Annotated in this window: 68 protein-coding genes and 4 pseudogenes; 16 read left to right on the top strand and 56 right to left on the bottom strand. The window is 55.8% G+C overall.

Annotated features, from left to right (window positions below; all coding sequences use genetic code 11):
- The first annotated feature begins 76 nt into the window (after positions 1-76).
- From B8987_RS01435 to B8987_RS01415, 5 genes are all read left to right on the top strand, one after another.
- The gene (locus tag B8987_RS01435) at positions 77-778 is read left to right on the top strand and encodes a hypothetical protein (RefSeq protein ID WP_084660797.1); all 702 of its coding nucleotides are present in this window, start codon (positions 77-79) and stop codon (positions 776-778) included.
- Between the two features lie 104 nt (positions 779-882).
- Positions 883-1,662 (top strand): hypothetical protein, encoded by a 780-nt coding sequence (locus tag B8987_RS01430; protein ID WP_084660796.1) that lies wholly within the window; start codon positions 883-885, stop codon positions 1,660-1,662.
- Between the two features lie 70 nt (positions 1,663-1,732).
- Positions 1,733-2,086, top strand: coding sequence for a hypothetical protein (locus B8987_RS01425; RefSeq protein ID WP_084660795.1), 354 nt, complete (start codon positions 1,733-1,735; stop codon positions 2,084-2,086).
- Between the two features lies 1 nt (position 2,087).
- Complete coding sequence (locus B8987_RS01420; protein WP_084660794.1) at positions 2,088-5,354, top strand: DEAD/DEAH box helicase family protein; 3,267 nt, start codon at positions 2,088-2,090, stop codon at positions 5,352-5,354.
- A gap of 74 nt (positions 5,355-5,428) precedes the next feature.
- The gene (locus B8987_RS01415) at positions 5,429-6,523 is read left to right on the top strand and encodes a hypothetical protein (RefSeq protein WP_084660793.1); all 1,095 of its coding nucleotides are present in this window, start codon (positions 5,429-5,431) and stop codon (positions 6,521-6,523) included.
- Positions 6,524-6,529: 6 nt separating this feature from the next.
- On the opposite strand, the gene B8987_RS01410 is transcribed toward B8987_RS01415, so the two are convergent.
- From B8987_RS01410 to B8987_RS01370, 9 genes are all read right to left on the bottom strand, one after another.
- Positions 6,530-6,991 carry a prepilin peptidase gene (locus tag B8987_RS01410; RefSeq protein WP_084660792.1) on the bottom strand — a complete coding sequence of 154 codons (462 nt, stop codon included), beginning with the start codon at positions 6,989-6,991 and terminating at the stop codon, positions 6,530-6,532.
- Positions 6,992-7,050: 59 nt separating this feature from the next.
- Positions 7,051-7,395 carry a hypothetical protein gene (locus B8987_RS01405; protein WP_084660791.1) on the bottom strand — a complete coding sequence of 115 codons (345 nt, stop codon included), beginning with the start codon at positions 7,393-7,395 and terminating at the stop codon, positions 7,051-7,053.
- 69 nt (positions 7,396-7,464) lie between these two features.
- Entirely contained in the window at positions 7,465-7,815 is a 351-nt protein-coding gene (locus B8987_RS01400) for a helix-turn-helix domain-containing protein (RefSeq protein ID WP_084660790.1), read from the bottom strand.
- Between the two features lie 40 nt (positions 7,816-7,855).
- Entirely contained in the window at positions 7,856-8,071 is a 216-nt protein-coding gene (locus B8987_RS01395) for a hypothetical protein (protein ID WP_139793448.1), read from the bottom strand.
- A 77-nt stretch (positions 8,072-8,148) separates the two neighbouring features.
- Entirely contained in the window at positions 8,149-8,808 is a 660-nt protein-coding gene (locus B8987_RS01390) for an EAL domain-containing protein (protein WP_084660788.1), read from the bottom strand.
- Positions 8,809-8,915: 107 nt separating this feature from the next.
- Entirely contained in the window at positions 8,916-10,160 is a 1,245-nt protein-coding gene (locus B8987_RS01385) for a hypothetical protein (RefSeq protein WP_084660787.1), read from the bottom strand.
- Between the two features lie 109 nt (positions 10,161-10,269).
- Positions 10,270-11,181 carry a hypothetical protein gene (locus tag B8987_RS01380; protein ID WP_084660786.1) on the bottom strand — a complete coding sequence of 304 codons (912 nt, stop codon included), beginning with the start codon at positions 11,179-11,181 and terminating at the stop codon, positions 10,270-10,272.
- A gap of 101 nt (positions 11,182-11,282) precedes the next feature.
- A complete protein-coding gene (locus tag B8987_RS01375; protein ID WP_084660785.1) occupies positions 11,283-13,226 on the bottom strand; it encodes a hypothetical protein in 1,944 nt (647 codons plus the stop codon).
- Positions 13,227-13,362: 136 nt separating this feature from the next.
- Entirely contained in the window at positions 13,363-14,820 is a 1,458-nt protein-coding gene (locus tag B8987_RS01370; RefSeq protein ID WP_084660784.1) for an RNA-guided endonuclease InsQ/TnpB family protein, read from the bottom strand.
- Between the two features lie 49 nt (positions 14,821-14,869).
- Between B8987_RS01370 and tnpA (B8987_RS01365) the strand changes: the two genes are divergently transcribed.
- Positions 14,870-15,319: an IS200/IS605 family transposase gene (gene tnpA / locus B8987_RS01365; RefSeq protein WP_084660783.1), complete on the top strand. Its 450-nt coding sequence runs from the start codon at positions 14,870-14,872 to the stop codon at positions 15,317-15,319.
- A 60-nt stretch (positions 15,320-15,379) separates the two neighbouring features.
- Here the strand turns inward: tnpA (B8987_RS01365) and B8987_RS01360 are convergent, their stop codons facing one another.
- The 21 genes from B8987_RS01360 to B8987_RS01255 form a co-directional block, all read right to left on the bottom strand.
- Complete coding sequence (locus tag B8987_RS01360; protein ID WP_084660782.1) at positions 15,380-16,759, bottom strand: outer membrane protein assembly factor BamB family protein; 1,380 nt, start codon at positions 16,757-16,759, stop codon at positions 15,380-15,382.
- On the bottom strand, positions 16,756-16,983 hold the full coding sequence (locus B8987_RS01355; RefSeq protein WP_084660781.1) for a hypothetical protein: 228 nt from the start codon (positions 16,981-16,983) through the stop codon (positions 16,756-16,758). The genes B8987_RS01360 and B8987_RS01355 overlap by 4 nt, the downstream gene beginning before the upstream one ends.
- Positions 16,984-17,021: 38 nt before the next feature.
- Positions 17,022-17,228 (bottom strand): hypothetical protein, encoded by a 207-nt coding sequence (locus B8987_RS01350; protein ID WP_084660780.1) that lies wholly within the window; start codon positions 17,226-17,228, stop codon positions 17,022-17,024.
- Between the two features lie 220 nt (positions 17,229-17,448).
- A complete protein-coding gene (locus B8987_RS01345) occupies positions 17,449-18,129 on the bottom strand; it encodes a hypothetical protein (RefSeq protein WP_084660779.1) in 681 nt (226 codons plus the stop codon).
- Positions 18,126-19,514 carry an AAA family ATPase gene (locus B8987_RS01340; RefSeq protein WP_084660778.1) on the bottom strand — a complete coding sequence of 463 codons (1,389 nt, stop codon included), beginning with the start codon at positions 19,512-19,514 and terminating at the stop codon, positions 18,126-18,128. Before B8987_RS01340 ends, B8987_RS01345 begins: the two co-directional genes overlap by 4 nt.
- A 143-nt stretch (positions 19,515-19,657) precedes the next feature.
- On the bottom strand, positions 19,658-20,362 hold the full coding sequence (locus B8987_RS01335) for a hypothetical protein (protein WP_084660777.1): 705 nt from the start codon (positions 20,360-20,362) through the stop codon (positions 19,658-19,660).
- Positions 20,363-20,409: 47 nt separating this feature from the next.
- Positions 20,410-21,117 carry a hypothetical protein gene (locus tag B8987_RS01330; RefSeq protein WP_084660776.1) on the bottom strand — a complete coding sequence of 236 codons (708 nt, stop codon included), beginning with the start codon at positions 21,115-21,117 and terminating at the stop codon, positions 20,410-20,412.
- A 517-nt stretch (positions 21,118-21,634) separates the two neighbouring features.
- Positions 21,635-22,642 carry a hypothetical protein gene (locus B8987_RS01325; RefSeq protein WP_139793447.1) on the bottom strand — a complete coding sequence of 336 codons (1,008 nt, stop codon included), beginning with the start codon at positions 22,640-22,642 and terminating at the stop codon, positions 21,635-21,637.
- 24 nt (positions 22,643-22,666) lie between these two features.
- Positions 22,667-23,698, bottom strand: coding sequence for a hypothetical protein (locus B8987_RS01320; RefSeq protein WP_084660774.1), 1,032 nt, complete (start codon positions 23,696-23,698; stop codon positions 22,667-22,669).
- A 55-nt stretch (positions 23,699-23,753) separates the two neighbouring features.
- Positions 23,754-24,032 carry a hypothetical protein gene (locus B8987_RS01315; protein ID WP_084660773.1) on the bottom strand — a complete coding sequence of 93 codons (279 nt, stop codon included), beginning with the start codon at positions 24,030-24,032 and terminating at the stop codon, positions 23,754-23,756.
- 81 nt (positions 24,033-24,113) lie between these two features.
- Complete coding sequence (locus B8987_RS01310; protein WP_084660772.1) at positions 24,114-24,791, bottom strand: hypothetical protein; 678 nt, start codon at positions 24,789-24,791, stop codon at positions 24,114-24,116.
- Positions 24,792-25,243: 452 nt separating this feature from the next.
- Positions 25,244-26,128, bottom strand: coding sequence for an IS3 family transposase (locus B8987_RS01300; protein ID WP_242940607.1), 885 nt, complete (start codon positions 26,126-26,128; stop codon positions 25,244-25,246).
- Between the two features lie 56 nt (positions 26,129-26,184).
- Positions 26,185-26,493, bottom strand: coding sequence for a transposase (locus B8987_RS01295; protein ID WP_076005813.1), 309 nt, complete (start codon positions 26,491-26,493; stop codon positions 26,185-26,187).
- Between the two features lie 15 nt (positions 26,494-26,508).
- Complete coding sequence (locus B8987_RS19825) at positions 26,509-26,739, bottom strand: hypothetical protein (protein ID WP_084660769.1); 231 nt, start codon at positions 26,737-26,739, stop codon at positions 26,509-26,511.
- Positions 26,740-27,013: 274 nt separating this feature from the next.
- Positions 27,014-27,343 carry a hypothetical protein gene (locus tag B8987_RS01280; protein WP_084660767.1) on the bottom strand — a complete coding sequence of 110 codons (330 nt, stop codon included), beginning with the start codon at positions 27,341-27,343 and terminating at the stop codon, positions 27,014-27,016.
- Between the two features lie 263 nt (positions 27,344-27,606).
- On the bottom strand, positions 27,607-27,771 hold the full coding sequence (locus B8987_RS19550; protein ID WP_176213128.1) for a hypothetical protein: 165 nt from the start codon (positions 27,769-27,771) through the stop codon (positions 27,607-27,609).
- 552 nt (positions 27,772-28,323) lie between these two features.
- Entirely contained in the window at positions 28,324-28,674 is a 351-nt protein-coding gene (locus B8987_RS01275; protein ID WP_084660766.1) for a hypothetical protein, read from the bottom strand.
- Complete coding sequence (locus B8987_RS01270) at positions 28,671-28,988, bottom strand: hypothetical protein (RefSeq protein ID WP_084660765.1); 318 nt, start codon at positions 28,986-28,988, stop codon at positions 28,671-28,673. The genes B8987_RS01275 and B8987_RS01270 overlap by 4 nt, the downstream gene beginning before the upstream one ends.
- The gene (locus tag B8987_RS01265; RefSeq protein ID WP_084660764.1) at positions 28,988-29,350 is read right to left on the bottom strand and encodes a hypothetical protein; all 363 of its coding nucleotides are present in this window, start codon (positions 29,348-29,350) and stop codon (positions 28,988-28,990) included. The genes B8987_RS01270 and B8987_RS01265 overlap by 1 nt, the downstream gene beginning before the upstream one ends.
- A gap of 36 nt (positions 29,351-29,386) precedes the next feature.
- Positions 29,387-29,920, bottom strand: coding sequence for a hypothetical protein (locus tag B8987_RS01260; RefSeq protein ID WP_084660763.1), 534 nt, complete (start codon positions 29,918-29,920; stop codon positions 29,387-29,389).
- Complete coding sequence (locus B8987_RS01255) at positions 29,917-30,177, bottom strand: hypothetical protein (protein WP_084660762.1); 261 nt, start codon at positions 30,175-30,177, stop codon at positions 29,917-29,919. Before B8987_RS01255 ends, B8987_RS01260 begins: the two co-directional genes overlap by 4 nt.
- Before the next feature lie 221 nt (positions 30,178-30,398).
- On the opposite strand from B8987_RS01255, the gene B8987_RS01250 reads away from it, so the two are divergent.
- Positions 30,399-30,764, top strand: coding sequence for a winged helix-turn-helix domain-containing protein (locus B8987_RS01250; RefSeq protein ID WP_084660761.1), 366 nt, complete (start codon positions 30,399-30,401; stop codon positions 30,762-30,764).
- 83 nt (positions 30,765-30,847) lie between these two features.
- Positions 30,848-31,447 carry a hypothetical protein gene (locus B8987_RS01245; RefSeq protein WP_084660760.1) on the top strand — a complete coding sequence of 200 codons (600 nt, stop codon included), beginning with the start codon at positions 30,848-30,850 and terminating at the stop codon, positions 31,445-31,447.
- A gap of 41 nt (positions 31,448-31,488) precedes the next feature.
- Here the strand turns inward: B8987_RS01245 and B8987_RS01240 are convergent, their stop codons facing one another.
- Positions 31,489-31,686, bottom strand: coding sequence for a hypothetical protein (locus B8987_RS01240; RefSeq protein ID WP_084660759.1), 198 nt, complete (start codon positions 31,684-31,686; stop codon positions 31,489-31,491).
- 107 nt (positions 31,687-31,793) lie between these two features.
- Between B8987_RS01240 and B8987_RS01235 the strand changes: the two genes are divergently transcribed.
- Positions 31,794-32,087, top strand: a complete 294-nt coding sequence (locus tag B8987_RS01235; protein ID WP_084660758.1) for a hypothetical protein — start codon at positions 31,794-31,796, stop codon at positions 32,085-32,087.
- Between the two features lie 233 nt (positions 32,088-32,320).
- Here the strand turns inward: B8987_RS01235 and B8987_RS01230 are convergent, their stop codons facing one another.
- The 18 genes and pseudogenes from B8987_RS01230 to B8987_RS01150 all read right to left on the bottom strand — a co-directional run bounded on the left by B8987_RS01230 (position 32,321) and on the right by B8987_RS01150 (position 40,528).
- Positions 32,321-32,608, bottom strand: a complete 288-nt coding sequence (locus tag B8987_RS01230) for a hypothetical protein (RefSeq protein ID WP_084660757.1) — start codon at positions 32,606-32,608, stop codon at positions 32,321-32,323.
- Positions 32,609-32,625: 17 nt separating this feature from the next.
- Positions 32,626-32,949, bottom strand: coding sequence for a hypothetical protein (locus B8987_RS01225; RefSeq protein WP_139793445.1), 324 nt, complete (start codon positions 32,947-32,949; stop codon positions 32,626-32,628).
- Positions 32,909-33,037, bottom strand: a pseudogene (locus tag B8987_RS19260) (transposase); the annotation flags it as partial. The pseudogene B8987_RS19260 and the gene B8987_RS01225, both read right to left, overlap by 41 nt.
- Positions 33,038-33,106: 69 nt before the next feature.
- On the bottom strand, positions 33,107-33,862 hold the full coding sequence (locus B8987_RS01220; protein ID WP_084660755.1) for a nucleotidyltransferase family protein: 756 nt from the start codon (positions 33,860-33,862) through the stop codon (positions 33,107-33,109).
- A 59-nt stretch (positions 33,863-33,921) separates the two neighbouring features.
- Positions 33,922-34,269, bottom strand: a complete 348-nt coding sequence (locus B8987_RS01215; protein WP_084660754.1) for a hypothetical protein — start codon at positions 34,267-34,269, stop codon at positions 33,922-33,924.
- A gap of 437 nt (positions 34,270-34,706) precedes the next feature.
- Positions 34,707-34,970, bottom strand: a complete 264-nt coding sequence (locus B8987_RS01210) for a hypothetical protein (protein ID WP_084660753.1) — start codon at positions 34,968-34,970, stop codon at positions 34,707-34,709.
- On the bottom strand, positions 34,967-35,242 hold the full coding sequence (locus B8987_RS01205) for a hypothetical protein (protein ID WP_084660752.1): 276 nt from the start codon (positions 35,240-35,242) through the stop codon (positions 34,967-34,969). Before B8987_RS01205 ends, B8987_RS01210 begins: the two co-directional genes overlap by 4 nt.
- 20 nt (positions 35,243-35,262) lie before the next feature.
- A complete protein-coding gene (locus B8987_RS01200; RefSeq protein WP_084660751.1) occupies positions 35,263-35,544 on the bottom strand; it encodes a hypothetical protein in 282 nt (93 codons plus the stop codon).
- A 263-nt stretch (positions 35,545-35,807) separates the two neighbouring features.
- The gene (locus B8987_RS01195; protein WP_084660750.1) at positions 35,808-36,029 is read right to left on the bottom strand and encodes a hypothetical protein; all 222 of its coding nucleotides are present in this window, start codon (positions 36,027-36,029) and stop codon (positions 35,808-35,810) included.
- Complete coding sequence (locus B8987_RS01190) at positions 36,026-36,217, bottom strand: hypothetical protein (RefSeq protein WP_084660749.1); 192 nt, start codon at positions 36,215-36,217, stop codon at positions 36,026-36,028. Before B8987_RS01190 ends, B8987_RS01195 begins: the two co-directional genes overlap by 4 nt.
- Before the next feature lie 196 nt (positions 36,218-36,413).
- The gene (locus B8987_RS01185; RefSeq protein ID WP_084660748.1) at positions 36,414-36,614 is read right to left on the bottom strand and encodes a hypothetical protein; all 201 of its coding nucleotides are present in this window, start codon (positions 36,612-36,614) and stop codon (positions 36,414-36,416) included.
- A 13-nt stretch (positions 36,615-36,627) separates the two neighbouring features.
- Positions 36,628-37,725 carry an RNA-guided endonuclease InsQ/TnpB family protein gene (locus B8987_RS01180; protein ID WP_084660747.1) on the bottom strand — a complete coding sequence of 366 codons (1,098 nt, stop codon included), beginning with the start codon at positions 37,723-37,725 and terminating at the stop codon, positions 36,628-36,630.
- A 66-nt stretch (positions 37,726-37,791) separates the two neighbouring features.
- Positions 37,792-38,121 carry a hypothetical protein gene (locus B8987_RS01175; protein WP_084660746.1) on the bottom strand — a complete coding sequence of 110 codons (330 nt, stop codon included), beginning with the start codon at positions 38,119-38,121 and terminating at the stop codon, positions 37,792-37,794.
- The gene (locus B8987_RS01170) at positions 38,100-38,540 is read right to left on the bottom strand and encodes a hypothetical protein (protein WP_139793443.1); all 441 of its coding nucleotides are present in this window, start codon (positions 38,538-38,540) and stop codon (positions 38,100-38,102) included. Before B8987_RS01170 ends, B8987_RS01175 begins: the two co-directional genes overlap by 22 nt.
- A gap of 72 nt (positions 38,541-38,612) precedes the next feature.
- Positions 38,613-38,951, bottom strand: coding sequence for a DUF4406 domain-containing protein (locus B8987_RS01165; RefSeq protein ID WP_084660744.1), 339 nt, complete (start codon positions 38,949-38,951; stop codon positions 38,613-38,615).
- Positions 38,948-39,850 (bottom strand): DNA adenine methylase, encoded by a 903-nt coding sequence (locus B8987_RS01160; protein ID WP_084660743.1) that lies wholly within the window; start codon positions 39,848-39,850, stop codon positions 38,948-38,950. Before B8987_RS01160 ends, B8987_RS01165 begins: the two co-directional genes overlap by 4 nt.
- The gene (locus tag B8987_RS01155; protein ID WP_084660742.1) at positions 39,847-40,188 is read right to left on the bottom strand and encodes a hypothetical protein; all 342 of its coding nucleotides are present in this window, start codon (positions 40,186-40,188) and stop codon (positions 39,847-39,849) included. Before B8987_RS01155 ends, B8987_RS01160 begins: the two co-directional genes overlap by 4 nt.
- Positions 40,169-40,528, bottom strand: a complete 360-nt coding sequence (locus B8987_RS01150; protein ID WP_084660741.1) for a hypothetical protein — start codon at positions 40,526-40,528, stop codon at positions 40,169-40,171. Before B8987_RS01150 ends, B8987_RS01155 begins: the two co-directional genes overlap by 20 nt.
- 427 nt (positions 40,529-40,955) lie before the next feature.
- Between B8987_RS01150 and B8987_RS01145 the strand changes: the two genes are divergently transcribed.
- The 3 genes and pseudogenes from B8987_RS01145 to B8987_RS01130 all read left to right on the top strand — a co-directional run bounded on the left by B8987_RS01145 (position 40,956) and on the right by B8987_RS01130 (position 43,677).
- Positions 40,956-41,450, top strand: coding sequence for a hypothetical protein (locus tag B8987_RS01145; RefSeq protein WP_084660740.1), 495 nt, complete (start codon positions 40,956-40,958; stop codon positions 41,448-41,450).
- Positions 41,451-41,865: 415 nt separating this feature from the next.
- Positions 41,866-42,223: pseudogene (locus tag B8987_RS19250) on the top strand (IS256 family transposase); the annotation flags it as partial.
- 950 nt (positions 42,224-43,173) lie between these two features.
- Positions 43,174-43,677: a hypothetical protein gene (locus tag B8987_RS01130; protein WP_084660737.1), complete on the top strand. Its 504-nt coding sequence runs from the start codon at positions 43,174-43,176 to the stop codon at positions 43,675-43,677.
- A gap of 20 nt (positions 43,678-43,697) precedes the next feature.
- Here B8987_RS01130 and B8987_RS01125 read toward each other — a convergent pair whose 3' ends face one another.
- Together B8987_RS01125 and B8987_RS01115 are read right to left on the bottom strand one after the other, a co-directional pair.
- The gene (locus B8987_RS01125) at positions 43,698-44,570 is read right to left on the bottom strand and encodes a hypothetical protein (RefSeq protein ID WP_084660736.1); all 873 of its coding nucleotides are present in this window, start codon (positions 44,568-44,570) and stop codon (positions 43,698-43,700) included.
- Between the two features lie 547 nt (positions 44,571-45,117).
- Positions 45,118-45,552 carry a hypothetical protein gene (locus tag B8987_RS01115; RefSeq protein WP_084660734.1) on the bottom strand — a complete coding sequence of 145 codons (435 nt, stop codon included), beginning with the start codon at positions 45,550-45,552 and terminating at the stop codon, positions 45,118-45,120.
- 108 nt (positions 45,553-45,660) lie between these two features.
- On the opposite strand from B8987_RS01115, the pseudogene B8987_RS20180 reads away from it, so the two are divergent.
- Both B8987_RS20180 and B8987_RS01105 read left to right on the top strand, forming a co-directional pair.
- Positions 45,661-46,017, top strand: a pseudogene (locus B8987_RS20180) (transposase); the annotation flags it as partial.
- Positions 46,018-46,731: 714 nt separating this feature from the next.
- Positions 46,732-47,376: a transposase gene (locus tag B8987_RS01105; RefSeq protein ID WP_176213127.1), complete on the top strand. Its 645-nt coding sequence runs from the start codon at positions 46,732-46,734 to the stop codon at positions 47,374-47,376.
- On the opposite strand, the gene B8987_RS01100 is transcribed toward B8987_RS01105, so the two are convergent.
- The 4 genes from B8987_RS01100 to B8987_RS01090 all read right to left on the bottom strand — a co-directional run bounded on the left by B8987_RS01100 (position 47,330) and on the right by B8987_RS01090 (position 49,056).
- The gene (locus tag B8987_RS01100) at positions 47,330-47,854 is read right to left on the bottom strand and encodes a hypothetical protein (RefSeq protein ID WP_084660731.1); all 525 of its coding nucleotides are present in this window, start codon (positions 47,852-47,854) and stop codon (positions 47,330-47,332) included. The genes B8987_RS01105 and B8987_RS01100 overlap by 47 nt on opposite strands.
- Before the next feature lie 31 nt (positions 47,855-47,885).
- The gene (locus B8987_RS01095) at positions 47,886-48,209 is read right to left on the bottom strand and encodes a hypothetical protein (RefSeq protein WP_084660730.1); all 324 of its coding nucleotides are present in this window, start codon (positions 48,207-48,209) and stop codon (positions 47,886-47,888) included.
- Positions 48,210-48,430: 221 nt separating this feature from the next.
- Positions 48,431-48,565: a hypothetical protein gene (locus B8987_RS20095; protein WP_278281267.1), complete on the bottom strand. Its 135-nt coding sequence runs from the start codon at positions 48,563-48,565 to the stop codon at positions 48,431-48,433.
- A 101-nt stretch (positions 48,566-48,666) separates the two neighbouring features.
- A complete protein-coding gene (locus B8987_RS01090) occupies positions 48,667-49,056 on the bottom strand; it encodes a single-stranded DNA-binding protein (protein ID WP_084660729.1) in 390 nt (129 codons plus the stop codon).
- A gap of 162 nt (positions 49,057-49,218) precedes the next feature.
- On the opposite strand from B8987_RS01090, the pseudogene tnpA (B8987_RS01085) reads away from it, so the two are divergent.
- Both tnpA (B8987_RS01085) and B8987_RS01080 read left to right on the top strand, forming a co-directional pair.
- A pseudogene (gene tnpA, locus B8987_RS01085) lies at positions 49,219-49,611 on the top strand (IS200/IS605 family transposase).
- Entirely contained in the window at positions 49,568-51,154 is a 1,587-nt protein-coding gene (locus B8987_RS01080) for an RNA-guided endonuclease TnpB family protein (protein WP_084660728.1), read from the top strand. The pseudogene tnpA (B8987_RS01085) and the gene B8987_RS01080 overlap by 44 nt, the downstream one beginning before the upstream one ends.
- Positions 51,155-51,325: 171 nt before the next feature.
- Here B8987_RS01080 and B8987_RS01075 read toward each other — a convergent pair whose 3' ends face one another.
- Positions 51,326-54,307 (bottom strand): DUF927 domain-containing protein, encoded by a 2,982-nt coding sequence (locus tag B8987_RS01075; protein WP_084660727.1) that lies wholly within the window; start codon positions 54,305-54,307, stop codon positions 51,326-51,328.
- Between the last annotated feature and the right edge of the window lie 977 nt (positions 54,308-55,284).

Here is a 55,284-nt window from a genome sequence, read left to right as displayed (position 1 = left end):
CCACCTCCGCGAGGAGGCCGGGGGACACACCCCCGGACCATGACACCGATCAACCAACAGAAAGGATGATGAAACAATGGCCACCGTGCCCCAAATTTCTGAAAATAACGTTCCCATTCCCGCGCTCCCGACCGCACCCGATTTCCCGGAGGCTGACCTGCAACCTGAACGCTACCGGATCAAAGCCCGGGCGTTCGAATCCGAAGGCGAAGCAATCTCTACGATGACAGGGGTGATCTTGGCCGTCCGGCCCAGTCGTTGGTACGCGATTCCCGATGACAAAAACCCAGACGATCAGCTTACGGTGTGCGAATTGGTGGATTCACAGCACGGGTTGTATCGGCTAGATCCGGTGGCAGGTGAAACTGGTCCCACCGAAATGAGAGAATGCGCAACGTGTCCGTTGAACCGCTGGCGGTCCGCGCCGAACGGGGGCAAAGGCAAAGCGTGTCGGGAGAAGCGGCTCTTATTGTTCCTCCGCGACGGCGAATATTTACCGATTGTCGTGGTCGCGCCCCCTACCAGTTTGCGCGTGGTCAGCCGCTTTGTGACCCGCGCTGCAGCCCGGAGACTCAAGTTGGGACAAATTCACGTGTCCCTCACGATCACGCCGCAAAAACGCGGGGGGCAGGAGTGGGGTGTACTCCGCATCGACGAGCTAGGCGTGCTTGATGATGCAGCGCAGACCGATCTCGCGCAACGGTTGCAGGATGGTCCTTTAGCCCGCATGTACCAAGAGTATGTCTCCGCCCTCGCCTATGCGGATCGTTCAGTGTAAAAACAATCAACCGAGGCGGGCTGCCACCCACCTCGGCCTAGTCAACATCAACATCACGTGTCCACGACTTTTTACCCCTTACCCTAATTCAGGAGGCAAAAATCATGAACGGTTCAATTTTATCCGTTTCTCCTGCGTCGGACCAGCCGACCGAACCAAAAAAGACAACCAAAACCCCCAAAGTCAAACTCCAAAAAGCCGCAGATCGAACCCAACAGCGGCGCGTGATTCGACAACAACTCCAGCGCACGTTACGGCAGATCCTCGCGAACTACCGGATTGCAATACGTGCTGCTCGGGATGAAATCCGCTGGCTACGTGAGTATTTGTCGCAATTTCAGTCCGCAGGTTCCGACGTGTGGTGGCTCACCGAGGAACCCGTAGCCCCGTCCCGAACCCGCGGGCAGGCCCCCAGCCTCCGCCAGATCGCGGAGTTTTTGTGGCTGCACGCACAATGGGAAACACTCAGCGGGCGTGGCCGAGAGCGCTTGCTCCGAGAGCACAAAAATTGGCTGGAGTCGGCCGCTCAACAGGAGGCCATGGAAGCCATTGATCAGGCTTTGAATGCGGCACTGGAACACGCAACCGGCAAACCGGCTCTGCAGCACACGTTACGGTTGCTGGCCCTTGAAGCCCACCTGAAAGTCCGGGGCCGAAGCCGCGCGGAAGCTCCCGCACTGATCTCGCAGCTCTACGAACAGGTGTCCAACCGGCACCCAGATTCCTCTTCCTTCCATGTTCAATCGGCTCCAGAGATTCCAATCCGCACGGAGATCACCGAAGAAATCTTGTTCCCCGCGACGATGGGGAGCGTTCGGGTACGCGGTGTATGGCGTGCGACCCAAGCAGATCCGTCCGCGTGGGCTTTTGCCCACGAAAAATAAAAACGTTGGGAAGGGCTAGGCCCTTCCCAACGTCTCAATACCGTTCTTGGATATAAGGAGGTTGGCTAATATGGTCACGCTTACTGTGCGGGAAGAGGGGTCTGCCCCTGGGAACACTGTACGTCATCCTGTGTATGTCTCTCAACAGCTTTACGAGATGATCGAAATGCATGCCCGACAGTCCGAACAAACGCTCAGTGAATGGATGCGCCAAGCGGTGATCCGGTGGACTATCGCGTCGTCAGTTCCTCAATTGCCACCCGCGCCGCCCCGCGAATCCCTGATCCGGGATCGCATGATGTGGGTATATTTACCCCCTTCGCTTAATGCATGGGTGAACCAAGCTCGTGGATCAGCATCGTGGAGTACCGCGTTGTGGTCCATTTTGCAGTGGGCGGTCACGCATTCGGAGGAGGGGATCTGATATGGAACTGCGTCCCTATCAGGAAGCCGCCTTGAATGCTATCACGCAAGCCCATCGTCAAGGGGTAAAGAGGCCGGTGGTGAGCATGGCTACCGGTACAGGGAAGACCATCGTGCTGTCCGAATTACTACGTCGTCAGGGCGGAACGGCGTTGGTCCTGGCGCATCGCGACGAACTCGTTCGTCAGGCTGCCGACAAAATCCAGCACGTGTGGCCGGAGGCGTCGGTGGGCATCGTCAAGGGACCCGAAGATCAATGGGAAGCCCCGGTCGTGGTGGCGAGCGTGCAATCGCTCCATGCTCGGCGGTTACATCGGTGGCCCCGGGATCGGTTTGCCACCGTGGTGGTGGATGAATGTTTTCCGGCGGGGACATTGGTCGATGGACGGCCGATTGAAAGGTGGCGGCCGGGCGAGATTTTACGCACATTTGATCCCGATACCCACCGTTGGGTATCCGTGCCTGTCATCATGACGCATCACCGGTCAACCACGGGGTTAATGCAAATCACACTGAACACCTCCGAAATTCTTCGTTGTACGTGCAATCACCCATTTTATACCCGCGAAGGATGGATTGAAGCCGAATTTTTACAACCTGGCGATTCGGTTTTGAGTCGAAGGGGTTGGGTCAACGTGGTAGAAGCGATGCCCATGCGTATGGCAACCCCGGTCGACGTATTTAACTTAGATGTGGCTTTCCCTCATACGTACTCAGTGGGACAGGCTGGCATTGTCGTTCACAACTGCCATCACGCCCCCGCGCCGTCCTACAGAAAAATTCTCGATTATCTGCAGCCGGATCTCTTGCTCGGCGTGAGTGCCACACCGTTTCGTACCGATCTCACGAGTTTAGAGACCGTGTTTGACAAAATTGTGTATAGCTATGGCATTCGGGAGGCCATTCAAGACGGCTGGTTGGTCGATATTCAAGCGGTGCGCGTGCAGGGATCGGCCGATCTCGATGCGGTCCCGACTCGGGGCGGGGACTTTGTGGAAGGGCAATTGCAAAGCGTGTTGAATTCGTCCGAGCGGAATGCGCTGATTGTATCCGCGTACCAAACCCACGCCCCGGGCACCAAAGCGATTGTATTTGCCGCCGGGGTTCAACATGCCCATGATTTAGCTCAAACGTTCCGAAGTGTTGGTTTGGCCGCGGAAGCGGTGGACGGCACCATGCCGCTTGAAGCGCGCCGAGATGTGTTGACGCGGTTGCGATCTGGAACAACGCGGATTGTCACTAATGCAGCCGTGCTCTGCTTGGACGAAGAGACCGAAATCTTAACGAGCGAGGGATTTGTGGGCATCGATGCGATGACCCCTGCCCATCGCGTAGCAAATTGGGCAAACGGTCAAATTACCTTTGAACCCCCCTTGGATATTGTGCGTCGCCCGCGTGCGTGGTGGGAACGTATGGTGGTCTTGGAAACCCCGCATCGGAGCATCCGTGTAACCGAAGGACATCGGCTTTTATATCGGACTAGTCGCGAAGGACAGTTTAAAAAAGCCCCGGCCCGCGATCTTGTCGGACGCGCCCTTCAATTACCAATTTCCGGGATAGCTGATCCGTTAGATATCCAACCAGAACAACCACCCGACTTATCTCCACAACAATATCAACGCATGATTTCAGCCAATGCGTACACCTTACGCAAACGAGAAGGATATGGGTTCAAAGAATCGATTAAAGAAGCGACGCGGCGATTTAACGTCCGATATGGATTGCGATACAAAGCGCCATCGGAGCTGACGCTCGCAGAATGCCGATTTATTGGGTATTGGCTAGGTGATGGTTCAGCCAACCGATTATTAAGTGGCGGGATCGAGTACAAAATCGTTGAAAACGTTCATAATGCCTGGATAATCGCGTGGATTGAAGGCGTGATTGCGCAATTGGATGTCGATTTTCGTCGCCGTTATCAAGAACGAGCATCGGGTGACAATCTCGTTGCACACTGGTCTTGGAGCTTTCCTCGAGGCACAGGATTTGGTTCACAAAAACGTCGTGGCCTCTTTCCGTTGGAACCTTATTTAAACAAAAAAGGTTCCCCATTGCTCTGGGGACTCTCTCAAGAACAATTCGCGGCGCTGATTGAGGGACTGTGGCTCGCGGATGGAAATCATGGCGACGGACGCCTACGACCTCAAACTTACGTCATTACGAAAACTCACCGAGCACTCCTCGAACTGCTCCAAGCAATTGCTGTCTGTCGAGGGTATCGAGCGTCCTTAAAACCTGTTCGCTCGATACCTCCTGGATGGTCTCCGCAATATTCACTGTCCATTGAGCGTGAAGATGTCCATCGGATCAGCAATCGAAAGTCAAAGTATACGCTGCAATTTGAGACCGATTGGAAATCCGAGCGAGTGTGGTGTGTGAGAACAACGTCTGGCAATATTATCACGCGACGGCATGGCACGGTCACTGTGATGGGAAATAGTGAGGGCTTCGATGAACCCACAGTCGAAACCATCATACTAGCTCGTCCCACCAAATCGCTGGCCCTGTTTACCCAAACGGTCGGGCGCGGGACGCGCCCCGCCCCCGGCAAAGATCAGATGATTCTGATCGACGTTGCGGACAACACCCGGCGTCATAAAATTATCTCCGTGCGCGATTTGCTGGGGTTGCGACGGGACCTGGTCTCTGGGACCCGGGTGAGTACGGCTTTGGCCCGCGAAGCTCGGTTGTCCACCGACGATGAACAATGGCTGATGCAGCTCGTGCCCCTTGATCGGCTCCACAGCGAACACGTGCCCGATTTGTTTACGGATCTAGTCGAGGATGCGGCTCCGAGTGTGGACTGGCGGGATTTGGCCGACGCATTGGCCGAAATCGCGGACGATCCGGATAGTCAGCAGGAGATCGTCGCACGATGTGTCCAGTTTGGCATGATTAACCCCGACGGCCCGAGCACGCCGCTTCAACAGCAACGCTTGCAAGAGTTCGGTTGGCCCGCATCCGAAGCACAATCCCTACCCAAATGGGCCGCGTCGTGGGTGTTGGATCGCCATCGCGAGGCGTTGCAAGCGTGGACCGTGGGGCGGGCTACCCGATGGGCCGACCTGCTCGGCACGCCGCCCCGTGCCGCGCAGCAAGCCTTGGCGGATGCCTTGTGGAAATTGGCCCCCGCGACCCCCAAGCAAAAAGCGTGGTTGCGTCAACACGGGACACCCGAGGCGCTGATTGAGGGGTTGACCAAAGGGGAAGCCTCGTGGCTCATTGATCGCCTACCCCGACAGGCTGCAAGGAAGGTGCGCCATGGCTAAACGCGGACCTTCGTGGGGGCAAATCGTCAAGGAAATGGCGATAGCGGGATTGTGGTGGGAAGGAGTGATCCACGGTGCCGCCTGGCTCTACCATCTTACCCACTGATGGGGGACGTGATCAGCCCAACGCGGCGGATATTGCCCGCTGGTGGGCGTATCTTATCACGCCCGACGCCGAAGTCGAAGTACGCGTGCTCTATCGGGATGGCCTGCCGGCGATTGGGCGATTTACGGATGGCCGGGCGTTTCAGCAAGCCGTCCGCCAGTCCGATACCGATCCGGCGGTCTCCGGTATTTATGCCACCTTGAATCCCGTGCGGCTCGATCCCAATTGGCCGTATCCCCGCAATCGGTTGCACCGTGGGGGACGAGCGGCCGGGGATGCTGATATTCTCGTGCGGCGGTGGCTGCTCGTGGATCTCGATCCCCAACGCCCAGCGCACACCAACGCCACGGTCGCGGAACGCCGGGCCGCTATTGTGACGGCGCAACAAATCGGCCACGCCTTGGCTCAGCTCGGATGGCCCCGCCCTGCCCAAGGATTGTCGGGCAACGGCGTGCACCTCGTGTATCCGCTAGCGGATTGGCCGAATACACCCGAAATGACCGTGTTCGTGCGGGAGATGTTGCAAATTTTGGCCCAACGCTTTACCACTACCACCGTGAACGTAGACGGTAGTGTCTTTAATGCTTCCCGCATTTCCAAAATTTATGGCACCACGCCCCGGAAAGGCGATCCCACGTCGGAGCGTCCGTGGTGGCCCGCGCGATTGCTCGCGGTGCCAGACCGCCAGCATCCGCTGACGATCCATCAGGCCCGGCGGATTTGGGCCTGGATTCCGACGCCGGAATCGTCCCACGACCTGCGCCCCGCCGCACCGGAAGTCGAAGGAGCAGGACATCGGGTTCCCACGCCGGATGCCTTGTTGGCCTTGTTAACCACCTGGCAGATTCCTGTGCGATCCGATCCCCATCCATACAACGAGGGGGTCCGCATCTTTGTAGAGTGCCCCTGGCAGGCTGAGCACTCGGGATATAGTGGGATGTCCGAAACCGCCGTGTTCTGGAATGCCCGCACCCATGCGGTGGGCTTTCGGTGCCAGCACGAGCATTGTCAGAGCCGCACCTGGTCCACGATCTGTACCATGCACGCCCAATCGGAGCGGTGAAGGTACTTAGTGCGGTATCCACATCCAGATCCACGCACCCAACGAAAGCGGCCACAAGAAGACGCCAAAGGGCCAAGCATCCGGAACCGGGCGGCGGAACACGCCGCGCCAGACAATGACAAGCCATCCGATCAGCCCGTAACTGGCGGCGACCACGAGAAGCGTGAGCCCCGCGCCAAACAAGAGACCAAAGATGGCGAACGTCGCCGCATCCCCTAATCCCAAAAACCCCAACACCCACAGGCCCCATCCCAGACCGCCCCATCCGAGTGCGGCCGCTACATGCCCGATCCAGATGGCCCCGTGCACGACCGGATGGACGACCGCAAACGTGATCAATCCGACGAGGCCGGCCAGGCCCGTCCATTCAAAGGGCAATTGGCGATGGCGCGCGTCAGACCACACTTGCGCGGCGATGAGCAGAATCCACGCACCTGTCAGCCCCCAGAACGCCGAGAAAGATCCCATGTCGCACCTTCTTTGTCTGCAACCATCACCTCTAGGAAAGAGGACCTAGGGCATCATGTTCACGAGAGCATGATCCGATCAGCCAGATGCTGCCACGCGGTCGCATCGTCGGGGTGATGCGTGATCTGCACTAGCGCATCCTGATAGGCCGAAGGAAACCGAAACCAACACGTCGCATACGTAGAATCTTCTTCGTCGTCTTCAATTCCATCCCAACATGGGTGGGTGGTCAGACGTTGCAAGGCGGATGCGCACAATTGCCGATTGTCTCCACCACAGCGAGTTTCTACCCAAATATAGTCCGACACCAGGCCGGCGGACCGAAACCGATCAAAATCCTCTCGATGCAAGCCCAAACACGCGAGCAAAATCGTCGGACGATCTGTCATAGAAAAGGCGGCCATGATGATCTCTTCTCCTTGTGTCACGGACAGGGAGTCTCAGACCAATTTTGGAATGCGGGGGATGATGAACTAGGAGACAAAGCGTTGCTTGCGGCGGGTGCCGTGACGATCTGGCGGCCCTAGCACGACCCGCACTAACCCCGCCCGTTCGAGCCGTTGCAGCCAGCGCCACGCCTGGCCTCGGCCCACGCCAAAGCGTTGGGCCAACAAATCGGACGTGATCGGCATGCCCGACGGCCATTGCCGCACCGTGCGTAACACGGTCGACCACGTAGGGGGCGATAAGACCGGAGAGGGAGGGGTGGGACGGACCGGCAAGATCCGACGCGGCGGGATGAACGGAACAACGCCCGAACCTTCGGCAATGTCGGGTCCCCGGCGTAGGCGATCCCACCAGGTGCGCCATGTCAAACGTTCCATGACCATCCCCCCTGATGCCTGGGGACGTCTCCCGCCCCCGTTAATATCCTGGAATTTGCAGTTCTCGCAGGATCTGTGAGCCGTGCATTAAGCGAAAGGCCACATAATCGGTGGGATCCGTGATCGTGGTCGCCCAGATCTCCAAGGCATCTGCTCCCGTCATCACCGCCGGATCCCAGCCGGGACCAAACGGCGGGGCTTGCGTGATCACGGCCTGGATCGCGGCCGGATCCGTAATCCGTTGCATACAGTACACTACATTTCCTCCTCGTGTTCCTTGCGTTGTGGCCCAGAACCTTTCTCCCGATCATTGTACGTCAAGACGATCCGACATTACCACCCAATAGTCCGATACGGTCGTGGTGGCGACACCCCAAAGCCTTGCACAAACGGAATGTGGGCCGCCGCACACGCGGTCCGTTCTTCCGGCGTTTCGACCCCTTCTGCGATCCACGAGAGCGGCCCCCCAAACGCAAAGTGCTGAATCCAGCGAACCCACGCCAGCATGTCCGGCCGAATGAGCTGACGGGTGATTGTGCGGTCGAGTTTGACCCATCGAATGGGCCACGTCACGAGACGTGTGGTCGATTCCACGCTGTCGCCCCAATCATCGAGGGCAATTTGACCAGCCTGAGCCAATGCCTTCACCACAGGAGCGGTCCATCCCGGGTGTTCGAGCAATTCCCATACGACCGGATCCAATCGGCGACTCCAGAGCGCGAGAGCCGACGGAAATTCGGGCGTTGTCACAATCCCGTGCGGATGCAAATTGATAAACCAAATGCCTTGCGGGGCTTCGGACGTCTGCCGCCAGGCTTGTAACACTTCTAACACGCGGGTTTCGAGCCGTGTAATCTGTGCGGTTTGCTCAGCCCACTGCCACAATCCCGCGGCGGTCGTCTCGCCGTTCCATCGGGTGAGCCATTCGACGCCGACGACATCCCCGGATGTCGTGGCACAAATCGGTTGGGTCCATAACGTGAGTGCGCGCACCCGTGCTGTCGCCTCCTTTTGCCGGAATCATCAGACCCAAAAAACCCCCGTCCGAGACCGCAGAGTCGGATTACGGACGGGGGATACGCATTAGGCGTTATGGTTCGTTACTTCTGCACCGTCGGATTGGGCGCAAACTGCACCACAGGATACGGGCAATCATTGGGATCGTAGGCTTCCTGGTACACGCTCCCATCGGGCTGCGAGGATTGCGTGCACGACTGATCGGCCCCGGTCCCCGTGCACGTGGTGGTCACCAACGTTTGCGGGGCCACGTCAATCGCCCACCCGGGCCCCGGCAACAAGGTATTGGGTGGGGCATTCCCTGCTGTGACCCATTGGTCGTTTTGCGGCGGCTGAATCGGCTGCCCATTATAGGTCGTCTCTTCCGGATTCGGCATACAGGCCGCAAACGTGAAGGTGCCGACCACCGTTTGCGTGCTCGTCGTCACCACGGGCGGCGGCGTATAGGTGGGCGGGGTATAGGTCGGTGGCGGCGTGTAGATCGGCGTCGAGGACCCACCGGTGGGCGGATTGGACGTAGGGGCCGGATTCGCCACACACGACACCGTACTCTGACTGACGACCGCATCGGTTTGGACGTTGTGCGTGTATTCCGTTTGCTGCCCGTTCACACACGCGGAAAACGTCCATTGCGGGTAGATGCCCGGACTATCACTCCCGGTTCCTTGACACACGCCATCGTTGTCAATTTGCGCTTCGCCGGCCGGACATTGTGGGGGAATATATTGCCCATTCACAAACGTCCCCGTTTGGCAATAGGACTTTCCAGTAGCTACGTTATAGGCGGTGATGCCCCCTTGAGCCGCACACCCATTATACGTATATTGGCCGTTTCCCGTCGGCTGAAAACCTGGGGTACTCGTGCCAATGGTTTGCGTGAGCGGATCAGAGGTACCACTTGCCGGCGTCCAGGACGTGCCGCTGGAGTGAATACCGGTTTGGGAATTCCCATAGGCATTACCGAACGAGAATCCTGTGGTGGATGATCCCGGCGGAACATAGCCCGTCGAGGTGCCGATAATGGACGCCGTAGGAATGCTCACGCCGCCAATCGTATACCCCCCCACGAAACTGTTGCCCGATGACATGCCATAAAGACTCGGATCCCATCCGCCACTGGAACCGCCGCTAGTGTAATTGCTACTCGTATATCCTCCGCCAGAACTCCAACCTCCTGTAGTGGTCGTAGGCGTACTCCAGCCACCCGATGACCAGCCGCCGGATGACGAACCCCCGGACCAACTCCATGCATAAGCCGGAACGGGAAGCAAAGTCAGAAGTGCGAGCGCACCCAAACTTCCCGCGAGACGCCCCACCAGACGAGACATGATATGATGTCCTCCTTTCGTGTCAACGTGTTCACAATGTTGCGTGATTGCTTTTCATTGTACAGGGCTTCGACCGTACATCGATCCCACGCTTCCGGATGCTCTCACCCTACTTTGTGGAAGAGGGCTTCGGATAAGCGGGAAGAGTTGTTGGGGGACTCAAAACCAGCGTTTCCAACGCCCAATGCCATGTTTGGTTCACCCGGAACAATCCTAAAACAACAAAACCACTTTGAGCGAACGAGAGAGTTTGATGCTGAGCCGTGATGAGATATTCTGTGACAATAAAGGGGACGCGGGTCATCGTAATGACATGCAATTGACTCGTGCTGAGATGGACTGGGGGACGAATCACCGTCCAAGACACGACTCGATGATATGGACGTCTAAACGGTCCCACGGACACAAATATGGTCGTCATCCAGGCGTGTTGGGCTTGCCACGTGTGCCACAATGCATAACGATGAACAATCAGTCGTTGAAAAGCGTGACCTTCGTGCGGAGCCAATTGCTCATCGAGTGCGAGAGGATCGGGCCCTACAGCTTGGTCAACATCCTGAAGTGTTTGATTCCAAGCGGCATCCCACACAGCCGTAGGAATTCCTGATGGCGCAACGGTGTGGGGGATGTGAGACAGATCCTGTTGCCAAATCGCGATTGTGTGCTGAAATCCGGGAGTCTCTAGAACGGGATCTTTTAATGAGCTGGAAGCTCCCAGAAGAGTGGGGGTTAACTGTCCCAAAGATGCTGACGAAAACCCCGGTATTTGCTGGCTGATGCTGCGCCATTCGATGGTCATCAAAGTTTGATGGCGACGTTGTAAGGCTGTCCATGCTGATGCTTGAGAGCTCTGGAGGGACAACGCCTCCAAGTGAGGACGCGAACGATGCGATGGAACGGATATCACCCGGGGAGCGTGTGTGAAAAATCGCGTACCATGTCCCCGCGTTGCCCAATATCCGACCATCCCGCATATCAACACGAAGACGCCTCCAGCAATCAGCCACTTCCTGCGTTGCATGATGATCCGATTCTCCTTTCGTGAATCTTTCATAAAAGAAAAAGCTCCGAAAACCTTTGGATATCGGTTTTCGGAGCTTCCCAGGGGGAGAATCGAACGATTTAGTAGATAAATTGATCCACGGCCCATCCCATGCCGTTCGAGGCGCCCACATCCGGAACTTGTTGTAGCACAATAACCACGGGTGTCGGTGAAAACGATGTGGGCACATAGTGCCCGTTAACCAGTTTTTCGCCTTGGCTCGTGACGAGCATCGGAATGGTGAGGATCCATTCTCCGGCTCCGTTTTGTTTAGCACTCAAAGACGGACTGACGGATTGCGTGAAATGCGAGACAGTGGTCGGAATTGTGACGTGATTTTGGATCGCCAAGCTATCGACAAACCGCCACGATTTGAAATCCAGTTGTTTTTGTACATCCCACAAGCTGACCGCGTCCTCTTTGATCACGGCAGGAGGCATTTGCCATAATGCCCGGGCGGGATTATTCAAATACGTAATGACATCTTGTTCAGCGACCGAGAACGCAGACGACAACACGGAGCTGGGCACGGCAGACAAGGTGGCGTCGGCCTGGGCCGTGCCGGTTAATTGATTGGAACCCCATCCAGCATTTTGCGCGATGGTTCGGGTTTGATGCACAGATGGAACGTTGTTCAAATTTCTAATGTAGAACCGTTGACTGGGGGGATTGGTGAATCCCATTAACAACGTCACCCACTCCGAATATGGCATGTTCGCAGCAGACAAAGTCGGCCAGAGTTCTGGTAACAAGTGCAAATCCGCTTGTTTGCGATTCCAACTCGCCGCCGTATAAATGCGCTGTCCCCCAAACACCACCGGACCTGACATCTGGGCTAATTGTAACGCGGACGATGGAGGCGTCGAAGACAAATTGACATCGGCGAGGGTCACAGCGATAGCCCATTGATTGCCGGATGGCGGATTGGCCCAGTCGGGTTGGGGGAGCAACTCCCAGGATGATTGGGGCGTGGGCTTGACCCAATACAACGGAATGGTGTCGGGCACGGGATGCGGAAAATGGTAGGGATTCGCAAACGCATTGAGATTCACGAAAGTAGGCCATTTGTTGCCATTCAGGTTGGGCGCGCCATCTCCCGCTGTCATGGCTTGAATCACGACAGGTATTCCCGCCTGCATGGGATGGTTGGGCCCGATTTCTGCATTATTTTGGGTTAACGCAAAAATTTGCGCATACGGAGCCGGTGGCATGGCGTTGTTGGTTGGCCGCGGGGCCAACGCCTGTAACGATGCCGGAAGCTGATTGACGGGAATGGGTTGACTCGGCGTCACGTTGGCCACGCTGAGGCTCACAGGATGACTCCACACCGCAAAGGTAGCATTATTCGGGGCACTCGGATCTTTCGCGTACACGACAACTTTATACGTTCCCGCAGCCGAGGGAGTAAACGTAAACGTGTTTTGCGATGTGTAATTGCTTCCGATCCAGTGTCCGCTCGGGGTTTCATACCAAAATTGATACACCGGATTAATGAGATTGGTTGCTTGCGCCGTCACCGTCACCGGATTGTTGACGGGCAGGAGAAGACCTTGAAGAGGTTGTGGCTGAGACGACGGGAACTCCGGATTCACGGGAGCGTTCAAGACCACTTGGCTCGCCACGTTCGCAATGAACTGCTGATACTGCGCCTGGGACCACTCTCCGGCTGCAATTTGATTGGCGTCCAAGGCGTACACGACCACGGGATACGATCCCGCCGCCGCATCGGGAATGGTAAACGTATTGTTGGGGGAATAATTGCGCACCATTTTCCATCCCGACGGGCCGTCTTCCCACCATTGATACTCGACGGTGCCGCCATTGCCGTTGGCGGTCGCGGTGTAGGTTAAGGTTGTCCCCGGTTGTTGGGGACCGTTGGGGCCTTTCGCCATGAGGTTCGAGACGTGGGGCGTCTGACCGGCGCCCATGATACTGAGTAAAACGCCCGTACCGAGGAGGACCAGTCCCGCGCGCTGCGGGGGTGTGGCATGCCTCATCCGACGGATCCATTGGTGTAATCGCATAACATGATCATCCTTTCGGTGTTTTATATCGTGCGTGATTTTTTATTGGGTGAGGGCAGAACATCGCCACGATGCGGGCGTGATCCGCACCCCCATCAGCATTCGCCACGCAATGAACTCTCCCTCCGCCTGGCCTCTACGAGGCCGAGGCGGGGGTTTCCGGGATCGCTCCCGGAGGTTCCTGGTTCTGCGACCCCTGCGGCTCCGCCATTGGCGGGAGGCGTCTTACGCGGATCTCCCCAGGCGTGACTTCGGACCGTTCCGGCCCTAGTTTCCGAAAAATCCGCATCCGTTTGTGCTCCTTGGTGAGCGGAATTCCGGAGAGCAGTGTGTGGATGCCGCGTTTGGCAATCACGCACGCTGCGTTGTGATCCGCATTATCCCGATGTCCGCAGCGTTGGCAGACAAATTCGGCCTGGCTGCGCCGATTGTCCGGGGAAGTGAACGTGCATACCGCACATTCCTGCGAACTGGATTGGGGCGGAACCGTGATCACGAGTTTGCCTCGGCGCAAGGCTTTATAGCGGGTAAACGCGACGACCTCGCCCCACGCGGACGATAAGATCGCGCGATGGAGGGCCGCCTTCGCTTGGCGCCCGTTCGGCAGAAACCGGCCTTGGACATCCTTTTTGGCCTTCGGGCGTTTGGTCATGTGGGCGATTTTGAGATCTTCGAAGACATACAAATCATAGGCGTTATTGACGACCAAACGATGGCTCGTTTGGTGGGCATAATCCTGTCGGACGTTCTTTTCGTACCGCTGGTATCGAGCGACTTTGCGATACGCCTTCTGTTGATTCTTGGATCCTTTCTTGCGCCGGGCGGCCCGTCGTTGCCATTTTTGGCGTTGCCGCCGGTGCTTGGCGATGCGGGCCTTTTGCACAGGCTGGAGATCGAAAATGTGTCCATCGGAGGTCATCAAGGGTTTCGCCACGCCCCGATCCCCGCCGAGCGTCCGCTCGGTCAGTTGCTCAGCGGAGAGATGGCGCAAATCGTCGGCGATTCGCTCGGTCGCGACGTCGGCACCGTTTCCCGGTATCGCGACCGTCGAATCGTCTGCCGCAAAGGAGAGCCACCATTGGCCGCCTTCTACGGCGATATAAATCGAGGCAGGCACGGCATGGGGACGATGCGCCACATACGGGATCATGCCCACTGGAAACTTCGTGGTCCCCACGTGAAGCTGATAGCCGTTAACCTCACCGGTCGCCTTATCTGTCAGCGGGATGAACTGAAAGAGTTCCGACGTCAGCCACACCGCCTGCCGTCCGGATTTTTTCTTGAGCTTCGGACGGCCGCCCCGCTTTTGAAAGAATCGCTGATAGGCTTGCCGGAATCGCACCGTGCCGTTCCGCAGAACCTGGGATGGCACCTCTCGCAGAAACGCCGTCTCCTCCGAGATAAAGCGTGCGTATTCCTGATCCACCGGAATGGTCATCCCTGCCGTACCCACAAACCGTCGCTGGAACGCCCGGTAGTACCGGTCTTCCTGCACTTTGGCATTGTAGATCAGCCGCTGACACCCGATCCAGCGCAGCAAAATCTGTTGCTGGGCTTTCGTAGGATACAGGCGAAACCGGTACCCCGTGAGCATGGCGCCCCCCTTGCACAAGCTTGTGTTTCCATTATACCATTAAGCTACCATGAGCGAAAACGAATTGGTATCAGCGTCGCATGCCGTATACTCCCTTAGGTTGCATGTCGTGTTCGTAACCAAGTATCGGCGACCAGTCTTGACGCCGGAGATGCTGGGGGCTTTGCGGGACGCCTTCGCGGAGATTCTGGCAGACTGGCGTTGCACCTTGATCGAATTTGGCGGGGAAGCCGACCATGTACATCTGCTGATAGGCATCCATCCAGCCCTCACCATCTCCACCTTAATCAACAACCTCAAATCCGCCAGTTCGCGTCGCATGCGGAATCGCTTCGCAGATCACTTACGAAAATACTACTGGAAACCGTACTTTTGGCATCGTGCCTATTACGTCGGGAGTGTGGGCGGGGCTTCGTTGGAGACGGTGAAACGCTACGTCGAAGCCCAAGGGACGAAAGAAAAATCACGGAAGGCGGCCAAGAGGCCGCCGCCCGCTTGACCCCCTCCCGGCTTCGCCAGGGAAGGGGAATGCGCGGGCGTTTTGTTCACGTGATTCCTGCTAAGTTCTGGAAGGCACGGATGGCATCGTGAGCATCCCATTCGCCTGCACCGGGAGACTGACCACGTGGCTAGTCTGGGGGCCGGGCACCGCGAGAATGAGATGGTCCCCCACGAGAATCGGGGAATCAATACCAAACGTTACGGTTGCAGCAAACGGCTGCGATCCTTGAATGGTGCCCGTGCGGGCGTTTAAGACCCACAGCGTGTGGCCGGTCGGCACATAACAGTGGTTGTGCCACACGAGGACGCCTGCTCGAATCGGCGTGCGGGGCTCAAATTCCCAGAGGACGCGCCCGGTGGCAGGATTGAGCGCATACAGGGTATCGGTGACGGGGGAGGTTAAATACAGCCGCCCGTTCGCCCACGTATAATTGCCCGTCTCGGTGTGGATGGGCCGGTGTCCCTGCCCCAAGGCGATTTGCCGCACAATCTGCCCTGTGCGCGTGTTGAGTTCCACCGCGCTGACCGTCACCGTCGCTCCAATGGGCACGGTTTTGACCGTCAGTGGCGTCGTCAACGTACTGAGCCAGACGGTCTGTCCGTGAATCAAGGGATTCGTATCCGTCAACCCGCCGGTCCACACGGGATTGGCGGTCACCCAGCGGATGGCGCCCGACGGGACGGCAATGCCCCAGACGGCGGCGGGAGCCATCGTGGGCACAATGGCCAGACCCGAGGGGGTTATCGGCGTGGCGCTCATCGAATCAAAGCCGGCCACCCATTGATGCAGTCCCTCCTGGCCGGTCTGGGCATTCCAACTATCCAAGTGCCGATTTCCCGTGGCGACATAGACCCACCCATCCGCGTAGGTCAGCGTCGGCATCACGGCCCCATGCGTCGTGTGATGCCAGCGGATCTGACCGGTTTGCGCAGTCACCGCCGCGACCCCGGATGATCCGCTACCCCGCACCAAAAACGCATTGCCGACGCTGTGGGGCGAGACGTTGGACATGGCCCCGTTGCCCCAACCGACAAAGACAATGGTGCCGCTCGGATTGAGGATAGGCGTGGCCATCAATTGATTGGGCGCGTGCCAGGCCCACTGAATTCGCCCCGTCCCGGCATTGAGGGCATACAGCCATCCGTGATGCGCCGTCATGGTCTCCGTCAACACGAGATGGGTTGTGGGATCATACGCCACTTCAAACACGCCACGCCCGCGCAACGGGGGACTGGACCAGGTCCCCACACTGCCGGAGAGAATGGGGTTGTGATCTGCATTGGATCCATATTGGGCAAAGACTCCCGTCGTCGTTGTCGGTTCTCCGCGCAGAGAGGCTAGGATGCCGACTCCGATCAGTCCGGTAGCGATCAGGAGCGTGGTGACGAAGGGCCGGATGCCGGAGCGCGTCGCCCGGGGCCGACGGACCGGGATCATCGGGCCACCGTCCGTGATCGGGGTTCGGGTGTGAGGGCCATGAAGCGCCGTTGCTCATCGGGGGCTAATCCCGGCCACACCGCTTGCGCCCACCAGGTACACGGTTCCCCGCGAAGCACCGCGCATGGCTGATCCGTTAATAAGCAGTGCACGGCATCCGGCCCCCCAAAGGCATTCGCACACGCACTCCGCACCAAGGAGGCGGTATCCTGCAATTTGAGCATTCATCCCACGTCCTTTCTCTAAATCCTCGAACACACGTTTATTCATTGGGCCACGCCGCGACTACCTGCATCGGAAAATCGTACTCGGCTTCCTCGCGAGTGGCAAAGTAATGACCCCAAAAATAGGCATCCGTGATCAGATTGTGCCAGTATGTGGCATACGGTTGGGAGCATCGTCTTCTAATTGAGGCAACACTAATTCGAGGTTCCCCGAACCGACCTACCGATGCAAAATTTTCATGCACAATCCCTCCTCACAACCCAACGAGGCCAGACAAAAAAAACGGCGCCGAAGCGCCGGAACAAGAGTTTGTGGGGACTCAGACTTGAGATCGTAGATTCGTGGGGAGTAGCATTTTCATGATCTAGGTTTGAGTTTTCCAATGTGATGCTATGTCTTGAATGGTTGTTTCTTGAATTAGTCAATAATTAACACAACAATTAACCATTGCAATCTTTCGTTTCTCATAAGATACATATAGTTTTTTCTAACAAACTATAGAAATATTCCAAGGTTCGATTATATTCTTTAGCATTTTCCCAATTTGCCTTAGTGACACAAACAGTTAAAAATTCCTTACGGTTTGCATATTGGGATGATTTCTCAATGACCGTGTCCAATAGCTCTTTGGTTACATCTTCTGTATGCTCACGTTGTGTTATTCGTTTAAATTGACGCAGTCCTCGCTCATCGTTCATGAAAATAGAGTTTTGAACATCGGGATCTATAGCCACTGCCGAAACCCATCCTTCAATTTCAGGTTGAACGGGTATAACTCTGCATTCTATGGCGTTCAGCCTTTTTGCCAAATCTTTTGTGAAATCGCTTAATTTTTTTTCGGAAGGCTTGGTCTTGAAGTCTGTATCTTTAATCCAAAAATACGAAATCCCTCTCTTATTCATTGAACTAATTCGTTCTTTCCACCGGGCCCAGGTTTTGTTGTTTGCATAACCCTCTAATATAAATGTCATAACGACATTTTGCTGGTTCGGATGTTGAAAAGATAATTCGTGAATTGGCTTGTCTTCTAAATCGTCGGTGAGATTTAGTGGTTGTCCTAAAAAGAATAAAAGTAACGATTTAATGACACAATAATCATCGCCACCTTCAAAGTAAATATTATGCTGTTGATACGTTGACTTCATTCACGGGGTCTCTCCTTGACTACAGTATCGATAAAATCATCGATGTAAAGATTAGCAATACCTAAGTCTTGCACCCAATCCCTTAATCGCTCATCGGTTGCGGGATGATTAATAACGGACCATTCATCATCTCGACGAATCCAATAGACCCGATCTACATTAACGTGCGCTAGAATCTCGGGAGATTGAGTGGTAAATATTACTTGACATTTTTGAGTTTTAACCACGTCTTGAATAATGGCCATCAAAGGTGCCAACAGAGAAGGATCGAGAAACCGTTCTGGTTCTTCCAGAATTAAACAAGCAGAACCAGTTGCTTGTACCAATGCGACTAATAAGATAATTCCACGAACCATTCCGGGAGAGAGAAATCGAGCAGGGAATGTATTGCCGTTTTGTTCTCTTAGACTCCACGTCCATCGTCCATCACCCAAATCCATAGGTTCAATACCCAGAATTCGAGGAAAGAGTGTGCGACAGTAGGTGTTCAGTTGTTCGATTTGATTCGGCTCCAAAGCCCGAATAACCTCGGCAAGATTATTTCCGTCTTCGGTCAAGGTTAATAGTCCGATTGGGTCAATGATTCTCTTAGCTTGATTAGGATCGGGATCAAAGAAAAAAACGTTGGCCGACAGCCAAAAATTCAATGGGGAGGTTTGAACGGATTGCAAAAGAGATATTTGGACGGGTCTATTGGATCCCCATTGATGGTTGATCCAGACGCGCTGATCGGTCGGGAAGAGCTTTGATAACAGTTTATCATGGGAAGACGTGCGTACTAGCGATTCGCTCAACACTTGAGCCGGTGCATCAGGATCGTTGCTCGATTGACTGACAATAATTCTAATAGGAGATGTATCTGCCGAATCTCGCGTCTGAACATTTTCCAGAGTAATAGTTTCTTCCCATACGTAATTGAGACTTACTCCATTATTATGAGTGTTATTGGGGTTTTTAATGGTCAGAGTATACGTTGCAGCATCCAAACTTGTGGTAGGATCTTGAGGAAAATGTAGAGGAGGGTCAAAATCTACACGAAAAGATACATTAACGGGGAACTGGGGTTGATTTCCCTCTAATCGTGCGAAATATTTTGCTCCTCCGACTGTTTGGATACCCGCGTCAATGCCAAACGTAGCTATGGTACGCAGGAATCGGATCGCTTCCAACAAATTGCTTTTACCTTCTCCATTACGCCCGATAAAGATGACAATTTCACTTAATTTCGTTTCAGTCTCTCTAAAACTCCGAAAATTTGTTAACTTGATCTCGGAAAGATACATTCTTGTCAAATCCTTACTTGAATTATTTTTCATTGATTTTATCACTTCCGAATGGTTTTTTATTGCCAGGAATTGATTCATCACAAAAAATATGTCTGCCATCCACCCTAATTACGTCTTTTTCGTGGGGGGAACTGAAAGAGCTACACGGCGCAAAGAGAAATGCCGAACTCATATTCCCCATTGCCCATCGCGCTATGACCCCATCTCTATCCGATGATGTTCTGAGATCGGTGCGCAACAAATCACGAGGCACTAGATCCCGATAGCGCTTCGTCCAACGCCGTTCGACCTTGCGCTATCGTCAGCGCCCCGGGCGGGGCCACGACGACTGTGCCCCGGGCATTCAGAAACGCCAGTGACGGGAATGCCGAGACGTGCCACGCCTGTTGGGTGGCGGTGGGAGCCACGTAGACATGAATAGCCGTCTTGGCCAATCCATACGTCTGCACATAGTGCTGCATGGTGGTCCTCATGCCTGCTACGGTGAGCGGGCCTCCCGCGCCATCGTGTCCGTGAAAGGGCGGCGTTGCGGGACCCGGATCGGCAATGCCCCCTTGGGGCGACACATCCACAATATCTACGACGACACCGGGCGTTCGGGCCAACACGGGGAGGACATATTTGTCCTCATACCCGCAAAAGAGGCACCACGACGCCATCGCCATGACGATAGTCGCGCGGGATCCCCGGGCGAGATGCGTCACGTGCCCCGTCAGCGTCTCGACCTGGCTGGTCGTGAAGGGGAAGGAGGTCCCGACGACAAAGGGATTCGAGGCCGTGGACGTTCCCGCGGCGTGCGAGGGCGGGGATGATGGGGCTGTTTTCACGGTTAGAGCACTACGCGGTTGCGCCGTGAGCACTCCCAGGGCCCAGCCCCCGAGAAACAGACTTCCCGCAACGACGGCGAGCAAGCCTCCGACCAGTTTGCGTGACACGGTTATGGACAAGCCTTATTCCCCCTTGGCGAATGTCCCCGACATGGCGGGGCTTCTTCTCATCGTTCTGGCGATTCCCGATTTTGGGCTGACGGAGCAAACTGATTCCATAAGCGGTGCCATGTATCACGCACCTGCTCTATCGACCGTTTGATAAGAGGTGCCACCTCTGCCAATGAAGAAAACTCCAAGCCCAGATCGAAGATCATGAGTTCTTCAGCAGATAATCGCTGCCGAAATGCTAAATATTTTGTCGTAAAATCAGGGATCACCTGGATAGTGGGGGGAACTTCTAACGCCGGACCGGCCCACGGTTCCCAGGTGAGACCTTGCCGTTGAAGAATGCGCGTTCCCACCCGATCAAGCACTTCCATGAAATCATTCAGTCCATGACGCCATTTGGTTTCAAGCGTGAGTTCCCCGAGGCAATCACTATAATGACATGCCCATCCCAACTTGGTGATTCTATGCTCAATACCCGCCACAGCCGGAACGTCTAAAAGCCCTAAGACCACCTCGTGCCATCGTTCAACCGTTCCATCGCGACACCCGCGAACCACCACATACGAGGGACTCCACGACCCGTCGGCTTGCGGATGACCTTGACACGATCCCGTCGTCATGATGCCCAGACTCCACAACCGGTCTATGATGGGCCACATCTCGTCATCTACTGGCTGTCCGCCTCCAGCCAGAGTACATTGTCGGATGTGCTGTGCACGCAACTCCCGTTGTTGGTTAACTAACTCGGTCCAAGTTTTTGACATTCAGTACCGCGTCCTCTGGCAGGAATTAGTATCAGCAAGACAGAGTGTTAATCAACGAATCCAAAACAAAGGAGGTAAAATATCATGATGTGTCCAGGTTGCAATGGCACTGGCAAGTGCAATACATGCGAGGGAACGGCCCACGTTTCAAACGGCGCGGGATACTACACCAACGGCAATGCAGGCGGCGACTGGTGTCCAAGGTGTTGGGACGGTCATCCCACCAGCACCGGAAGATGTACCGTTTGCAAAGGTTCGGGCGTCGCGCCGTTCTGATTCATCCCACAAGATTCCGAGGCCATGAATCCGTACTGGGATTCGTGGCCTCGGAGATGCCTCGAAAGGATCACCCCAGGTGGGCTGATCTTGACTCTCGCAATCTGGTCCTCGGGTACCGAATCCATCCCATCCACTTCGGGGAACGGTCAGCGGACGAGAGACCGTCCCAAGGTCCGGGTTGCGTGAGCCGGGGCGATTTGCCCGACCCTTGCCACCAGATCCGGCGCTGTCAGGGGGCTCATGGTGTAAAATCCGGCGCGGGCACAGGACAACTGTTGATGTTGTAGCTTTCATTGGCGACCCAGTAGGGCGCGCCGTCTTTCACGGTCTGCGTAACGGTGTTGACGACTTGGCCCTGGGCGTTGACCGTCTGATACGTGTTGATCGTTTCGTTTTGCCATTCTTGGGAGACCACGCCCCACATGGGCCCCGGCAACACTTGCCCGGTCGCTTGTTCATTTTGCATGGCATCCCACAACGCGGGCGCACTCGTCAATTGCCCGGAAAACACCGCTCCCGGACTCAACTGCGGCTCCGTGCCCATCGCCACCGTGTTCGGCGTCGGCGGCGTGATCGCCGTCCCGGCCGTCTCCCCGGGCGCCAGCACAAAATGCGGCCCGTTTTGGACCGTGGTCAAAGCCGGGCGCGGTTCACAGCCGTTGAAATAGTACGGCGTGAGCGGTACCGCCGTGTTTTGCGAGGCGATTAACCGGGTGTGATTTCCACCAGGCGATTTGTTTCCGCCGGGCGGATTGTTTCCCGGGGGTCCACCGGCAGGTGGCGATGTCGAAGTCGGACAATAGCCAAAAGGCCCGGTCGAACCCGGTTGCTCAAAGCCAAAATGCCCCGGCGTTACCGTTGTGGTATCTTTGGTGAATTCGCATCCTTGGGGCCCGGCGGACACGCGCGTCCATCCTATGCGAGGAGACGGCGGATCAAATATCGGATCAGGCAGTTCGAGCGCCCCCCCCTGGTGTGACGGATTCGGCGTCGTACAATAGTGAAAAAACGGTTGCAAATACACGTTTGACGAACCACACCCGGTTACACTCCCACCCGCCCCCGTGTGCGTTTGAATCGGCGACACCGAAATCGGATGATAGTGGGGCGGATGGATCATGGGAAAGCGAATAATCGGCACTCGTTGCCAGTACGCGGCCGCAGGAGACGACAGAATCCCGCCCAGAAAACCGACACTGACGATGCCTAACACGAAAGCCATTCTCCGCCTACTCGGTTTGAGCATGACGATCCCTCCTGTGTACCCGACCTAGTGGGCTCGGGATGGCACGGTGTATTCCCATTGATACTGCGGCGTCCCGAATTGTTCCGTGACCACAAACCACCGCCCGGCGTGATGATTCCCGGGCATAAAGGCCAACAAGGCTTGCGTCACGGGGACGCTGACGTGATTGATTAACACCACGGTTTTATGATGCGCTGTGTATTTTTGAGATCGGACAAACGTGACCGTCATAGGATGATCCAAGAGCATAGTCCACGTCGGAGCAGGAAGACCGGTCGGTAACGTGATGTCTTCTCCTGACCAATCCGGTTCTTGAATCAGTGAACTCTGGGCCACTTGCGCAGGCACGGGGCTCATCGTGCCCCACGCATCATAGGTGTATTCCCGAAGGGCCGCGACGCCGTTGCTCGCGCGATATGACCCGCCAATGGTCTGAGCGAGCGCGGCCGCTAACGGTCGTGATTCCCCTGGCCACCGCGCGGGCCCCAATCCGGTCGTCATCAGAGCCGCCGGATCGTTGCCCACCGCATCCAAAGCATAGGCGGCCGCGGTGGTAAAGGCTTGTTGATACACCGAGAACGCCATATGGGGAAACAATCCCGCCTGAATGAGCGGCGTATACGTCGCATGGACAAAATGAGACAAACCTTGGATAGTTCCGTCAGTGGGAAACGCTTGATGAATGCCGGCTGCAGTCAGAGACGCGGGCAGAATTGGACCGCCATACCGCTGATGCAACACGCCGTTTAGCGCGGTGAGCGTAAAGGTACCAGCGCCTGGTCCCGTCAGTAGCACGCCGGGATTACTTGCCCGATGGGTAGCAAGCATTTGATCCATTTGCCAAGTGTTGTATTGCTGAATGTATTGCGCCGGATCCGTAAGAGCTAACCGATGAGACGGACGAGGCGTGGCGGGCACGGGAACCAAATCGTTGACGGCGGTAGACTTGACGGTCTGAGATGTCGGCGAATGGGATTCGTGCGTCGGACCGCACGCGGTGACAACACCCGCCAGGAGCATTGTCCCCACGGCACGACCCACCTTGAATCGAAACATAATCAAATCACCTCACGATTGACGTTATGATGTAGACGACACAGAGGAACCGCAGTTAGTTTTGATCCCGACATGGCCGAATCCCTTCGCCCACTATCGCCGCCGTCTGAATCTCGATCAAAAAGGCGGCAATTGACCCCCAATGTTGCCTAATTGCGGCCATCAACTCGCGGAGTGGTTCTTGCGCGCTACTCCACCGCTCCGGGGGATGGTCCAGAATCAGTCCCGCTTGCCATAAGGCACAGAGCAGAGCCCGAATGCTGCCGTAAGCGCGCACCGTGGCCATTAAGGCTTTGAGATCATCCCCGGGATGAGACCAGTATGCAGAACGCATGATCAATCCTTCTTTCTACTGTGAGTGTTGTCCCATCCGCATGGTGCGGTGGGGACTCCGTCTTGGCGAACGAGGAATCGACTAGGGAGCGGCAGGCCACGATTTGGCCCGCCGTAGGAGGGACTCCACATCCTCGGGCGCCAATCCGTACAAAAACGCGGTGAAGGGATCATCCGGATCGAGATCCGAGAGTACCGTCCACTGGCTTGCCGTGGCGTCCCATCCCTGAACCATGGCCGTGCGCAAAATCGGAAAAACGTGGACAATCCGAATACGGCTGATAGGATCCTGTTGACCAATGATGTTATGGAGTACGAGATCGGTTCGCGGAGGCAGATCGGTCCAGCGATTATCGGGCCACCGGTAGGCATCTAACTGACCGCCAGCGTGTCGAATCAGGAGCGTCGCGAATGGCATGGCACACAATGCATCCCACGGCGTCGCACCCTCACGCATCAACGCCTGCAGCATGGCGGTCGATAATCCGTAGCAACAGCGCGTGAGATCATCCGTGCGGGGACTGCGGTGCCATTCACCACCCCAACCGGGGGCATACACGGCCGCGACCGTCTCCGATCCTCCAACCACGAGCAATCGCAACGCATCCGCGTGAGACCAGTCCGGATGCCAATGCATGGTCGCCGTGGCCATGGCGCCATCCACCGACCACGCGGGGATCGCGGGATCGACAAACACCGTGACCAATCCGGTATGATCGGGCTTTTCTTCGACGGCAAGCACCGTCCACAACATCATCACGGAAGGAAGCCTCCTGCCCAGGAGTTATCCGACACGTGCGGCACATAGCGCGTGGCCATTTGCACGGCATCCACGGCCCCGGTGGCGGTATCCCAGTCCGATTCGGACGCGGCACGGCCCCGGGCGGCGAGGCACGCATCCAAGGCAGCGTCCAGATACGTGGACCAGGCTTCGTCGGATGACAGCGTGGCGCGATGGCGGTTTAACCCCCAATATCTAGACAATGGTCCTGTTCGCATGATATTTCACTTGATATCGATGTTATGGTGAAAAATGCCAATCCAGTCAGGGGACATTCCTCCGCTTCGCTCGCCGCGTCGAGGATACCGCCCGGCGGGCCGGCCGTCCAGAGTACGCGAGGCCGCTGCTCCGCAGCGCTCTGGACCCCCTCGGCCCCCGGGCAAAAACCCGCGGTCAAGAGCGAAGCGACGAGCCCGTCTCGGGCTGGCTCCTTAACACCGCACCGGGTGAATTGGTGGTGCGGTGCCCGTTTGGCACTGTGCATAGTACACGGCGGGAGCCCAATCGTGCAAACTCCCATGCATGCGGCGTTCATTGTAAAAACGGATCCACTCGGCAGTCACTGTATACGCCTCTGCCAAAGTCTGAAAGACCTGATTCCGCCAACATTCTCCTTCGAGCAGACTGTGCCAGGATTCGATGTGGGCATTCTTGTTAGGAGTCGCCACCGGAATGCGTTCATGAGTTATCCCTAAGACCTGACACCCTATGGCCCACCGCTGAGCCACAAATTGGGGCCCGTTGTCGGTGCGAATCACCGGAACGTGGTTACCCCAGTCGGCTTGGCGAGCTCGCACGGCGCCTTCCAAGGCGCCTAAGGCTTGAACAGCGATACAGTGAGATCCGAGATGATACGCCAGAATGCATCGATCAAAGACATCGATGACACTGCAGAGATAAAAAAACCGATCTTCTCCCGCAATGTATCCGTATTTCAAATCCATTTCCCAGAGTTGATTGGGGCCCGTCACCATCCGATTGGCGGCCAGAACACGGGGCGGTCGGTTTCCGGAGGGCCGCAAGGGTTGTCCTTGTAAGAGATCGGCGGATCGCAAGAGACGATAGACCGTCTTTTTGTTGATGATCAATCCGTGTTCTCGTCGGAGCCATGTCGTCAACTTCCGATATCCATAAGCCTGACCGTCTCCCGCGATGATAAACTCGCTGAGCCATTCCAGGACCTGCCCTTCCGCCACTTTGGTGTCGTTTGCCGTCCACACATAGCCCCGCCGGGGTCGACCTCCCCCGCGTTTCGGCGTCCAGGACGCCGGACGCTGTCTTCGAGCGCGCCATGCGTAATACGTGGCCCGGGCCACTCCCGCCAACTGACAAACGCGGGTAGGCGGGTATCCCTGCTGGATCCACCGATGGGCTACTTCACATCGGTCAGAGAGGCCCGGGGGGCTTTTTTTAGGAGATCATGCAATATCGCAATCTCTAAATCTTTCTCCCCTAATAATTGTTTCAACTGGTGATTTTCCGTAGTGGCTTGCTGTAAAGCTTTCTTTAAGGCACGCGCTTCTTCGGGTGTCCCGTGTTTCGTGGCCGTTTGCACCCATTTTTGTACGAGACGAACCGATAACCCATGCCGGCGGGCGACAGCCGCCGCATTCCGGATGTCCAGCGCTTCTTGGATGCACTGGGCTTTCAATTCTGGGGTGATTGTTTTCGACTCTCCCATGGGGTTCACATCCTTTCATGATGAAAATGATGTCAGAATTTTCCGCAGCGATAACTGTATGGGATCGTATCGCTTTGCGTAGGAGATGTCTAGAAGCATTTGGGGGCTTAATAGATGGGCCATGAGCTGCGCCCACTGGGATCGAAAGCCGTGCATGAAGGCGGCTTGCGCCACCGGATCCGCCGCGTAGGTGGTCGCCCGTGCTATGGCCAACTGATCGCTATCGACGAGAGATCTCTGCGTCACATACCATCCCTCCGTTGGTGCACAATCTGCACGTATCCCTGCTCACCACAACATGCTCCGCACCGCATTCCATCGGCCAACGGAGCCGAAGCGCCGCATGTGGTACAGTAGCGGGGACGGGGTGGGGGCAAGGGCACCCGACGTTGATTAAAACGCACACAGAGGCCACAAATCGGATCCCCCACAACCTGGGTCCCATCGGTTAACGGCCGCCCGCATTGAATGCAAAACTGCGTGATCATGCCCATGTCCCTCCTGTTTGTCTTCGACCGGTTCACGAACCGTCAATCCACGTCCGCACGACATCCGGCGTTAGAGCATACAAGCTCGCCGATATCGGATCAGACGATGCATCATCGGGCGCCAAGCACCAGGCTCCCACCGGAGGATCCCAGTGATACACCGCGACCACGCGGTCGTGCGCATTGGCGACCACGATGCGGGCCGTTCCATCATGAGGCAGTGCCGGACAGTGTTCCAAGGCCCTGAGCACGGCCTCACTCGGAATACAGAGTTCCGACACCGGATTATGACACTGTACGGTGATGTTCGCGGACGGTTCATGCGGAGAACCCGAAACCGTTAAGCCCACGACCCGCCACATAGTACCGCCTCCTTGGGATAGCCTCGGCACTTCGCCTCAATTCTGGGAAATCACAATACCCCCTTCACGGAAAGGGGGCCGCGACACACCATCTCCGGCTAAAATTGAGTCCCGAGACTCACAAAAATCCCCCCTCAAGGGAGGGGGGATGCCGGTTTTTTGCGGTTTTTGACACTTTGTCGATCAAGACGGGAATCCAAAATAGAAAAAACGGATCATAACAGAAGATTTGTGTATAGTATACGTCGCCGGTGCGCGCCGTGTCAATCCTGAACGGAATCGTTCGGGACGACCCCAGTGCCCGGATGCTGGGCTACCCACCACGCGGCCACTTGGGCGGCATAGGCCGTGTATGCTGGATCATCGGTCTCAGCCCATACGCCCACATATGGGATCGCCGGATCGGCCTCGGATCGTCCGGGAATCACGACCGTGACGATCCGACAATCCCGCGGGGGCTGTCCACCAACAAATAGGCGGCCGGGCCCCCGGCGTTCAGGCCGGGGAGGAAGCCGGCTCGTCTTTTGTCAGATTGCGCAGCTTTTGGCTATACTGCCAACCGTCTTGGCGTGCGCGTTTTTCGGAACACGGCATCAAGGGTTTTTGGTGACGATCCAGCACAAACACCATGGAGAATCCTGCCTTTCTTTCAGTCCTTCCGTAGAAGGCCCCTTACGGGGCTGGTAACGCCCTCGTGCGAGGGTCTCTCCTCGCCCATGTTCAAAACGCTTGTCTTGCCCGCAGCACGGCTCGCACTACCCCGAGCTGGCGTTTAACTACGGACGACAGAGCCTGGAGCTGGAGAAGCACTCCAAGGTGTCGTGACGTTTCGAACGGAGCCGCTCGCTCCCGAGATCCCGGCGGCTAGGGCTGGTCAACCGTTGTCGGAGACGGAAGCTGATGGAAACGAGCTTCGGGCTTCAGACCGGGGTGGTTGACAACATCGGCATGACTATCCCTCCTGAGATAGATCAGGGACGTTATTGCACATAATCCGGTGGCAACGTCGTATCCCATCGCAACGGAATACCGGGATTGCGGCGGGTGATCTGATCCCAATACTGATCTTCGGGCACGGGATCCGATGACCAATAGGGATCAAACACCTCCTGTCCCCACACAAAGACGGCATGATACACATACGGCACCCAGTGGCCCCGTTCCCAAATCACAAACCATTGCGGGGGCGATCCCGCATGAATGAAGCGTCGTTGCCCCGTGGGGCTGACGGTGAGAAAGCGATCCACAATCTCCGTACAGTCCAATGACGGATGTAACGGATGCGCCGCAATCTCCCGACAGAGCTGGAGCGCGCGATCCCGATCCGTCATACCTGAATGCCTTCGGCTTGTAAACGGGCGATCACCGTCGCCGCCGCCGTCCGATAGGTCTGCGCTTCCGGATCAGACCCCATAGGATTCCAGGGATAACGCGGCAGATCCCAGACCGTTTGTAAAAACGGACCGACGTTTTCCATCCAGTCTAACCGAGACGCTTGTTGTCGAATCCATTGGCCCAACGGATGCACTTGCTCCTCGGGCGTGAAGCGGCCGACCACGGCGTTCATTTTCTGGGCTAGCGGAATCGTCGGATCCACGTCCACAGCTAACAATTTCGCGGCAATGCGGCGTTCGACCGGATCCATTACGGCGTCACCTCCTCGGACGCCGGCAACGGCCAGGCCAGCAGTTTATGCGTGTCGAGACTCTTGCGGACAAAAGCCCGCACAGCGGGCGTCGCCCATTGCTCCCAGAGCGTGGCTCGCACGGCGTCACGGTTGGCCTCCGTGATGCCGAGGGCGGCCTCGATAAAGGCAAAAAACTCCGACGACCGCCCGCCTAACCAGGCGTATTGCGCATACGCGCCCGTTTGCCGATCCGCCGCCGAGAGCACATATTGCACCGGATCTTCGGCGTACATCCGGTATTTGTTGCCGTCCCAACTCGCCAGATAAATTTCATGCGCGAGCCAGAGCTTTTCGTAAATTGAACGATAATCGCTCTCCATAACCTGCGATCCTCCTCTTGTGAACTTACACGCCGTCTAGTGTATCACAAAGACGGGACTCGTTTCCGTGACCAATTGCCCCTGAGGCCCAAGAAGCTGGACGATAATGCGATCCCGCGTGTTTTGCAAAGCCATCGGAATGACAAACGTTTCTGCCCCGCTCGCATTGGTACCCCAATACGTCGTGGCATAGGACCCGCCGGGATTGCCATAATCCCACAGCGCAATGCTCCAAATTTGCCACGTGTAATAGTGCGCAAAGGAATAGCTGACCGCAATCGTCTCGCTCGCCGCGGCCTGCGTCAAACCGTGAAAACTCAGCGGCACGGGGCTGGTGTCGTGAGCCGGAGCCGACGGAGCCATGAGGGACCAGTGTCCGATTAGCGTTGCGGACGGGGAAACGGCCGAGGATGCTGCTGACGAGACTGGGGACGGGGGAGACGTCGTCCCTGTCGAAGATCGCACGACAATCGCCGGAGATCCCGAGGGAACGCCGGGACCGCACCCGCTCACGCCGGCCATGAGCAGTCCCCCCAATCCGATCAACCGCATCCTGTGACGCCCCGTCATTGGGATAATTCCTCCTGCCACAATCTGCGCGCGTCTCCGGGAATGCGGACCCGTCGTTCGCGAAACACGGCCATCAAGTGATCCATGTCGGCCCCGTCATCAGGATGCTGCAGTTCGAGAAGGTAGGCGACAAAGTCCGTGCGGGATACGAACACCAAATGCGTTTCCTCATCATCCATGTAGACCTGCCAGTCTTCCCACGGCCAGAGCGCCGTAAATGGGCGACCTTGGTAGCGCAGGGTGTCGGGAAATACCATAAACACACCTCCGGATTCTGATCCGAACTCTATGCCTCTGATTGTACGATCAAATTTGCCGGATTACACGAAAACTGGATGGAACCTCTGATTGGGATCATTCCTCATATCCTCCCACGATGAATCCCTTTTTATCGACAGCATTCTGAATTGCCTGCCGGGTCATAGATGAACATGATATACTGTGCATCACAAGAAGAATCAAAGGGGAAACACTAGATATGGAGGCACCTATCGACAGCGTTTGGATTGATGACGAGATTCTATTAGATTGCGCGCAACAAGGAATTTGGCGACACAATCAGTTTGTCCCACTAACAGCCCGAGCGTATCGCTTTTTATTATATTTCGTTCATCATCCTCGCCAGATTATCCCGATACCTCAGTTACTTCACATCGGTTGGCCGGATGAAGTGCGCACCCCTCGGGATCTTTATGGTCATATCTATCGGTTGCGTCGGGTTATTGAATCCGATCCTCGGCATCCCCGCTTATTAGTCACGCGCCGGGATGCGGGCTACTTATGGACAGCCATTCCCCATAACCAAATGGACTCCCGCCGAGTCTCACAGATAATCTCAACCTAATCTGCATCACGTTTGCAAACAAGGATCAGATTCGCGCGTTAACGTAAAGGGAGATCATAATTCTCATGTAGGAGGTCATCCCAATGCCGACACGCTTGCATCTCTTTCCGATTACGCAGAACGCTTTGAATCATTTGATGTTAAATCCGGTGACTCAGGCCGAAATCATTCAGCGCATTCAGCACTATGCGCCGAGTAGTCAGGGAGATTGGGATCATGCGACCTATTTCGCCCTCGGCACCCAAGCTAAAGTAACGGCGTATGTGCAAAGCATCCCTCTCTTAAATTTAGCCTCCGGCAGTGCTTATACCCGCATTGTGAACGCGGACGACTGGACCATTCGTCAAGCTCTGGCTATCTGCGGTGTGCCGGAACCGTCAGGCAATCTGCGTGCTATTGTGATCAATGATCAAGATCAGCAGTCTGTGGTGCTTGACCAACGTATGAACACGCCGCCACACAATGTTTCATCGGATCTTAGTGAAGCGACAAATCCGTTAAGCTGTGTGAATAATTGTCTCAATGCGTTAGGCATCCCGTCGTGGCTTATTGGTGTTGCGGGGGCGGTTTGTGCCGTCGTTTGTGCAGCCACAGATCTCATTGCGTGCCCCGAATGCCTCTATGGAGTTTTGGGAGGTTATGCAGGGGAATTATCGTTTTGCTTGGGCGCTTGCGGTCTTTAAGGTTCGTCCCATCCTCTTCGCCTCACCCAGACTTGTGATGACTAGGATCGGCGGGCGGGATAAAACGATAAAACGAACGCAATCACCGTGAGAATCACAGCGATGATCCATCCTCTCAGAGGCCAAAAACCTGGCAACAGGCGAGAGCTTACCAGAATCAGCGCAGATAACAACATTAAAACCACGGTGCTTTTCCGGGCTAACGACAATGCGTTCCACCGTGTCCGAACTCGACGCATAACTGATTCTCCTTTTGAACCGTCTATTGCGTATTTGTTTATCAGTATACGCACACCCGATGCGCTTGACAACATTCCCCATCCCTCCTATTGCGAGGTGACAAACCATGCTATCGTGGGGCACACTGGGAACAACTGCGGGGGCCGTTCTCCTTGTGCACATAGTGTTATACTTGACCAAACAATTTTGGCCTCAACGCTCTCGCCCATTGATCGCCTTGGTAACTGCCGAAGGTCTCGTATGGGCTTATGGTCTAGGGAGTACCACGTGGTCGTGGGTACATACGGTGTTGTGGAGTGCCAACGGCTTGGTGATCGCTGCGATAGCTTTAGGAGCTACGCCGCATAGCCGCTTGTTCCCACTCCAAAAAATGCATCCCACAGACAAATTCCGGCGCTAAGTCACACTGCCCGGCTTCTCCCGGGGCGTGCTAAAACCGTTCCTGCCATTCTGTGATCGACCCGTCCGAGTAATTTCATCGGGCTTATCCGGTTGCTTTACCGGATAAGCCCATATTGGACAGCGGTCAAGGTTTCCTTGCACGGTAATCGGCCTATCCTCGGTGAGGAGCGAATACTGACGTATAGCATCACACCTTTTGGAGGACGACTTCCACGTCAGGAGCAGGAGGGATCATTCTATCTCGGCCTCAATCAAGGGAATCCTGTCAGGTCTCACAGATTGCTTAGTCCACCACCAGACACGACCATCAGTGGCTGGAACGATCCACGATCCTGACTCGGTACAGATGATAAGAAGTGGCAGAGGATCACCCAAAATTCCTTCTCTGTGAAGTTGTGGATCTTGGGGGTCCCACGGCATTGCTTCTAGCCATTTTTGGTTCTGATTGTCCCAACGGAATACCCTAACAGGATGTTCCGGCCACGCGGCGGCGAGAATCTCATTATACGATTGACTCATGTTTGTCGTCTCCTTTTTTACCACCCCGCATTGTTTTCCCACAACTGATGGGTAAGTTCACCGGAAGACTGCTTGCCAAACCAGTCTCGCCCAATGCCGAAAAACTCTTCCAACGAATGAACTTCCTTGGACTCGGGATGTTCCTGTTTCCGTGTGGGGAGTTGGTTTTGTTGATCGGTGTAGCGAATGGAGGTGCCCTTTTCTCGGTGATAGGTGATGCGGTTCTCCAGAGCCTGGTTGTAGAGCTTTTGTTCCTGTTCTTTGGTAGGTTTTAAGCGAAAGCACAACACGCCAACGATTTCGTTTTTCTTGGTTTTCGCTGTGCGTTTTAATGGTCTCAATCGAGGCTCCTCCTGTCGTGAGCAAGCAGAAACTGCGTGACCAGAAATACTCTTTCCAAAGCGATTGTCGTATGAGCGGGAATTCTTTTCCTCTTGAGATTATATCCCGGTCCTGGCACTTCGATCATCACTCGTTTAACCTCCTGCGTGTATCCTACTATCCTCCGTCAACGGTCCCGTCTTCCCTTCGCTTAGAGGCGGAGAGCCGCTGGCTTTCGCCTATCACATCGAAGGCTGATGGATCAAAACGGGTTCCAAGAGAGTTCGACACAAAGGGTTTGAGTAACGGGGTCAACCACGTCCCACCTTGGTAACGGGCCTGCGCTTCGGCAATTACCCGATAGACGGCCCCGGAATCCTGACCCAAGACCCATGCAACATAATCTCCCACGTTTGTACTCCATCTTAGCCCATACCGAGCACGGAGCCACAAGGCTTTAGCTACATTGCGATATGGTGTTGGATTCTGTAACAGCAGAGACTCTTCCAACACGATGGTCAGATGTCGATCACGGAATCCCTGAACTACGGCGTCAATCCATCCTTGACGAGTCTCTGCATGCAAAATGCCGCTATCCACATTAAAGACAACCGACAAAGGAAAACAGTCCGGTTTGGGCTTGAGGGCTCCGATCCGCATAGCCCACGTATCGGCCAAGGGCCAGATGTCAAGCGTCCCTGCTACTCCGCGAATTTTGATGCCGCCCAACGAGTTGGGACTACCTCTCTCGCGCAAAGCGACTGGAACACGGGGAGTATTTATGACCACGTCCCAATCTCGGGGGCTCTGACCCGCGATGCGATCTCGAATTGCCCCTCCAACCAGATAAACCGATGCACAATCAACGAACGGGCAAACCATCTTTAGTACCGGGGACAATGTTAAATCGTCAAATAAGACTGCTGTGTTCATAAAGCCCCCCGATTGATTGTTGGCGCAACGGCATAATTGTTCGCCTTGCCACTCGGGAATTACCGAATCCTTTTCTCGGCGGGAGACGCCAATTTCTTTGCATCTGCGAGCTGCCGTGTCATATGCCACCAATCGACACAGGCTTGAGCCAGCGCGGGTGCATCCTGATCCGCCCACGCTTGAATCATCGTGTGATGGGCCACCAGCCACGCCCGATACGCCTCCCAATGATCCTGCTCGACGGTCGCCCACCACGCGGACGACCGATGGCCGAGGGTAGCATCGACGCGCTGTTCCGTCTGTGTGATGCACAGCCGGGCAATCTCGACATCCCACGGCCCCGCGTCCCACGGAACGCGAACCCAACGGCGGGCCTGGGATAGAGTTTCCTGTGTCGTGGGTATCATGTCATTACCTCCACAGATCAGCGTAACAACGGAAAGGATTCACCAATTGGAATTGCTGACGGATACCTTGCGCCACCAAGATCATCAGATCGAAATTGTTGTTGCAGAAAGGGCGTGGATGGCTCTTGTACTAGGAAAGAGAGATCACGAAAGACATTGATACCTATCTAGCGGCTCTGACAGAGCCGATTCGCCAAGATGAACTCTCCCGCCACCTGGCTACGCCGAGGGGGGATCTGGGATCGCTCCCGGAAGTTCCTGGTTCATCGACCATTGCGCGGGATCCTCTGACGCCCCGTGTCTTATCCGATCATCCCCAGACGTGACTTCGGACCGTTCCGATCCTAGTTTGCGAAAAATTTTTGTCGGTTTGTGGGTCTTGGTTTGCGCCTAAGAAGGGGAATGCGCGGGGTGATGTTCAATGACGGGCAGGGCGTTTATCTCCGCGAGCCCCCGGCACTATGAGACACCCCGTCTCGGCCAATCACCCGCAAGTGCCGCATGCGTCGGGACCGCCAGGGACGGCGGGATCGCCGCCATTCCGCGGCCGTCGCCCATCCTGCCCAGAGCGTCAGTCCGGTTTGCATGCCAAGAACAAAGAATCCCACGGAGACGTGGGACTCAGCACTATAAAGACTCCACGCCGTCAGCCATCCCAGACCAATCATGATGGCCCGCACGATCCATTCGGGGCGAATCATGGCCGGGACCTCCGGCCCCGTCGGGACCGCCGAGGTGCCCCCGTATCGGGCTCAGTGGGCATCCTCAGCACGTCATCCAAGGCCGGTGGCGTATCCCCGTATTGTTGCAACCACCACAAGCGCCAATGCACAAGACAATAGGCCGTCGTCACCGTCCCGTCCAACGTGGTCCGTTGGATCACGGCCGGATGCCGCCGACACCAACACCAGGCATGAGCGGCATCCGGCCGCATCCACCGAAAGTCATCCAGGGGGTTCGAGGGAGAAATCATGAGCGATGCCTCCTGTCATGTTAGTCGCCGACTACTAAGCAGGGCGTCCCAAATGTTTGCGTAATCTGCTGACACGCGGCCACCAGGGCCGCCTTGGGCGTCGCATAGCCCGTGCCTACCCACGCGGTTTGCACTAATTCCCAGATCCAGGCGGAATGATGCCGTGTAATGCGAATCGTCACCGTCGCCCCTTGTGGCGTGATGGGTAAATCCGGAAAGATCACGCCGTCTGCGGATTCGGCCTGGGGCATAGCCCGACCCCAGGCGGTTTCGACCGTCCATGGCCATTCTGTGGGTATCATGTTACGATCCCTCCTGGAGAGAAGCGGCGCACAACGGATGCCATGCTTCCGGCATTCCGTTGCCACCACGCTTAATTTCGCCCATGCTGTTTGATGCGATACGATCTGGTATCAGCGATCTTCCCCGCACCCGTGAGATCCTATGGCGTGATATCGACCCTCACCGTACCCAGTGACATCGTGAGGGCCAACACACCCTGTGACGCCAATTGAACCGGGGCCGACATGACCTGACGCAAGGTCTCTAATCGCTGACGAGGCCGTTAGAGGCGTTTTCCACACGGGGACCGCAAGAAAATCGCCAATAATTCCGTCAGATCGCCGTAGTCCGTCGCCGGATCCAACGTAAGACCATACAACGCGCCAGAGGGTCCGCGAAACACCACGCGGGTCCCGACGGCATTGGCCCACACTCCCAACCCCTCGATGTCGCCGAGATACCGCAGATCCGGCGGCATTCGATCCAATGGCGTGCACGGAATCATGCTGAGGCTCCTGGCGGCGTGGGGCGATGCCAGAACCGCCGCACAACCTTCATCACCCATGCCACAGGCAGCATGAGCAGACCTACCGGAATCATGATAATCGCGACCAGAACGCTGAGCCACGCGATCCGGGTCACCGCGAGGGCCCCGTTGTCAGCATCAGAATGGGACGACTTGAGACGTTTCATAACGTAGTCCTCCTTCTAGGATAATAAGGCAGGGTCTTCCTCCGTTGTGGGAGTGCCCCGCAAAAAGCCCGACCCGTTCTAGGGGCCAGGCCACGATTCGTACCGACTTTGTGCTTCATCGCCGTGAAACAGACCTTCCACGATGGAACGGGAAGTGGACGTTGCCCACCCAGAGAAACCGGAGAAGGGACGTCCCCTAATATCCGACACGCCAATACGTGCCGAGAACTCGGGACGTCGCGGGCGGAATGGGATCATACACCGTGCCACACCGCCGACACCAGATTCCCGCATGCGGGGCGTCCCGGAGCAAGGGGATCTCGTCGGGTTGCACCACGACGAGATAGGCTGCAGATCGGGCGTGACACTGGGGACAGGGCACTACGTCATTGGGCATCGCCCTCCACCTGCTATAAAGTCGGTGCTCGATTGTGATCACCGGCTTCTTCCTGCCCCGAAGCCGAGAGCAAGCTCTCGGGTATCGCTTCGTGTCTGACAGGCGTGACTTTCCCGCCGATGTCGGCCGTTTCCGGCATCGTCGCGGCCATTACTGGCCGCGTCGCCACAGGTAGGGCAGTTCGGGTTGCCAGCCCTTTCAGATTGGTCGCCGCGTTGACATCACGGTCATGCGTAAGGCCACACGATGGGCATGTCCACGTGCGATCTTTTAAGGTGAGGTCCGTCTTGAGATAACCACATCTGGGTGTCGAGCAGAGTTTACTACTGGGAAACCAACGGTCGGCTTCCACTAAACACGTGCCATACCGTCGAGCTTTGTACTTGAGCAGGGAGAAGAATCGTCCGAACCCCTGATCGGCGACAGCTCGAGCTAACCGATGATTCGCCAACATGCCTTGCACCGATAATGTCTCGATCCCTATCGCTTGGTTTTCGCGACAGAGCTGGGTCGAGGTTTTATGCAAGAAATCTTGGCGAATGTGGGTGATCCGCAGGTGGGTTCGGGCTACCGAGAGTTTAGCTTGGTCCCAATTCCGGCTCCGCGGCAACCGAATGCCTTTCGGGAGGGGATCCTGCGGCGCGAAGCCCATTGAGACTTTGGCGGCTTGTATTTTCCGGGTGAGACGCCGTTGCCGGATTTTCAAGCGGCGCAAAGCCCGCCGATGGGCTTGAGGTCCGGTCATCTTCTCTCCCGTAGACAGCGTGGCAAACGTCTTGACGCCCACATCCACGCCTTCAATACCATGCCCCGTACGGGTCCGGTAATAGATGGAATCCGGCACGGACACGTGCACCGCGAAAAACCATTGATCCGCTTCCCGGACCACGCGGGCGCCCAGAATTTTGCCCGGGAATCGCAGCGATTCCCGCAAGCGCACCCAGCCGATTTTCGGTAGTTTCACGCGGCGTCCGGCGATCTGAAATTTATCGTTCGGCGGAACCCGTTCCGCTAGAAAATACGCAAGAATACCGATGCCCACGGCAAATCCCCACGGATGATGTTGTTGCCACGCTTTCCACCGGGGGCCCGACGATGATGAAAGAGCCATTGTGATGACCTCCTTGAGCATTTTATTGGAATATGTTTCATGTGGCGTCCATGACCGTCTCGCATCTTATGGGCGCCACGGACCGGGGATCACGTTGTTCAACCGCTCCAGATCGGACGACGCCGGGGGATCCGGAGCGGGGGCATAGACCCCGTCCGCCACCTCGGGATGCCCCGTGGCCGTGGCGAGTTCCCGCAACGCTTGCACAATTTGCGCGTCATTCCAGGTCTCCCAATCAGGGGGCAGCCGCCCGGCCAATTCCGCTTTGCGCACGGCCCGGCGAAACGCCACGGATTGCTCTCGATCCCAGGCGGCTGTCTGCGCGACAACATCCCACACCCCGGTGACACAGGCCCCGATGCCACTAATCAATGCTAACCATTCAAGGAGATCCATACGTTCTGCTCCTTTCGCGGCCCGCGAGACAATCGGACGGGCGGATTCACCACGGTCAACGTCTGCAACCGTGATCGTGCGGTTTGAATATCGTGATCACAAGTCGCCGGCGTCACCACATGCACATGCTCCGCCCACAGATCGATCCAACTCACAAACGTACGCCACGGCGTCACGCCATCCACAATCTCCAGCACCACGCCCTCGGACGTGAGGGCCTGAATGCGGGCGTGGCGTTGCTCCGGACTCCGCCCAGGATTGGTCCACCGCCACGTCAACGGAGCCTCCCGTTCACACCACGGCGCCAGCACGTGGCGCAAATGTTGGGCAATGCGTTCCCGTGTGGTCATCGGGCGCGTCTCGGGGATCCGCATACGGAGAATTTCGGCATCCCATTGTTGTCCATCCCACACAGCCATTTCCTGGTCTCCTTTCTCAAAACGCCGGGTTCCATTCCGATTCCGGCGTAACAAAGTCATTCGGAAGACTTCTCAACACCCTTTCGTCTGAGCATCCGGACGTCCCGCCCGTCGGAGCCACGTGATCACGGGGGCTATCGGTAATCCGAGCATTTCGGCCACCGTGACTTCGAGACGCGCTCCCCGGGATGTGCGCCATCCGGGCAAGGTCGCCACGCCCTCCGCCTGCGCCAGCAGAATCTGCAAATCGTGACGCAAATAGTCGGCATAGGCCCAATCGGGCCGCACACCGGTCTCGGCGGGGTTCATGACGCAGTATCCGACGTGACGGAGTAACGCGGCCGTCGTATGAAAAGCGGGATAATTAAAGTCGGGGAGTCCGGACATGGGCCCGGAGAGATAGATCCTCATCCCAAATCCTCCGCATGGGGGTCATCCGAGACGAAATCCCAGAGCGTAAGCTGGTGCACCACGCGGTTCCACGCACGCGGAGACCACCAAATTTGCTCGTCCCGCCGGTCACGCTCTGCATCCAGATGCCCCTGCGCAATGCCGAGACGCTGTGTACGGGCTTTGGCATTGACCCACACCGAGAGCGTTTCGTGGTGCCATCCGGCATCCGCCAATCGGTGCAGATCCGGATGAGGATAATGCGTGAGCACTATCATGGCCGGTGACCCGAGAGCCCACGTCAGCAGGGCATCCCAATCCGCCGCCGTCCACGGCGCGTTCGCGTCATACGCGGTCTCAGCATCTTCGTGATCCGTGCGATAGGGGGGATCCACAAAAAACAGCGTCTCGGGCGACTCGAACCGGGCGGCGACGGCATCCCACGGGGCACATTCTAGTGCCACGCCACGTAAGCGGTCGGCGACCGGTGCCAGTCGGTGCAAGGTGCGGTCAATGCGGGGAACAATCGGCCCCAATCCGCCACCCCAGGTTTTCCGACTCGGCAAACCGTTAAAACTCTGTGTCATGCGCACGAGAAACCGGGCGGCTTGTTCCACGACATCCGGCGACGCCAGCGGTTCTTGGGCCCGGATCCACTCCGCGCGACTCACGGGCGTCCACTGCACACGCCGATAGAGACGCCGGGTGAGCACGGGATCTTGCAGGCACCGATAGACGGCAACCAAATCCTGATTCACGTCATTGATCACTTCGATGGGGGCCCGGGACTTTGCCAGCAACACCGCCGCCGTACCTGCAAACGGTTCGACATACCGCTGATGGGGCGGCAGCCGCGACACAATGAACGGGGCGAGACGGGCTTTGCTCCCTTGCCACGGCCAGAGCACGGGGATCGTCACGGCGTTTCCGCCTCCGCATCGCCACGCTGGGACGCGACCGCCATGTCAATGCCATGCATCAAGGCGTGTAAGACCTCCGTGGTGACGTGTTCCGTCACGGCCTTAAACGGGGCATCGGGATGCTCCGCTTGAACGCCCGTATACAGCGCCGCAATTAACGACGCCAAGATGTGCGCGGGGACCGCGTGCAGGATTACCCGCGATCCGGCGATTCCCTCTAAGTCATCGGATCGCGGCGTCACGGTGATCACACAATAATGCGTAGCTTCGGCAATGTGATCATTCATCACCACGGCGTCAAAGGCCGTGGGCGGAGCATCAGGTTCTGAGAAATCCATGTATCGTCATCCTTTCTGGGGGATTAGTTGGAGATAGCACGCCACGTTTTGCGAACACTCCAGCCGTCTCGGACTCCCACATCGCGAGCCGCATCCGCCACCACGCTTCCCGCCAGACCGAGACGACGAGCGGGCGATGATGCCGTAGCACACAGACCAACACCCATGCGCGTCCCCGCACGATGATCCGCCACCCGTGATAGTCCGCTCCTTGGCCGGCAAACGTGAGCACGCCGCGCCGCGGCATCGCCCGCCGAACGCGCTCCCGCCAGCGTTGCTGGGCGTGGGCTGTCCACAATGGCCGCAGTTGACCTAATGTGGTGTGAATGATGGGAAACATCGCGTAGACCTCCTTGATTAGAGAGACATCAAGAAGGCAAAGCCAGAGCCGAGGCATCCGAGAAGACAGGGGGGATAAAAAAGTGGCATCCCTCTCCATGTGAGGGGGATGCCACTTTTTTGCGTTTTTTGACACTTTGTCGAGAGAACGAATTTGAAGCAAGACGCCATAATCTATTAAAAGTATTTTATCCTATGCACCCAGCGCTGTCAAGAGGGTATCACAACATTGAGTCCCCAAGCGTTAGATGTACGGGCCTAGGGGAACGGAGTAATCCGTTAGCCTACATGGCCTCGTCTTCAGGTCCAAGCGCTGAAATGTCGCATAAATGTGAGTGCAACGGCTAGGAGATAGTGAACGGATGAATTAAATGTAGGAGAATATCAATCAACACATATATTCTAAATGTATGGTGAGGGAGGATTCCGTGAAACCAATCAAGCAGTCTCTGGCGTGCCAAGAATTCTTGGAACAACTCTATTGGGCCTTGTGGAACCGGAGTGAAGGCGGCCTTGTCACATCTCAACCCCGTGTGGGACCAGGTTCTCATCATCCTGAACTCTCCCGTGAACAGCTTCGCCATCAGCATCCTGATTGGAATCTTACTGACCTGGCGGATTGGGAATGGCGCATTGAGGGATCGCCAAATCACTGGTGGTTACGCATTATTGATGAACGTCTTCTTGGACGCGATCATCCTTACTATCTGGTTCCATATGACAATCCATTATTCGTCGCACTGTGTGAAGAATTTTATGATGATGTCCATCCAGAACCCGATAAAAGAATGGAGTATTGTGTGGGCACTTTATTCATAAACATGGAGGAGAAATTGCTAGGGCAAACGGAAGCACTTCGCGCATACGAAACTGGAGCGACATCGGATAATCCTCCGTGGGTGTATACAACCGAACCTGCTTAGCAGACTTGATCGATGACCAAGATGTGAATCCGAGGTGCGATGTTCGGGGCGGGGAATACTCGCAATGTTTCCTTACAAACCCCTCCTCGGGTAAACCCAGTCGATCCGTCCTTTTGCAGGGTGTACCCATAGAGATTGGTACTAAAAAACCAAAAGGAAGATCGAAACCACGTAGTCGGGAATCCGAGCGCCTTACGCCGCGATCTCGCCTGGATGTGTCCGACCCAATTGAGTGGCTTAATAGAGAAACGGTGGCAATATGTGCCCTTTCGAGCAGACAAGCTCCAACATTTGCAATCACGGAGCCTGTCCTACCTCGGCTCGGCGCCTTTACCAACACCACACTGGTCATGACATCTATCTGCTGAAAATTGAGCGTTACAGGAGTCTGGCGATGGATATGGTCATTCACAGGACCGCGCAGGCATTCAAAGCACTCGCGAAAGAGTTGGAACGTGACCATCCTGGCGCCGCCGGGAGCCTCCGAGAAGGGCTCGTCGAGACCTTAACCGTGCATCGTTTGGGTCTCCCGGGCCTCTTTGGCGAACACCAACGCCATGGAATCCATCAATAGTCCATGGTGGACCCATGCCCAGAACGTCAAACATTGGACCAATGGGCAACACGTCTTGCGCTGGTTGGCGTCGGCGAGCTTTTACATCGAAGACCCGTTGACGCGGATCCCCGGTTATCGTGAGATTCCCGTGTTGCAAACGCCCTTAAAATCGGCCGTGCGAAATAAACCCAAACAAAAAACCGAGCCAATTGGTTAAATCACGCGAAAGGATATGCGAGCGAAATTCCACGAAGCTTGGGACAACCTCAGGGCACATCCGTCTCCAAAAGGCGATCCTCGACCCGATACCGCGGCATCCTGCCCATCAACAGGTCCAAGATCAGAACAAAAAGACGTTCCCCCGGAGAAATTCGGGCCCGCGCCGCATCCCACAGCAGCAGACAATTCAAGGAGCTATGAGTTCAATGTATGATTGGCCAGCACACGGACAAACCGGTCCGCTCCGTCGATCCGGCTGGTCGGTTCAGAAATCGTCATCATACGGAAATGATTCGCTACATCCATCCAGTTTGCGGAATATGCCGAATATGCGACATCAAAAATTCACTCTTAAAGAGATTCCCGTGCGGAAACCCTGTTGTAACGAGTGCGGACAACGGCCCATGATGGCGGAACACCAACTATCTTGTTTTGGCTAATGGGAGTCGCGAATTGGTAACCACATCTATATACTAGTCAGGATACTAGTCAGGATACTAGTCAGGAGGTTGCCGCCGGAATGGCAGGATCACGGTAATGATTCCGCTGACCGTCACAAACATCAGGCCGAATCATAAGGCCTGTAAACCGGCACTCAGATAATTCTCCAAAATCGGTATAGTTGGATTACTGGAAACCAGAATCCTGAGTCGGTAGACGGGGTAGGATTGTGTCGGCATCACCGTAGAAATCGACCCAGTCAACAAACCGACGATCCTGAGTATCCACACCCGCCGCTATCGTCTCATACGGCGTTTACCTCCATTCATGGCTAGCTTATGCCGCCCTACGCCTCCTCATTCGCATACCTATCAGCATGCCTACGAAATTCTATGGAATGGTTCTCCAGCTAATGGTACGATATTAAACAACAGCTGGAGATCAGCCTTAAGCATCAGAGATTGTGCATACGACTTGCCATGCACCTAAGAGAAAGGAGAAAGGCCGTTGACAATCACGAACTATTCCTTATCTCGACGCTCTTTCACCATCCCGGCGTTATGGATAGCCCTCCTCTATGACATGGTCGCTAGTTGGCATATGACACACCAAATTGTGGTGACATTTGGTTCCTTATCCATTGACGAATTAGGCGTGATTGCCTTCGCAGCGACCCTTGCCATATGGTATACTCAAACACACTATCCTCACATACGTAGCATTCGTGCGCCCATCTGGGCTATTTTGTGGATCAGCATTCTTTTCATAACACTGGCTATGGGATATCTCTCACTAAGTTTTTGGGTATTGTTGAGCGAAACGGTGGCAGCAGCGTCGGATGAGCCCGGCGAACGTAGAACCTTAAAACAGTGGGGTACAGCTACGGTTTTCTGGTTAGCTTTTATGATTGTGCTCTGGGCTATATTTCCCGTTCATGGTTCTATCCATGGCCTCATTTTGGTTTTATGGGCTTTAGGATTAGCGGGATCCGTGTGCTTGTGGGTTGTGTAATCTTTGCTGACAACAGACCCTTAGTTGGTACTGCCGTCATTTAAAGCGTACCACGGGCCCTCGAGCATCCATGCATCCGGACCGTAAGCCCATGTATCTAAAGTTGCAGTGACTGAGCCATTGCCGTGGCCATGAATATTATTGGCACTCCACTGAATTTTTGTATTTCCAAACGCGGGAGCGTCTTCGATTGTTTTTAACCATCCAGTGGCTTCGGTGTTGTTATTCCAATACCCCCCATTGCTGGTGTTATAAAAATAATCGCCATCCTCAATGTGCCAAAGGTACCCATAGGTACTCCAATTTGTCACGTCTGTCCCATTCCAGGAGAAAGTCATATATGTGTACAATTGACCAACAGTTAATCCAAGTGGATCAGTCCACCCAGAAGTAAAGTAAGCATTAGAGGTCGTTGGATCAGGAGCACTGCTCTGAATAGATGCTGTACCGGTTACTTTAGGCGTATAAATTCCGTTCCCTCCGGAAGGCTTTTGAATCTTAGATAACGACTGTGGAGTGGGAATACCACTCTCTATGAGTTCTTGGTGAGTCGTTGGATCGTAACCAATTGGCACCGTCACCACAACACCATGGGGATTAACTGAAATTTGATAAGAATATTCGTAGATTCCGTTAGTTGCAGTGCCTTGTACCGTGTAATAGTAAGGATGTTCTAGAGTAATAGCAATGGGGGGATTGAACTTGTTACCTTTGAATACTGCAGGAGAAGCAATAGGCTTAATATGTCCCTCAATTCCCCATGAACCATGATTTATCCACTGAAAAGATGGGGTTGAAAGAGATGGTTTTGATGCTGCAAAAGATAAGACACTCAGGGTCAATGGAATACAAAGACCTACAACACTTGCTATTAAAAAATTTCTATGGAACAAAGAATCTCCTCCTTACGAATTATCAGACTACTTGCTACAAACCTGCTTTCTAATTGACAAAACAATACTCATCACACATACAAGATTAGGAACCATACTTAATAGCCCTCATAATTCTCTTAATTATGAAGAATCACAAAAAATAAAAATTTCTTCGAATGGTTCCAAAAAAGGAAATTGACACTTTTGTCGAAATATAATAATAAATCCAGCACAAAAAATGGACTCGCACGGAACCCAACCGCCCGGTCGCTGTCGAGAGCGATTTTCACCTCGCCGTCGAGCTTGTTAATTGTCAAATAATACTATCAAATAACTGGCCTGTTGTCAATACAGGAGCGGCTTAACCCCTAATTCTAGTTCGGTCATTGATCGTGGGATTCGGAGCCTCTCGGGGCATGATGGGGACAAACACAGCCAAAGGGTTATGACTCATGCGATTCCAGCCTATCATGCCCCGTTCTCCGCCTCGAGCGAGACCCTCACCCACGCCCGTCATCGCGTCATGTTGTCCAGGTTTGTTAAGGGGGTTTAATAGGTGAGGTCTCTAGGACAAGCTAATGCGATGAATAGGCGCGCACTGACTAAACAAAGCACGCGGCCTCAAAGGGTCAGATGAATGGTCCCAATCGGCGAGGACGGTATGATCCGGTGCGTGTCGCGGGATAGTTAGCGATAATGTGGCGACGGTGAGAAAAATCCCGGCGGTGAGAATCAAAAGGGCACCCATGAGGCCATCCAGTGGAGCACTCCATGTGGGATGATGCAGAACGACACGATGGAAACCCAAGAGCAGCGCTGCATCGACTAAGGTGACGCTGTAGCCCCAGAGGATAGCCGTGCGCAAATCGGCGCGACGGAAACTGTGAATAAAACACGTCCATAAATCGTCGTGTGTAACTAAGGCGGTAGCCAGGGTCCGAATGGCAAGAAAGGGGCTGTCCCAAAAGGCACAAATTAACGAGGTCAATCGCGTCGACAAAACGTTGCCGGATCAACAAAAACCGCCTTTTTTGGTAAGATCTTCTTAACGAGAAGTATCCTGCGAAAGGCGGTTTTTGGGATGGCGAATCAAACAGAGCCATGAGTGATGACGGGATTGCCAGAGCCGCAAGAGGTCTCGACCTATTGTCCTCGGGGTTTACGCCAGTTTCGGCCCTACCGGCAAGACCAATTATTTTTACCCATGGACTTTACTGATATGATTCCGGTCCATCATGTGGTTCGCGTCGTCAACGACGCGGTGGATCAACTGAGCGATGCGGTCTTTGAGCACGTCTATCCGGGCGGGGGGCGTCCGCCCTATCACCCCAAGCTCATGGCCAAGATTTTAGTCTACGCGTATACGCAACGCTTGTACTCCTCTCGCCAGATTGCCAAAGCCGTCCGCGAGCAGATTCCCTTTCTGTGGTTAACCGGCCGCCAAACTCCGGATTTTCGGACCATCAATCGCTTTCGAGGCGAGCGGATGAAGGTCATCGTGGACGACGTATTTACGGGCATCCTCACCTTGCTGATTGAGCAAGGCTATGTGACGTTGGACGCTTATTTTCTGGATGGCACCCAGAGGGAGGCGAATGCTAATCGGTATCCTGACGTCTGGAAGAAAAGCGTCCAAAGAAATCAGGACACGTTGACGGCGGCCGTTCGGGACCTCTTGCAACAAATCGAGGCCGTCGTGCAGGCGGAGAATACGGAATATGGCGACCGGGATTTACCCGAAGTGGACCCTCAACCGATTACCGCGGATGCCTTGGCCGCTCGACTGGCCCAGTGGGAAGACCGGTTGCGACCGCAAGCGGCTGAGGATGACCCGGAGTCTCCACGACGGACAGCCGATCCGGCACCGGAGACCCTCGTCGAAGCGCCGCCCATGAACTCGCCGAACCGCGCGGACACCGCCACGCCATGGCTTCGATTGTCCCCTGAGCAACAAAAAACGGCACGCCGACTCCTGAAGACGCTGCGTCACGAGAGCCTGCCCCGTCTCCAAAAATATGAGCAGCAACAGGCGATCTGCGGGGATCGCAATAGCTTCAGCAAGACCGACCCTGATGCCACCTTTATGCGCATGAAAGACGATCATCTCAACAACGGGTAGCTCAAACCGGCGTACAATATCCAAATCGGCACCGAAAATCCATGCATTGTCAGCTACAGTGTGCATCAACGCCCAGGGGATACCCTCTGCTTGATTCCGCATTGGGAGCATGTGCAGCAGCAACTCGGGAGGCTTCCCGACACGATTGTGGCAGATGCCGGTTACGGCAGCGAAGAACATGATGCCTATCTCGAGCAGCACCGCCGCACGGCGGTGGTCCAATGCAACACCTATCGCCTCGAGAAAACCCGGAAGTGGCGGTCCCAAATCAAGCGCGTAGAGAATGGGACGTATGACGAGACGGTGGACGAGTGGATTTGTGCAGCAGACAAACGACTCCGCTTTATCCGCGAGAAGCAGGAAGTCACCGGCAGTGGCTATATCGTCCAGCTCCGGGAGTACCAGGCCCAGGATTGTCCGACCTGTGCGTTACGTGACCGCTGCACCACTGCGACGTATCGAACCATCAGCGTGAGCCAGAAACTCCTGTGGTACAAGCAGCAAGTCCGCGACCCATTGGCCACTGCCGCGGGGGCGGTCCTCATGAAACGCCGAGGCACCGAAGTGGAAAGCGTATTCGGACAGATTAAAGAAAACCGCCGGTTCCGGCGGTTTTTGTTACGCGGGTTGGACAAAGTGAAAACCGAATGGGGACTCCTCAGTATCGCGCATAACCTCCTAAAGCAGACCGCCCTCCAAGGATGATCAGGGACGCTTGTTGCCCTTCGCATGCTGTCTCCCTATCCCACCTACCAAAGAAGGGGCCGCCCTTTTGAGACAGCCCCAGGGCTACAAGGATAGAAACAGCGTGTTGAACGTGTTGCGGTCCCCATAAAAAGGAGCGCCAGGGGCTATGAGGCCACACGGTAGGGCTCATAATGATGAGAACTTCCGGGATTCCTAGAAGAAAAATCGTTCCGGTCGTGATGGCCCAAAAGGGGATAGGCGGAAAAAGGTAGGTCCAGATATGGCGAAAACGAGGCGGACTGCCCACGTCTAGCGATAAGAGGACTTGTGCGGTATGAAACCAGGTATATAGCGAAAAGGGCATGCCTAAGGCCCAGAACAAAAACCAATGATTAGTCAAGCTAATTAAAACAGCCGCCCATGCGGCGCCGAGCCAAAAGCGCCATTGGGGGAGAAGTGTGCCGAAGACACGTAACAATACGTTGTCAGAAGACATTCTGATCATCCTTTACCGATACCGAGAAAAATCACGACGGAGACAGATTTTGATAAATCACGTGCACTTGGTAGGTGATGATGACCCCATACCACACGGTCATCTGATAGAAGACGAGACTACCTAGCCATCGTCCATGAGCCATGCCCAGGAAGAATAACACCATCAACAAGCCCATCAGAAGCATAACGAGATAACCCGAGCGAATAGCGGATGCCCGCCACGTCAACGGAATGATGGTGCGGGTGGCGCCTTGCAAGAAGTTGCGCGCAATGATCAAACCGGTCCACGGTTCGATCACAAGCCACACCAGTAACACGAAGCCAATGAGATCTTGAGCTGGGGGCTGATTCAAGGGATACGGCGTCCCAAGCCGGGCGGAACCAGCAAACGGATTCCGGCGGCTAGCACGACGGGGACAAGCACATTCAGCACGCTGAGAGTTTGGAAGCCGGACGAGGCGTGAGACGTGGTGGGAGCCGGATAATGACGAAGGCCTAGGACCGTGATAATGGCTTGATGATACAACAACGTGGGGATGCCAAAGATCCCTAGAAGTTGGGTGCCCCAAAACGTCTATGTTGCCAGGGTGGGATGGGTTGTCATCCACGGGGTTGGGAGTAGCCACAACCCGCCAAGCGGGAGGAAGGCGGTACAGGCGATCAGCCATAATTGTGGTCGGGATAAGGCGATGCGAATCGAGTATCCCACGGGAACACGCTCCTTGATCAGAAATCTGACGGCGCAAGCCCCGCGCTTTAGCGATGGGGATTAGCCACCAGGCCTTGGGGGGATAGATTACGTCAACTCCTCTAAAAGGGCACATCGTCAGGCGGAATCGTCACCTCATGATTATGAGCAGCGACCGAAGACGGGGAGGATTTGGGCGCATCCAAGAATCGTAGGGTGTCGATAATCACTTCCGCCACGCGGCGCTTGTTGCCGTCTTGGGCGGTATAGCCTCGAATTTGGAGACGCCCTTCCACGGCCACAAGACGGCCTTTGGTTAAATGGTTCCCCACAGTTTCTCCGAGTTTTCGCCACGCGACACAATCCACAAAGTCAGCGTCCCGTTGGCCTTGGGCATTCGTGAACGGGCGATCCACCGCCAGAGTGAACGAGGCCACAGGGACTCCTTGAGGCGTGTAGCGCAATTCCGGATCGCGGGTCAGCCGACCAATCAAGATGATTTTGTTAAACATATTCCAGCACTCCTTGAGAAAATTTTTAAGGTCCTGTCATCATTACCGAATCGGGCGTAAAGCCCCTGCCTTTAGGAATGGGGATATAAGCCCGTTGGCCCGCTAGGGCCAAAAGATCTTCAAGGCTTTGGATTAGACGGCATTGCGCCATATAATCAGAGTATGGTCTACCAATCCCACAATAACGTGGTATTCTCCTGCAAATATCATGTGGTCTGGTGCCCAAAGTAACGGCGCCGGGTCTTGACACAGGGTGTGGATGAACGGCTGAAAGCCATCATTCACCAAGTCGCCGCAGAGCGTACCGTGGAAATCCTCGAGATGGACGTCATGCCGGATCATGTCCATCTGCTGATTGAGGTGGATCCGCAATAGGGCATCCCTCGCTTTGTGAAGCCGGTCAAAGGCCGATCAGCCCGGCTCTTGCGCCAAGAGTTTCCGTGGCTGAGAAGTCGCTTGCCGAGCTTGTGGATGAATTCCTATTTTGTCTCGACCGTAGGAGGGGCCCCACTTGCCGTTATCAAGCCGTACATCGCAAACCAAAAAAACGTCTAAAAAGGTGAAGAGGCAGACTCCCTCGTTTGTGTGTGAAGTCCCCCTGTGCGTCACGCGCCGCCAAGAACGCACATTAGACAAACGGTTTGAAGCAGGGCGCCAACTGTACAATGCCCTTCTGGGTGAGGCGAAAAACAGACTGGTGCTGGTCCGACAATCTATCTGGTACACGAAGGCCAAGAAAAGTACGGACAAAAAGGAGCGCCAGGCTCACTTTTCTGCTGCTCGCCAAGCTCACGGTTTTTCCCTCTATGCCCTGGAAGCAGTGGCGGATAAGATGCGTCGTACCACGTGGCTGGGCGACCACCTGGACTCCCATGTGGCGCAGAAACTGGCGAAACGGGCATTTGAAGCAGTGTACAAGGTGGCATTGGGCAAGGCGAAAGCGGTACGCTTCAAAGGTGAACGCGGCCTTCACAGCCTCGAAGGAAAGAGCAATGCCGCTTGTATCCGCTGGCGGGATGACCGCATCATGTGGAATGGCCTGGAACTACCGATGGCTAAAGGAGCACAGCGTGATCCCGTGATCCGGCATGGTCTGGCCTCCCGTGTCAAATATGTGCGCTTGGTTCGACGGGATGTGCGTGGGAAAACTCGCTACTACGCGCAACTGGTCTGCGAGGGTGTTCCGTATGTCAAAGTGAACGAAAAGGGCGAGCGTATTCACCCCATCGGTCAGGAAACGGTCGGGCTGGATATTGGACCATCGACGATCGCGATTGTTGGCGATACTCAAGCCCTGCTCACGCCATTTGCGGATGCCGTGGTCAGAGACCATCAGAAGATTCGTCGGTTGCAACGCAAACAAGACCGCCAGCGTCGTGCCAACAATCCCGATTGCTACGATGACAAGGGCCGAGCGATCAAAGGCAAACGCCCGACACAGAAAAGCCGCCATCAATTAGAAACGGAAGCGGTTCTGAGAGAACGGCATCGTCGGGAGGCTGCCCATCGAAAAACCCTCCATGGACAACTGGCGAATCAGGTCATTGCCATCGGCCCCCATATCAAGACGGAAAAACTCAGCTATAAAGCATTTCAGAAGATGTACGGACGTTCGATCAGCGTTCGTGCACCCAAGCTGTTTCTCTCCATCCTCACCCGCAAGGCTGAAAGTGCTGGCGGGGCAGTGGAGGAATTCAGTACGTACCATACCGCATTATCCCAAGCGTGTCTTTGCGGACAGAAACACAAGAAACGGTTATCCGAGCGGATTCATGCCTGTGATTGTGGCATCGTAATGCAACGAGACCTGTTTAGTGCATATCTCGCAAAACATGTGGAGAACGAATGCCTGCAAGTCGCTAATGCGAACGAGCATTGGCCAGGTGCGGAACCGCTCCTGCGGACGGCTTGGCAACAGGCGACCAACCAACCCGCGAGTGGACAGCCAGGGCATAACAGAACCTGGCCGTCCTCCTTCGGCACCTATCGGAGTCAGAGCGGGTCGTCCGAAAAAGACAGTCTGCCCGAACATGAGGCGCAGGATGTTGTAGCGATGGTGCAAGCTACCGTGAGAGCCTGCGAGAGTGCAAAGGTATAGACCGTTAGAACCCCCTGGCTTTAGCCATGGGGAGGTTCAGTATGCGCTGTGGTTCCTTTCTTATTCTCAATGCGCGCATCCTGAAAAACGGGGGAACTACAGCCGGACTATCTGGTGATTGGCCCGCGGATTCGAGATTGATGCCCCCGCACGCCCCGGCATGCCGGGGCATCAAAAGGGATAGCGATCAGCATCGTCGTCCGCGTCGAGGAACGCCGTGTCGTCGTCGTTCTGCGGATCACTATCGTTCCGACGTGGCGATGCCCCGTGGCCTCCCGGAACCCAATCGGAATCCGCATCGTCTTCCTCATCCGATTCGGGAACGCCAAACCCCACGGCACTGGCCTTGAGCCAAATGGCGGTCATGAGATAACTCGTACCATCCGCCCGCAAGAGGCGAGTCGCGTGATCATATCGTTTGATCGTACCATCCGCACGATACGTCGGAATCAACAAGCCTTCTTGCGCCCAATCTTTTTTGAGCGTTGTGACATCGAGACGCCCCATCGCTTGTAAGCGATCCCGGAACCATCCCACCTCAACCGCCAGAACATCTTTGGTCGGATCAAACTTCCCGTGATATTCTCGGGGAGCTTCCGCATCAGCTCCCCGTTGCAGTTCCAATCCCGCAAACTCCGCGGCGTGTTGCCGTAAATCAGACGCGACACGATCCCACCAGCGATGCCATTCAGGTACATACGTCGTCAGCATTTGCCGCATAAGACTCTTGACAATCGCCCGATACCCTGCTTCCGCCCGCTCACACAACGTGGAATCGAATCCATATCCCTCCTGCAATAACGTCCGAAGGCCCAAAAGGCCCAAGGCCCAGAGTTTGCTTTGCCGGCGGGCAATTTGCCGTGATTCGGGATCCAAGGAGACCGCATCCAGCACATCGCGCACGGTCGTTACCGCATCCTGCCACGCCGCGACGATCTGCGCATCGGACCAGCCCAGCAACGCCGCAATGACCGCCCGACCCCCATGACCATAGTGTTGGGCCATCCGCATTTCGAGATCTTCCACGATCCGCGCCATCGCATCGGACCGTTCCCGAAACAACGATCCCGTGGAGAGCAACCGCACCTGCGCCCCCGCGTTCGTCGCTTCCGTCAGGAGTGATTGGTTATTGGCAAAAAGAATCGTGCCCGCCGGAATGGGCGCCATCCGCAACGATCCATCCACCCGCGCCCGAATCGCGCCCCCCGCATCCGACAAATCATGAAGAATTTGCGGCCAATCGGCGGCGCTGGCGCGGGGCTTACCGAGCGCATCCGTCGCATATTCTTGGGTTTCTTGGACCCCGTGGGGCAGATCATTAAACAAACTCAGCCAGATCGTGGCTCCGGCGGTGGAGAAGTTCGCGGACCGAGGCAACGGTTGCTGCCACGGCAAGAGCGCCAACTTCAGTGCAAACGTTTTGCCGTGCCCGGTTCGATCTGTCATCTGCATTCCATACCCCAAGACATCGACGAGGCCCAAGGCATAAATCCGCCGACACCAGACCGCCGCCGCCGCATGACCCAAGGCCCACGCGAGTTGGGGTTCCGCTTGGAGCGCATCCTGAATGATCGCGGCTTCGGCCTCGGGATCACCCTGCACGCGATAGACTTTGGCAATGTCAGACGGAATTTGCGAGACCAGGGACCGGGTGGTCACGCCGAGGGCCGCATCGGGCAAGACAAAGGCCGTCTGGCCTTCAATCATGGTCCAGCCACATTGCGTCACGACCGCGTGCAACGGGAGTGTCTCACGCCCCACCGCGTTTTGCTGATCTTGGAGCCATTGCACGACCGCCTTGGCTTCACCGGGCGCAAAATCAATGTCCCAATTGGCGAACACTTCCGCCGCTTTGGGTAACGTCAACACGTCTTTGCGCCGCATCCATTGGGATTTCCACGTCTGCGTTGATCCATCCCGCCAGGTCAGCCAGACCCAGGCCACGTCGTCGGTGGCATCCCCGAGGGATCGGCCTAAGGCCCGGACAAAGATCGGCGTAAAGCTCACCGGTTTGACCTCCACCGTCTCCTCGTTGACATGGACTACCCGTCCGATGCCGTGCGGATGAGGCACCCACGGCTGACCCGCCGGGGGCAATGGCCAGTCTACGCACTCCGCCGGCGCATCGGGCCATAGCGATCCGAGCGTCACGGGCTGGGACTCTGCGGATGCTGTCGCGGCATGATTGGGGGATGCCGCCGTCTGAGACGCCTCGGATTCGTCAGAGCCACCGGGCACCACGTCCCAGCCTTGCTCACGGGCTTTGACCCGGGCGGGATGATGCGGCGAGAGCCGGCGGATCTGCTGCATCCACGTTTCCCGTTCCGCCTTGGTCCAATGCCCGTTCGTCCATTTTTGCACTTGGGCTTGGAGTAAATCGGCCCAGGCCGGCCACGCTAACGCCAGCGCCGCTTTTACCAGCCGATGATGGAGCACGGCGACACCCCGTCGGATGACGAGCTGATCGACCGTGGCGGCTAAGGTTTCCCACGTGGTCAGCGCATCATGCGCAAGATCCCATCCCAATTGATCGAGGATCAATTGGGTTTCCGCCTCGTCCCATTGTTGCGTCAAGGTTTGCATCGCCTGCTGAAACGCTCGGCGCCAGACGCGCCAAGGCACCGCTTTCGTCAAGACCGGTTTCAGCAATTCCCAATGGTCGGGATGATCGTGCGCTAAGACCACGAGCCGCTGCATCGTCTCCGGCGCGAGCAATTCCTCCGGGACGGCATGCGCTTGAACGAGGGGGCGCATGCGGGCGGCCAGATCTGTAATCCAGGCCGTCGGATCGGTCGTTTGGGTCCAATCTTCGGCCCCGGGGGGCGTCGCGGGATGCGTCGGACGGGGATCGGACGCCGCATCCGATGGAATGTCAAATAACGGGGCATTTCCCGACTCAATAGCGTCCCACGGATCGTCTGTCGGAATCTCATCCACGTTCTCGCGAGGGGCATCGGATTTGGCATCAGGAGCGTCGGATTCGGCATCGGGAATGTCAGACTGAGGAGACGAATCACGATCCGCATCCGGCGGAGTGGACGATGCCACGAGATCCCCCGACGGTCGGGCGGAGGATGCCTCCCCGGGGGGCGTGGAATGATCGACCCACGATTGTATGAGATTGTGATCTGGGGTATCATCAAAGGGATGCACGATGCATCACGCCTCCTTATGGAATGCTGGTGGATGGAACGCTGAGGATGAGGCGGAGCGGGTGTCCGTCATCGTCCGTCAATCGAATGCTAATCGAAATATGGAACCCAAGTCGTCACGCGGCGGATCGATCCCCGATCCGCCGCGTGAGCGTGTTGTGCCGTCTTTCCCGCATCCGTCTTCCTCGGGCCTGATCCTCAACATTCATCAAGACAAAAAAACTCTCCCGTTGTCCGTCCAACGGGAGAGGGGGATGCCATTTTTTTGCGATTTTCGACACCTCTGTGAGGGGATGCCGATTTTTTGCGATTTTTTGCACGTCACAGAGATCGTGCGGTCGAGTTCTATCTCAATGTACGTTCACGATAGCAAAACGGACGGGATCTGTCAAGAATGGTCATCCCAGAGCTGATGGCACGATGCGCACCGTGATCCCCCGTTTCTAGATCGTTCAGGGGCGTTCTCTAACGACGGGTTTTCTCCGCAGCGTCAAACCAGATGCCTCAAACTGCACTGTGGGGTGTTAGCAATGTAAGCAATTTCAAAACCCTACACATATGTTTGCTGATGGGGTGGGGTGGGGGTAAAAAATTCATGGAAAAAGGAAAAAAGAGCCATTACAGAGGAAAATCCCCTTAAATAGTAAGACATAACATGAATGGTATTTCTTAGATAATTTGGCATATACAGGAACACAAAAAGGAAAATAACAGAAAAAACTTGAAAAAAGTGGGATAAACTTACATTTAGTTCCAATGGGATATTTTGGGGTTTGTTGTGTGCTAACACCCTCTAAGCCTTATAACGTAAGCGTTTGAGAATTTTTGTTAGCGCTGTTAGCAATCGTGCTGAAAAAAGTGCTAACAGCCGAAACCCTTATCAAACGTGGGGTTGAGGGGGGGTTAAGTAAGTAAGTAAGCAATGTAGCACGAAAAATATATATATATAAGAGGGGGAGGGGGGGGGGGGTTATAAAT

This window comes from Sulfobacillus thermosulfidooxidans DSM 9293 (genome assembly GCF_900176145.1).
Classification (GTDB): Bacteria; Bacillota; Sulfobacillia; order Sulfobacillales; family Sulfobacillaceae; genus Sulfobacillus; species Sulfobacillus thermosulfidooxidans.
This window is presented reverse-complemented; position numbering and strand designations above follow the sequence as displayed.

What these genes read in the sequence shown, in the direction of transcription:
- B8987_RS01435 (WP_084660797.1), top strand. Translation starts at nt 77, where the DNA reads ATGGCCACCGTGCCCCAAATTTCTGAAAATAACGTTCCCATTCCCGCG.
- B8987_RS01430 (WP_084660796.1), top strand. Translation starts at nt 883, where the DNA reads ATGAACGGTTCAATTTTATCCGTTTCTCCTGCGTCGGACCAGCCGACC.
- B8987_RS01425 (WP_084660795.1), top strand. Translation starts at nt 1,733, where the DNA reads ATGGTCACGCTTACTGTGCGGGAAGAGGGGTCTGCCCCTGGGAACACT.
- B8987_RS01420 (WP_084660794.1), top strand. Translation starts at nt 2,088, where the DNA reads ATGGAACTGCGTCCCTATCAGGAAGCCGCCTTGAATGCTATCACGCAA.
- B8987_RS01410 (WP_084660792.1), bottom strand. Translation starts at nt 6,991, where the DNA reads ATGGGATCTTTCTCGGCGTTCTGGGGGCTGACAGGTGCGTGGATTCTG.
- B8987_RS01405 (WP_084660791.1), bottom strand. Translation starts at nt 7,395, where the DNA reads ATGGCCGCCTTTTCTATGACAGATCGTCCGACGATTTTGCTCGCGTGT.
- B8987_RS01400 (WP_084660790.1), bottom strand. Translation starts at nt 7,815, where the DNA reads ATGGAACGTTTGACATGGCGCACCTGGTGGGATCGCCTACGCCGGGGA.
- B8987_RS01385 (WP_084660787.1), bottom strand. Translation starts at nt 10,160, where the DNA reads ATGTCTCGTCTGGTGGGGCGTCTCGCGGGAAGTTTGGGTGCGCTCGCA.
- B8987_RS01380 (WP_084660786.1), bottom strand. Translation starts at nt 11,181, where the DNA reads ATGCAACGCAGGAAGTGGCTGATTGCTGGAGGCGTCTTCGTGTTGATA.
- B8987_RS01375 (WP_084660785.1), bottom strand. Translation starts at nt 13,226, where the DNA reads ATGCGATTACACCAATGGATCCGTCGGATGAGGCATGCCACACCCCCG.
- B8987_RS01370 (WP_084660784.1), bottom strand. Translation starts at nt 14,820, where the DNA reads ATGCTCACGGGGTACCGGTTTCGCCTGTATCCTACGAAAGCCCAGCAA.
- tnpA (WP_084660783.1), top strand. Translation starts at nt 14,870, where the DNA reads ATGAGCGAAAACGAATTGGTATCAGCGTCGCATGCCGTATACTCCCTT.
- B8987_RS01360 (WP_084660782.1), bottom strand. Translation starts at nt 16,759, where the DNA reads ATGATCCCGGTCCGTCGGCCCCGGGCGACGCGCTCCGGCATCCGGCCC.
- B8987_RS01355 (WP_084660781.1), bottom strand. Translation starts at nt 16,983, where the DNA reads ATGCTCAAATTGCAGGATACCGCCTCCTTGGTGCGGAGTGCGTGTGCG.
- B8987_RS01345 (WP_084660779.1), bottom strand. Translation starts at nt 18,129, where the DNA reads ATGAAGTCAACGTATCAACAGCATAATATTTACTTTGAAGGTGGCGAT.
- B8987_RS01340 (WP_084660778.1), bottom strand. Translation starts at nt 19,514, where the DNA reads ATGGCAGACATATTTTTTGTGATGAATCAATTCCTGGCAATAAAAAAC.
- B8987_RS01330 (WP_084660776.1), bottom strand. Translation starts at nt 21,117, where the DNA reads ATGTCAAAAACTTGGACCGAGTTAGTTAACCAACAACGGGAGTTGCGT.
- B8987_RS01325 (WP_139793447.1), bottom strand. Translation starts at nt 22,642, where the DNA reads ATGCTCAAACCGAGTAGGCGGAGAATGGCTTTCGTGTTAGGCATCGTC.
- B8987_RS01320 (WP_084660774.1), bottom strand. Translation starts at nt 23,698, where the DNA reads ATGTTTCGATTCAAGGTGGGTCGTGCCGTGGGGACAATGCTCCTGGCG.
- B8987_RS01315 (WP_084660773.1), bottom strand. Translation starts at nt 24,032, where the DNA reads ATGCGTTCTGCATACTGGTCTCATCCCGGGGATGATCTCAAAGCCTTA.
- B8987_RS01295 (WP_076005813.1), bottom strand. Translation starts at nt 26,493, where the DNA reads ATGGGAGAGTCGAAAACAATCACCCCAGAATTGAAAGCCCAGTGCATC.
- B8987_RS01280 (WP_084660767.1), bottom strand. Translation starts at nt 27,343, where the DNA reads ATGTGGCGGGTCGTGGGCTTAACGGTTTCGGGTTCTCCGCATGAACCG.
- B8987_RS01275 (WP_084660766.1), bottom strand. Translation starts at nt 28,674, where the DNA reads ATGACGGATCGGGATCGCGCGCTCCAGCTCTGTCGGGAGATTGCGGCG.
- B8987_RS01270 (WP_084660765.1), bottom strand. Translation starts at nt 28,988, where the DNA reads ATGGATCCGGTCGAACGCCGCATTGCCGCGAAATTGTTAGCTGTGGAC.
- B8987_RS01265 (WP_084660764.1), bottom strand. Translation starts at nt 29,350, where the DNA reads ATGGAGAGCGATTATCGTTCAATTTACGAAAAGCTCTGGCTCGCGCAT.
- B8987_RS01260 (WP_084660763.1), bottom strand. Translation starts at nt 29,920, where the DNA reads ATGACGGGGCGTCACAGGATGCGGTTGATCGGATTGGGGGGACTGCTC.
- B8987_RS01255 (WP_084660762.1), bottom strand. Translation starts at nt 30,177, where the DNA reads ATGGTATTTCCCGACACCCTGCGCTACCAAGGTCGCCCATTTACGGCG.
- B8987_RS01250 (WP_084660761.1), top strand. Translation starts at nt 30,399, where the DNA reads ATGGAGGCACCTATCGACAGCGTTTGGATTGATGACGAGATTCTATTA.
- B8987_RS01245 (WP_084660760.1), top strand. Translation starts at nt 30,848, where the DNA reads ATGCCGACACGCTTGCATCTCTTTCCGATTACGCAGAACGCTTTGAAT.
- B8987_RS01240 (WP_084660759.1), bottom strand. Translation starts at nt 31,686, where the DNA reads ATGCGTCGAGTTCGGACACGGTGGAACGCATTGTCGTTAGCCCGGAAA.
- B8987_RS01235 (WP_084660758.1), top strand. Translation starts at nt 31,794, where the DNA reads ATGCTATCGTGGGGCACACTGGGAACAACTGCGGGGGCCGTTCTCCTT.
- B8987_RS01230 (WP_084660757.1), bottom strand. Translation starts at nt 32,608, where the DNA reads ATGAGTCAATCGTATAATGAGATTCTCGCCGCCGCGTGGCCGGAACAT.
- B8987_RS01220 (WP_084660755.1), bottom strand. Translation starts at nt 33,862, where the DNA reads ATGAACACAGCAGTCTTATTTGACGATTTAACATTGTCCCCGGTACTA.
- B8987_RS01215 (WP_084660754.1), bottom strand. Translation starts at nt 34,269, where the DNA reads ATGATACCCACGACACAGGAAACTCTATCCCAGGCCCGCCGTTGGGTT.
- B8987_RS01210 (WP_084660753.1), bottom strand. Translation starts at nt 34,970, where the DNA reads ATGATTCGCCCCGAATGGATCGTGCGGGCCATCATGATTGGTCTGGGA.
- B8987_RS01205 (WP_084660752.1), bottom strand. Translation starts at nt 35,242, where the DNA reads ATGATTTCTCCCTCGAACCCCCTGGATGACTTTCGGTGGATGCGGCCG.
- B8987_RS01200 (WP_084660751.1), bottom strand. Translation starts at nt 35,544, where the DNA reads ATGATACCCACAGAATGGCCATGGACGGTCGAAACCGCCTGGGGTCGG.
- B8987_RS01195 (WP_084660750.1), bottom strand. Translation starts at nt 36,029, where the DNA reads ATGATTCCGTGCACGCCATTGGATCGAATGCCGCCGGATCTGCGGTAT.
- B8987_RS01190 (WP_084660749.1), bottom strand. Translation starts at nt 36,217, where the DNA reads ATGAAACGTCTCAAGTCGTCCCATTCTGATGCTGACAACGGGGCCCTC.
- B8987_RS01185 (WP_084660748.1), bottom strand. Translation starts at nt 36,614, where the DNA reads ATGCCCAATGACGTAGTGCCCTGTCCCCAGTGTCACGCCCGATCTGCA.
- B8987_RS01180 (WP_084660747.1), bottom strand. Translation starts at nt 37,725, where the DNA reads ATGGCTCTTTCATCATCGTCGGGCCCCCGGTGGAAAGCGTGGCAACAA.
- B8987_RS01175 (WP_084660746.1), bottom strand. Translation starts at nt 38,121, where the DNA reads ATGGATCTCCTTGAATGGTTAGCATTGATTAGTGGCATCGGGGCCTGT.
- B8987_RS01170 (WP_139793443.1), bottom strand. Translation starts at nt 38,540, where the DNA reads ATGGCTGTGTGGGATGGACAACAATGGGATGCCGAAATTCTCCGTATG.
- B8987_RS01165 (WP_084660744.1), bottom strand. Translation starts at nt 38,951, where the DNA reads ATGAGGATCTATCTCTCCGGGCCCATGTCCGGACTCCCCGACTTTAAT.
- B8987_RS01155 (WP_084660742.1), bottom strand. Translation starts at nt 40,188, where the DNA reads ATGGATTTCTCAGAACCTGATGCTCCGCCCACGGCCTTTGACGCCGTG.
- B8987_RS01150 (WP_084660741.1), bottom strand. Translation starts at nt 40,528, where the DNA reads ATGTTTCCCATCATTCACACCACATTAGGTCAACTGCGGCCATTGTGG.
- B8987_RS01100 (WP_084660731.1), bottom strand. Translation starts at nt 47,854, where the DNA reads ATGTCTTCTGACAACGTATTGTTACGTGTCTTCGGCACACTTCTCCCC.
- B8987_RS01090 (WP_084660729.1), bottom strand. Translation starts at nt 49,056, where the DNA reads ATGTTTAACAAAATCATCTTGATTGGTCGGCTGACCCGCGATCCGGAA.